Source organism: Stenotrophomonas maltophilia group sp. vghtpe118, from assembly GCF_052605195.1.
This window is the reverse complement of record NZ_CP199672.1, coordinates 3903843-3958489: the sequence shown is the minus strand read 5'-3', so window position 1 is coordinate 3958489 and position 54647 is coordinate 3903843. Positions and strand designations below refer to the sequence as shown.

Genomic DNA, 54647 nt, shown 5'->3' with positions numbered 1-54647 from the left:
CGCTGCTGAAGATCGACCTCGGTGCGCTGCGCCCGGAACTGGCCGGCCAGGTGGCAACGATGCTGTGCCCGATCGAGCCGTACGACGGCTGCATCGGCGAAACCACCGAAGAACACCACAACGATTTCACCGCCACCAACTGGATCGCCTTCGAGCTGACCACCGGCAACCAGATGCGCTTCCTCGGCAACGAGGGCTATTTCATCGGCGACGCAGTACAGGACAAGGACGCGCAGGAACACATTGCGCAGATGCGCGACAGCTACGCCAAGGCCCGCCACTACCACGCCACGCATGGCCGCCTCGCCTGCTACTCGCGCTATGGCAAGGGTGAGGCCAGCGAGCGCGATTATCTGGATACGCTGGGGGGACAGATTTCCTGTGGCAACTGGATTGAAACGGCCGATATTCCGGCCGCCTTCACCCTGGAATTCACCGACGCCGCCAACGACCGGCATGCTCCAGATGATGCCGAACTGGCGATCATCCGCCGCGATGGCCACAAGTTCTTCGCCGTCGCCGAAGTCGCCGGCTACAACTGGTGCGCCACCGGCGCCGACGCGATCGTGATGCTGTATGAGCCGGTGAGCCGCACGGTGCTGTTCTCGTACGACTGGTCGTAAGACCCTGCGGTAGCGCCGGCCGCTGGCCGGCATTTCCTGTGCTGCCGGCCAGCGGCCGGCACTACCCGACCGTCATTTCGCGGCCTTGCGCACGGTCAACGCCGCACTCGCTTCGCCGCCGCCTTCCAGCTGCAGCCGCAGCGGTACCGCCAGCCCCTCCTTCAGCGCCCCCCGGCCCTGCATCAGCATCAGGTGCATGCCACCGGGCTTGAGTTCGGCACGCGCGCCGGCTGCCAGCGGCAGGCGCTCGATCGCGCGCATCCGGCTGACCCCATCGACGATCGTGGTCTCGTGCAGCGACACGTCGCCGAAACTACTGCTGGTCGCACCGGTGATCACCACTGCCCTGCTGCAGCCGTTGTGGATCACGCCATAGCCGGCAGTCATGGGCATCGCCGGATTCGGTGGCAACCGCGCCCAACCCTGCTCCATCGTGACGCAGCGTGATTCCGCAGCCGAAGCCGATGCTGCGGCCGCACACAGCACCCACAGTACGCCAACGAATGGTTTGGTTATCATCGCCCAGGTTCCTTCTTCGCAACGAGACCGCAGCATGACGACGCTCATCGAGGTGATCAACCACGGCCCCATCCGCGAACTGCGCCTGGCGCGGCCGCCGGTCAATGCACTGGACACCGATCTGTGCCGGCAGTTGATCCATGCCATCGAACTGGCCATGGCCGAAGACGCGCACGGCATCGTGCTGTCCGGCAGCGAGCGCATCTTCACCGGTGGAATGGACGTGCCGCACCTGCTCTCGCATGGCGATGACAAGCACAAGCTGCTGGACACCTGGAACGCTTTCTTTGGCGCCGTGCGCACACTGGCCGAGAGCCGCATCCCGGTGGTCGCGGCGATCACCGGCCACGCCCCGGCCGGCGGCTGCGTGCTGGCCCTGTGCTGCGACTACCGGGTAATGGCGCGCAGCGCCGATCCGTCGCGGCCGTATGCCATCGGCCTGAACGAGGTGCAGGTGGGCCTGATCGCGCCGGAGGGCATCCAGCGCCTGCTGCGCCGTGCGGTAGGCGTGCACCGCGCCGGCGTGCTGCTGACCACCGGTTCGCTGGTACCGGCCGAACAGGCGCTGCAGATCGGCCTGGTCGACGAGCTGGCTGAGGGCGACCTGGTGGTGGCCCGCGCCGTGGCCTGGCTGCAGAACCTGCTGAAGCAGCCTCGGCAGCCGATGCTGCTGACCCGCGCCATCGCTCGCGCCGACCTGCACGAAGCGCTGCACCCGGACCTGATCCAGCTCGACCGCTTCGTCGAGGCCTGGTTCGCCCCGGACGCACAGAACGCCCTGCAGGCCCTGGTGGCGCGCCTGGGCAAATAGACGGTAGTGCCGGCCGCTGGCCGGCAACCGCAAGCGCCCCAGGAGGATCATGAGGTTGCCGGCCAGCGGCCGGCACTACCGATGATGGGCTGGCCCGCACCGGTATAATCGGGGCCTCTTCACTGCTGTGGCCGCCCCCTTGAACGACACGCCCGAACCCGTCGTCTCCGAGCTGATCGACCTGCTCACGCTGGAGCGGCTGGAGGACAACCTGTTCCGCGGGCAGAGCCGCGACATCGGCACCAAGTACGTGTTCGGTGGGCAGGTGCTGGGCCAGGCACTGGCTGCGGCGCAGGCCACGGTCGACAATGGCCGTCACGTGCACTCGCTGCACGCCTACTTCCTGCGCGCCGGCAACATCGACCACCCGATCGTCTACGACGTGGACCGCACCCGCGATGGCGGCAGCTTCTCGGTGCGACGGGTCACCGCGATCCAGCACGGCAAGGTGATCTTCTTCTGCGCGGCCTCGTTCCAGCAGGCCGAGACCGGCGCCGAGCACCAGCACAAGATGCCCGAGGTGCCGCAGCCGGAAGACATCGAACCGAATCGCCCGCTGCCGGCCGAGGTGCTGGAGCGACTGCCGATCAAGGTGCAGCGCTGGCTGTCGCGTGGCGGCCCGTTCGAGTTCCGCCACGTCTACCCGCGCGACGAACTGAACCCGCCCAAGCGCCCGCCCTACCACCAGGTGTGGCTGCGCCTGAGCGAGCCGGTCGGCGATGCACCGGAGCTGCACCAGGCGCTGCTGGCCTATGCCTCCGACTTCCACCTGCTGGGCACGGCAACCTTCCCGCACGGCATCAGCTACTACCACCCGCACGTGCAGATGGCCTCGCTCGACCACGCAATCTGGTTCCACCGCCCGTTCCGCGCCGACGACTGGCTGCTGTATTCGCTGGACAGCCCCAGCGCGCAGGATTCGCGCGGCCTGGCCCGCGGCCAGTTCTTCACCCGCAACGGCGTGCTGGTGGCCAGCACCGCGCAGGAAGGCCTGATCCGCGTCGTTCCCGACCAGGCCGCGGCCGCTGCCGTGCCGGCCAAGGAGTAAACCCATGCGCCAGATCTTCAGCAGCCAGCGCGTGGAAACCGTCGAAGGAGTGGCCGAGCTCCTGCGCGGGCATGGCATCGAGGTCAAGGTGACCAACGGGCGCTCCTACAAGACCCGCCGCCGCGGCCAGTTCAGCTATACCGACCTGGGCAACGCCAGTGCCTATCCGGCGGTGTGGATCGTGCGCGCCGACGATCAGCCGCGCGCGCGCGAAATCCTGCGCGAGGCGCGCCTGCTCGATACCACCCGCCGCGACCACCCCACGGCCGAGTTCGCCTTCCGCGACGCGCCTGGAACGGGCAGCGGCGGCCGCAGCTGGGCCTGGCGCATCCGCATCGCCCTGCTGGTGGTGATTGCTGGCGTGGCGTTGGTCATCGGCCTGCGCCATCGTGGTGCCCCGGCACCTGCCCCGCAGGCCCAGCCGCAGCAGGCGCAACCGGCCCCGCAGGCCGCCCCGGAAGAGGACGAAGTCCGGGTCCGCATCCAGCCCTCGAAGTGATTCGCGGGTGAAAAAGGGGACGGAGGGGATTAAGTCGTTTGTGGCACAAACGACTTAATCCCCTCCGTCCCCTTTTTGTCATGAGGATGCCGGCCAGCGGCCGGCACTACCGCACAGAATGCTGGTCACACTTCGCGCGCGGCTCCGTCATGGGACACAATCCCCGCAGGAGAGCCGCCGCCATGACGACGTTCGCCGCATCGATCGACCAGACCCTGGAACGCGAACTGCCCGCCGCCGCCAGCGGTTGCCAGCACGCCTACGGGCGCATCGTGCTGGCCTGCCAGAACACGGTCACCGCCATCGCGCTGGCCATCACCCGCGACCGCCAGGCCAGCGAGGACATCGCCCAGGAGGCCTTTGTGAAGGGCTGGCAGCAGCTGCACCAGCTACGCAGCGCGACCAGCTTCCTGCCTTGGCTGCGGCAGATCACCCGCAACCTGGCCCGCGACTGGCTGCGCGCCCAGCGTGGCCGTCCACTGACCGGCGAGGCGGCCGAGGTGGCGATGGGGATGGCCGCAGATCCGTCCCCGGGCGCAGCCGATCGCCTGCAGCGGGTGGAGGAAGAAATCGCCGCCGAGGACATCATCTCCACCCTGCCCGCCGACAGCCGCGAAGTCCTGTTGCTGTACTACCGCGAAGGCCAGCGCTCGCAGCAGGTGGCCGACCTGCTCGGGCTCAGCGACGCGGCGGTGCGCAAGCGCCTGTCGCGCGCCCGCGCGCTGGTGCGCGACGGCCTGCTGCAGCGCTTCGGTGAATTCGCCCGCAGCAGCGCACCGAGCGCCGCCTTCGCCACCGCCGTGGTGTCAATGATGCTGGTGGCCGCGCCCGGCACCGCCAGCGCCGCGATCGTGCTCGGCACCGGCGTCGGCATCGGCGGCAGCAAGCTCGGCCTGGGCGGCGCCAGCGTAGCCGGTGGTACCGCAATGGGCACCCTGACCGCCACGCTCGGCCAACTGCATGTGCTGCCAGTGGCAAGCTGGGGGGCGATCCTCGCCGGTGTCGCCGGCGGCGCGATCGGCAGCTACCTCGGTGCACGCTTCCTGATGTCCTATACCGAGACCGAACGCGAACGCGCGCAGGTTCGGCACTTTGTCCGCCTCAACACCGGTACAGGCCTGGTCTGGTGCCTGGCGATGCTGCTGGCGGCACTGTTGCAGGCTCCGATCTGGAGCCAGATGCTGCTGCTGGCATTGGGCCTGGGTGTGGTCAACTACCAGTGCCTGGTGCCGCTGCAACGGGTGATGGCGCCGATGATCGCGCGCGATTCGGCGCGGCGTGGGCGCCGCGGAACCAACTGGAAATTCGAATCCATGTACGGTCGCACCGGCATCATCGGGGCGAACCTGCTGGTGATCGCCCTGGTGGTGTATGTGCTGATGCGCAACGGCCACCTGTAACCGACAACGCCGGCACTGCGCCGGCGTTGTCTCCGATCACCGCATTGACACTCAGCGCTGCGGCTTCGGTGCGCCGCCATCGCGTGGACCGCCCTGGCGCGGGCCGCCGTGCATCGGGCCCTTGGCTGCGTCGAACTCGGCCTTGCTCAGCTGGCCGTCCTTGTTGGTGTCGGCGGCAGCGAACCAGGCATCACGATGCTGCTTCATGCGCAGCTCGCGGTCGGCCTTGTCCAGGTAACCGTCCTTGTTGAGGTCGAGCCGGTCGAAGCGCGCAGCCAGACGCGGATCGGCCTTGGCCTCGTCGCGGCTGATGCGGCCGTCCTTGTTGACGTCCAGCCTGGCCCAGCGCTCACCGCCGTGGCCACGGCGGCCATGCTGCCAGCGCGGCAGCTCATCGCGCGAGAGCTTGCCGTCCTTGTTCTTGTCCAGCTCGTCGAACTTCGCGGCCAGGCGCGGATTGGCAGCCGCCTCGCTGCGGTCGATCACGCCGTCGCCATTGGTGTCCAGCTTGGCCGGGCGCTGCGCGGGCATGGCCGGGGTGTCGGCGGCCAGCGCGATTCCGGAAGCGGAGGTGCCCAGCAGCAGGGCCAGCAGCAGGGGGGTACGGATCATGAGGTCACTCCTGGGGATGGGAACAGCGTCGGGGTGATCACTTCACCCTCGGGGGACAACAACGCCCGGGCGCGACGTCGGTTGACGCCACTGCCGATTCCATTCATCCGCCGGACAGTCGCCGCCTCTGCGACAGGCTGGGGCTATGCTGTGCCCATGGCGATACATGGCGACAGAGACGACGAACTGCGGCTTTTCCAGACCGGCGAGCACCCCTGCGGGTACTGGTCCGACCGGGTGGCGCGCGACCTGGTGCTGGACCCGCACGATCGCCGGCTGGGTGGCCTGTACCCGCTGGCACTGAGCTGGGGCTTCCGCCGCAGCGGCGACCTGGTCTACCGGCCGCACTGCGCGCACTGCCAGGCCTGCGTGGCGGTCCGGATCCCGGTGGCACGCTTCGCCCCGGACCGCAGCCAGCGCCGCTGTGCCGCCCGCAATGACGACCTGGAGGTGCGGATCACTGCCGCCACCGCCCGCGACGACCTGTTCGCGCTGTATCACCGCTACCTCACCCACCGCCACGCCAATGGCGGCATGGACGACCACGGCCCGCACGAGTTCGAGCAGTTCCTGATCGGCAGCTGGTCGCACACCCGCTTCATGGAGATGCGCCTGCCCGGCCACGACGGCCAGCCCAGCCAGCTGCTGGGGGTGGCGGTGACCGACGTCACCGAGCATGGCCTGTCGGCGGTCTATACGTTCTTCGACCCGGAACACGCCGCGCGCGGGCTGGGTACCTTCGCAATCCTCCAACAGATCGAGTGGGCGCGCCGCGAGGGGCTGCCGCACGTGTACCTGGGCTACTGGATCCGCGGGCACCAGAAGATGGACTACAAGCGCCGCTTCCATCCCCTTGAGGCCTACGACGGCCGCCGCTGGCACGATTTCGACAACGAACTGGACGGGCGCTGACAAACCGCTGACACCGGGCCGGGTGCAGAATAGGGGGATGAACGCCAAACCCCTGATCCTCGCCCTGGCCCTGCTCTGCGGCGCCACCGCCCCCGCCTTTGCCACGTCCCCCGCGATGACTGAGAAGCCGTCCACTGCGCTGCGCCTGGCCACCTACAACACGTCGCTGTACTCCGATGATGCCGGTGGCCTGATCAAGGAACTGGAGGGCGACAGCGAGCACGCACGCAAGATCGCCGCCGTGCTGCAGCAGGTGCGCCCGGACCTGGTGCTGCTGAACGAATTCGATTTCGACGATGCCCATCGCGCCGCCGATCTGTTCCAGAAGCGCTACCTGGAAGTCGCCCAGCCCGGCGGCGGCAAGCCGCTGCACTTTGCCTACCGCTACCTGGCGCCGGTCAACACCGGTGTGCCCAGCGGCCTGGACCTGGACAACAACGGCGTGGTCGGCGGCGAAGGCCGCGGCCGTGGCAATGACGCGTGGGGCTACGGCCTGCACCCGGGCCAGTACGGCATGCTGGTGCTGTCGCGCTACCCGATCGATGAAACCAAGGTGCGCAGCTTCCAGCTGCTGAAGTGGAGTGCGATGCCCGGTGCCATCCGCCCGGTCGATCCGCGTACCGGCCAGAGCTTCTACAACGACCACGTGTGGTCGCAGCTGCGCCTGTCCTCGAAGTCGCATTGGGACGTACCGGTGAAAACCCCGGGCGGCGTGGTCCACGCGCTGGTCTCGCATCCGACGCCGCCGGTGTTCGACGGCCCGGAAAAGCGCAACGCGGCACGTAACCACGACGAACTGCGCCTGTGGCAGGAATACCTGTCCAAGGGTGAGAAGCCCTGGCTGTGCGACGACAAGGGCCAGTGTGGCGGCCTGGCGCAGGACGCGCGCTTCGTGATCCTCGGCGATCTGAACAACGACCCGGTCGATGGCGATGGCCGCCACGAGGCGATCGTCGAGCTGATCGAGAACGCGCGCGTGCTGCGCTACCCCACCCCGCGCAGCGTCGGCGGTGAGCAGACCAGCCTGGCCTATGCGGCCAAGGGCATCGAACGCAAGGGCGCACCGTTCCACGCCACCGGCGATTTCGGCCCGAAGTCCGGCACCATGCGCCTGGACTACGTGCTGCCCTCGACCGGCTTCGAATACGTGGGCAGCGGCATCTTCTGGCCGGCCAATGAAAGCCCGGAAGCGAAGATCGCCGACGGCAGCGACCACCATCTGGTGTGGGTGGACGTGAAGCAGTAACCGGAATGGCCGATTGCTGAAGATGTTGTAGAGCCGAGCCCATGCTCGGCTACTGCAACCAACCAAGCTTAGTAGCTCTGCCAGTCAATCTGAGCGTCAGCCCCGAGATACCGGTCCTGCCAAGCCTGCTCCCGGCCCGGGGAATCGATGAACTCATCCTCGGAAAGCTGCTCATATCCGAGCTCGATCTCCATCTTGTTCTCTGGATCCAGATGAAACGTCAAACTCGTCCAGAGTGCATGGTGCCATTGCGCAAAGAGCTGATGCATCTCCAGAAGCGCTGCTTCAGCATCATCTGGAATTTCTAGATAGCCGTATGAGCCTGACGGCTTGCGGTAGAACGCCCAACCCGACCAGACATTCTTGATGATCTCGAAGTTCAGCCAGATCTCGCATTGGTCGGTAGGCACGGCATCAATCAGTGATTGGCCAATTCGGTGATACAAGGCAGGTAGCGCTGATGTAAGCCGCTCGTCCAAGCCTTCTCCTGAGATGTCTTTGGCATTCATCCGTCAGAAGATAAAACACGCAGGATTTTGACGCTCAACCAGATGTCGCTTTCAGCTCGCAATTGCGGCCTAGCGCTCTACGTCTTTGCAGCAAACCCTCTAACGGCAGCACCTGGCACTCAATAGCCCCAGCAGGCCGTCGCGCATGACTGAAGATGTGATCCATTGTCGGGCTGAAAGCGTCACATGGAAAAGCAGCCGAGCGTGGGCTCGGCTCTACAGAAGACTCACACAGTTCATGGCAAGCCGGCGGGTGCGGCCTGGCGCTACCGCACAGAAATCTGTACCGACCAACGGTCGGTACCTACCGGGATGCGGCCGCCGGGCATGGCCCGGCGCTATCGGTTTAGGGGCGCAGTTCGACGCCGATGGCGTCGGCGGCGTCACGCGCGATGGCGCGTGCTTCGTCGATGTTTTCCGCGCGCGCCAGGGTGACACCGACGCGGCGGTGGCCATGCACGCTCGGCTTGCCGAACAGGCGCACGGCGGTATCCGGTACCTGCAGCGCGGCGGCGACGTTGTTGAAGTACGGCACACCCTCGCCGTGTGCCAACAGCGCGCACGACGCCGACGGACCACTCTGGCGGATCACCGGAATCGGCAGGCCAAGGATGGCGCGCGCGTGCAGCGCGAACTCACTCAGCTCCTGCGATACCAGCGTCACCAGGCCGGTGTCGTGCGGGCGCGGCGACACTTCACTGAACCACACCTCATCACCCTTCACGAACAGCTCGACACCGAACAGGCCCCAGCCACCGAGGTCATCGGTGATCGCACGCGAGATCTCTTCGGCACGCGCCAGCGCCGCGCTCGACATCGGCTGCGGCTGCCAGCTTTCGCGGTAGTCGCCGTCCTTCTGCAGATGGCCGATCGGCGCGCAGAACGAGGTGCCACCGGCATGGCGCACGGTCAGCAGGGTGATCTCGTAATCGAAGTCGATGAAACCCTCGACGATGCAGCGGCCGGCACCGGCACGGCCACCGGTCTGTGCGTACTCCCAGGCCGGAGCGATGTCCGCTTCGCTGCGCAGGGTGCTCTGGCCCTTGCCCGAGGACGACATGACCGGCTTGACCACGCACGGCAGGCCGATGGCGGCCACGGCAGCGCGGTATTCGGCCTCGGTATCGACGAAGCGGTAGGGCGAGGTCGGCAGGCCCAGGGTTTCGGCGGCGAGGCGACGGATGCCTTCGCGATCCATGGTCAGGCGTGCGGCGCGCGCAGTCGGGATCACCCGCAGGCCCTGCTCCTGCTCCAGCTGGACCAGGGTCTCGGTATGGATGGCCTCGATCTCCGGCACCACCAGATGTGGCTGCTCCTGGGCGATCAGGGCGCGCAGCGCCATCGCATCGAGCATGTCGATCACGTGCGAGCGGTGGGCGACCTGCATGGCCGGGGCATCGGCGTAGCGGTCAGCGGCGATCACTTCCACGCCCAGCCGCTGCAGCTCGATGGCCACCTCCTTGCCGAGTTCGCCCGAGCCCAGCAGCAGCACGCGGGTAGCGGAGGGGGACAACGGAGTTCCAAGCTTGGCCATGGCGGTTCCAGCAGCGACGTGAAGGCGGGTGGGCATTCTAGCTGGCCGCGCACCCTGACCATGGCATCCGACGAACGGTAGTCGACAAGTGATATCAATTTGATATCTTCAATTCGAACCCTCAAGGACGTACCGCCATGAAAGAGAAGTCGCTTGCCTCCCTCAACGGCCTGGGCACCCTGGCCGGATCCCTGCTGGTTGCGCTGGCGGGTACCGCACTGTTCGTACTCGGGGCGACGACCAGGACCGGTTCCGGCTCACCGAACCTGCTGCTGATGCTGGCCGGCATGCTGGTGATCTTCGCTGCGGTCTTCATCCTGGCCGGCCTGTACACCATCCAGCCCAACCAGGCGGCGGTGCTGAGCCTGTTCGGCAAGTACGTCGGCACCGTCAAGGACAACGGCCTGCGCTGGAACAACCCCTTCTATGCCAAGCGCCGGGTCAGCCAGCGCGTGCGCAACTTCGAGAGCGGCAAGCTGAAGGTCAACGAGCTGGACGGCAGCCCGATCGAGATCGCCGCGGTCATCGTCTGGCAGGTGGTCGATGCCTCCGAGGCCGTCTACAACGTGGACGACTACGAAAGCTTCGTGCACATCCAGTCCGAATCGGCGTTGCGCGCGATGGCCACCAGCTATCCCTACGACCAGCACGAGGAGGGACAGCTGGCGCTGCGCAGCCATGCCAGCGAGATCTCCCAGCACCTGAAGAACGAGCTGGCCGAACGCCTGGCCGACGCTGGCGTGCAGGTGATCGACGCACGCATCAGCCACCTCGCCTACGCCGCCGAAATCGCCCAGGCGATGCTGCAGCGGCAGCAGGCCAACGCAGTGATCGCTGCACGCACGCGCATCGTGGCCGGTGCGGTCGGCATGGTTGAAATGGCCCTGGCCGAACTGCAGAAGAACGGCGTGGTGCAGCTGGATGAGGAACGCAAGGCGCACATGGTCAGCAACCTGCTGACCGTGCTGTGCTCGGACCGCGGCACCCAGCCGATCGTCAACGCCGGTTCGCTGTACTGAACCACCCTCGCAACGGGGCGCCCCACCGCCCCGCCAGGAGCTTGCATGAGTGAGAAGAAAGCCTACCCGCTGCGCATCAATGCCGACGTCCTGGCCGCCGCGCAACGCTGGGCTGACGACGAGCTGCGCAGCCTCAACGCGCAGATCGAGTATGTGCTGCGCGACGCCCTGCGCAAGGCAGGCCGCCTGCCGAAACCCACGCCATCTTCAGAGGACAAGGAATGAGCAAGCGCTGGAGCTACCAGACGATCGAGGTCAAGACGTCCATGATGGGCCTGCTCAAGGCCGAGGACATCCAGAGCGAACTGAGCCGCCAAGGCCAACTGGGCTGGGAGCTGGTCAACATCATCATCCCCGCACCGATGCGCCCGGCGATGCTGGTGTTCAAGAAGGAGGCCTGAGCCATGGGCGCCAGCGATCCGAAACAGTACGAGGTGGCCGAGAGCTCGCCGTTGCGCGTGCTGTGGATCGTGCTGCCCCTGCTCGCCGCCTTCGTGGCCTGCTTGTATGCGCAGCTGTACAAGGCGCCGGCCAGTGCCCCCTGGATCGAAGTAACGCTGTCGCCGCCCTGGTTCCGGATGGGCGGCAGTGCCGCCTGGAGTCTGCTGGTGATCGCGGTACTCGGCATCGGGTTGGGCGCAGCATTCTTCCGTCGCCGGGTGGAACTGGCCGACAACGTGCTGGATGTGCGCTCGACGATGTACCGCCGCCGCGTTCCGGTGGCGCAGCTGCGGCTGGACCAGGCCGAGGTGGTCGACCTGCAGCGTGACCCCCGCTATGGCATCCGCTTCAAGACCAACGGCTACGCAATGCCGGGCTTCTATTCCGGCCACTTTCGCCTGCAGGGCGGCGCCAAGGGCTTCGCGCTGGTCACCAACCGCGCGCGCGTGCTCGCCCTGCCGGTCCGCGATGGCAGCACCCTGCTGCTCAGTCTCGATCGGCCACAGGCGCTGCTGGAAGCACTGCGCAAGGTGGCCGTGCCGGGCCCGCGGCAGTAAGCTGCGGCGATGCAACGACGCCTGCCCCTGCTGATCAATACCGAAGCCATCGAACTGTGGCCCGCAGACCTGCTGCGTGCGCGCAGCAATCTCGACGCGCGCCTGCTGTCACGAGCGAACTGGGTGCTGCGGCGCAAATGCGATGGCCGTTACCTGGCGGCGGTGGTGGAACACGGCGTGCACGCCATGGTGCCGCGCCTGGCGCGCGAGCCCGGGGCCGAGGAAGCACTGGCCTTGCTGGATGCAGCCGCGGCCCGGCCATTCGGTGCAAATCTGGAAGCGCAGTGGCTGCCCCTCGCCGGCCTGCAGCAGCGCCTGCAGCAGCTCGGCCTGGATGCCCAGCGCTATGCCGACGACAGCGGCCTGCCGCTGGAACCCGAACCGTGCCTGCTGCACTTCGCTGGGCGCGACCGCTTCGCCCGCCCGCTGTGGCTGCGCCGCGGCGCTGCACAGGGCTGGCGGCGGATGCGCCTGCATGCAGCGCGCGATGGCATCGCACTGGATGCAATCTCCGGCTTCCGCAGCCATGCCTACCAGCTGGGCATCTTCGAACGGAAACGAGCGCGCGGGCTGAGCGTGACGGAGATCCTGAAGGTGAATGCCGCGCCGGGGTTCAGTGAACACCATAGCGGCCATGCGCTGGACATCGGCACGCCGGGCGACGCCCCGGCCGAGGAATCGTTCGACGCTACCGATGCGTTCGCCTGGCTACAGGTGCATGCCGGCGCGCATGGCTTCCAGCTGAGCTACCCGCGCGACAACCCGCACGGCATCGTCTACGAACCCTGGCACTGGTGCTGGAGACCGGCCAACGGCTGAGCCCCTCGTGGCGACCGCAAGGCGAAATTCATGGAGCTGTCCGGGCGGATTCCGCGCGCGCCCACCACGAGATGGAACAAGAAGGCAAAGACAGAAGCCGGTCGCTTCGCTCGAAGCCTCTACAACGGATCAGCGCGCGGCTGTTGGGTCCGCCTTCAAGCGAGCCGAGCACCGCAGGTCCGGCGAGGGCGAAGAGGTGCGTGCGATTCTGTAGAGCCGAGCCACGCTCGGCTGCTCTCCGCACCGCCCCTCGACGGGCCGAGGAGCGCAGGGGACCGGTGCGCAGCACCGGCTCGCGGCCGGCGGCGCGTTTCTTTTGGTTACTTTTCTTTTCGCGCGAAAAGAAAAGTAACGCCCATGAACCATCACGATCGCATCGGCATGGATCGGAGCGACAGCCCTGCGAACGTCACCGCCTCAACGCATTGATCGCCAGCAACACCCATCCGGCCATCATGCTGGTGCCACCGATCGGCGCCATCCGCGTCGGCCACTGCCACAACGTCCCACCCATCAGGCTGCCGGAAAACAGCAGGACACCCAGCAGCAGCACGTACAGCGCCAGGTGTGCGATCGCGCCCTGCGCGCGCGGCCCAAGCGCCACCAGCACCGCGCCATGCGCGAACGCATACAGCGCCGCCATGTTCAGATGCTGCTGCGCCAACGGGTCGGCCACGCCATGCGATGCATAGGCAGACAGGCCGATCGAGGCGGCAGCCAACAGCGCCCCCAGGCAGGCCAGCAGGGAAGGCTTACGTGCGCGACGTTCCAGATTGAACATGAGGGCTCCTTGCGCAGCGCCCCTTGACGGGCGCCGGATGAAAAAAAACGCGCCGCAATGAGCGGCGCGTTTTCGTGTCCAACACTACATGGGTCAGCCGGGGATTACTTGACGGCCCAGTAGATGTCGTAGGTACCTTCCGGGGTGAACGACTTGTCGATGCCGTCCTTCCAGGTTTCGTACGGACGGTCGATGACTTCGTTGCCCGAGGTCACGGCCCAGGCACGCAGGCCGTTGCGCGCCACGTCCAGACCCGCCATGTGGCCGGTGTAGGCCGCATGCGCCGAACGGTGCGGAGCAACGTGCACGTACTTGACCGGAGCGCCGCCGTCGATCTTGACGGTCAGCTCGTCGGCAGCAGCACCTTCAGCACCCTTCTTCTTCACCGGCTGGGCAATGTCGAAAGCGTACTTCTCCTGGCCGAAGTCGGTGGTGATGATGCGGAACGGACCGGCAGCTTCAAGGCCATTGGCCTCCATCACGCGCTTGATCCACTCCTGGTTGTCCTTGATGGACTTGGTGATGGTGTCCTGACCGCGGTCCACGTTGCCGGCGTTGACCACCAGCAGGTTCTCGGCCGGCACTTCAACGATGGCCAGGTCGGTCAGCGGGGCTTCCGGCGTGCGGTAGTCCACGTTCGGCACGGTTGCGAGCATGTTGGCCATGCGCGACAGACCCATCTTGATGTCATCACCGATCTGGCGGCTGACATACAGGCCGGCGTAACGGCCGAACAGGTCGAAGCCGTACTTCACCGAGTAGTCCTGGGTGATCTTGACGTTGCGACCGCCCTTGCCGGTCGGCTCCAGGTTGAAGGTGGTGACCTTGTCGTGACCCTTGGTGGCGTCCTCGATGGCGATCACAACACGCTTGTTCTCTTCGGCTTCGGTGATCTTCCAGGAACCGGTACCCAGGTCCTTGGAGGTGAAGTCGAGGGTGGCACCGACACCCGAGGCCGGGCCGGACAGCTTCAGGTCAACGGCGGGATCGCGCAGTACCAGCGGGTTCCAGTCCTTGAAGCGGCGCAGGCTGCTGACCGTGTCGTACACGATCGTCATCTTGCGGTTGGTCTCGATGCTTTCGGTGATGTGACGCTCGCCCGGCAGACATACGCCAATGATGACGAACAGGCCAGCCACGATCCCCAAGGCGATCAGGAACTCGATAATACGGGTCATTCAGAGAGTCTCCGGGGCCGATCCCACGGCCGGGTTGATTGAAGCGAAGCGCCAATCCTAGCAGGCTTCGCGGGCATTGTTTATCGGGATTGGCGCACCGGTTTCCCTGCCGGCTGCGTATTTGTATGGACAAAGGATTCGAAGGGTAACGCATACCGCTACCCGGCAAGTAGGGGGCAACCCTGGCGGAAACCCGCGACCACGACCCAAGTCTTTGTACTTGAAAGATTTTTTCTCAGACCAGCTGGAGTTCGAACGCCTTCAATACGGCACGCGTACGGTCGCGCACACCCAGCTTGGAAAGGATGTTGGACACGTGGTTCTTGATGGTGCCCTCGGCGACGCCCAGCGAATTGGCGATCTCCTTGTTGGAGAAGCCACTGGCCATCAGCCGCAGGATCTCGGTCTCGCGGTCGGTCAGCGGGTCCGGGCGGTCCAGGCTGACGAATTCATTGCGCATGTGCTCCAGGCCGGACAGCAGGCGCTGGGTTACCGCCGGCTGCACCAGCGATCCCCCGTCGGCCACGGTGCGGATGGCACCGACCAGCTGTGCCAGGGTGACGTCCTTGAGCAGGTAGCCCTTGGCACCGGCCTTGAGCCCGGCCAGCACCAGCTGGTCGTCGTCGAAGGTGGTGAGGATGATGGTCGGCGGCAGCTGTTCCTGCCGCGACAGCACCTGCAGGGCCTCCAGCCCCGACATCACCGGCATGCGCATGTCCATCAGCACCACGTCGGGGCGTACCTGGGGGATCAGCTCGACCGCCTGCCGGCCGTCGCCGGCCTCGGCCACCACCTCGATGCCGTCGTCGAGCGCCAGCAGGGAGCGGATTCCCTGCCGCACCAGGGTTTGGTCGTCGACCAGGCAGACGCGAATCATCAACGCACTCCTTCAGGAACCTTGGTAAGGGCCGCCACCAGCACCGTTGCCGGCACCGTCGCCCGCAGCCGGAAACCCTCACCGGGGCGGGTTTCGATCTGCAGCTGGCCACCACATTGTTGCAGGCGCTCGCGCATGCCGCGCAAGCCATTGCCCACATTGACCATATCCGCGCCGACGCCGTCGTCGCGGGCCTCGACCACCACCCGATCGGGGGCTTCACGGTACACCTTGATCCACAGGTGGCGGGCGCTGGCATGGCGCACCGCGTTGGTGATGATCTCCTGGGTGCAGCGCAGCAGTACGTGGGCCCGCTGCGGGTCCTCCACGTTCAGCGGATCCTCGATCTCCAGCTGGATGTCCAGCGAGGGCACGTTCTCGGTCAGCGGGCGCAGCGCGGCGGCCAGATCAATCGCGCCGGTCTCGCGCAGCTGGCTCACCACCTCGCGCACATTGCCCAGCAGCAGCTTGGCCAGCGCGTGCGAGCGCTTCACGTGGTCGAGGGCCTGGCCCTCGGCCAGGTGCCCGGCGACCTCCAGGTTCAGGGTCAGCGCGGTCAGCTGGTGGCCCAGCAGGTCATGCAGTTCGCGCGAAATGCGGGTGCGCTCGTTGACCCGCGCGCTCTCGGCCAGCAGGGCGCGGGTGGCGCGCAGTTCCGAATTGAGCCGGCGCTGCTCGTCGCGGGCCTCGGTCTGCTGCCGCGCGACCAGGCTGGTCACGAAGATGAACATGGAGAAGCCGCCATACAGCAGCGACTGCATCACCGCTTCGAACAGCGGGAAGCGCAGCAGCAGGTAATAGACCGGAGCCACGGCCAGCTGGCTGACCAGCAGCCACAGCACGCCCAGCCGTACCGACAGCATCCACGGAATGACCCCGGCGGCCACCATCATCAGGATGCTGCCCAGGCCCGACCCGCTGAGGAAGCTGACCCCCAGCGCCGAGACCGTCAGCAACAGCAGCAGGCCGCGGTCCAGCCAGCTGGTGTGGCTGTCGCTGCGCAGGATGCGGGTCAGCCAGTAGTAGGCCGTGCCGAAGGACAGGTAGGCGACGAACAGCAGGATCGCCCAGCCGCCCATGTCAGCGCGGCTGTGCAGGTTCTCGAACTGCGAGTACGCCAGCGGCAGGCCGACCATGACCCAGGTGAACAGGCCGGCCAGGCGGAGGACGCGGGTATGGCTGAGGACTCCCAACATGCCAGCACTCTACGGGCCCGGCCTGCATCGCGCACTCCCACGGAAGTCATGCCCCTGCGGTCGCCTGTTCATGCCGCAGCCCACCCCGGGCATGCAATAATCGTGCGCAGGGTCCCTTGATGGACCAACCGCGTTACCCCACGGAGTCACAATGTCGATTGTCATCCGCGACGTGCGCGAGCACGAGCTCGATTCCGTCCTGGCTTTGAACAACAATGCTGGCCTGGCCATCCTTCCCCTGGATGCGGCCCGCCTGCGCCTGTTCTATGAAACCGCTGAGTACTTCCGCGTCGCCGAGCGCGACGGCAACCTGGCCGGCTTCCTGATCGGCTTTGGCAGCGACAGCCAGCACGACAGCAGCAATTTCGCCTGGTTCAAGCAGCAGCTGGACGCCCCGTTCTTCTATATCGACCGCATCGTGGTCGCCAGCCGCCGTCGTGGCGGCGGCGTCGGCCGTGCGTTCTATGCCGACGCGCAGAGCTTCGCCGAGCTGCGCTACCCGCAGATGACCTGCGAAGTCTTCCTCGACCATGGCGCCGATGCCGCCCTGCTCTTCCACGGCAGCTTCGGCTTCCGCGAGCTGGGCCAGAACACGATGCCGCAGGTCGATGTGCGCGCCAGCATGCTGGCCAAGGAACTGTGCAGCTACCCCTGGGTCAAGGAGACCTACGGCGGCAAGCTGCCGGATGTGGCATGGACACGCGCACGGCAGCTGCCGGCGCAGGCACAGCGGCCGACGGGGACCTGAGCGTGGCGGTGAATTTCGATTACGAACAGGCCGGTGAACTGAAGATCGGCCAGGTGGGCATCGCCAACCTGCGCATCCGTACCCTTGATGTCGAACGCCTCGTGCAGGAAATGCGCGAGCGCGTGACCCGCGCCCCGAAGCTGTTCGGCCGCGCCGCGGTGATCCTCGACTTCGGCGGCCTGAGCCAGGTGCCGGATGTGGCCACCGCGCAGGCGCTGGTCGACGGCCTGCGCAGCGCCGGCGTGCTGCCGGTGGCGCTGGCCTATGGCACCAGCGCGATCGACCTGCTCTCGCAGCAGCTCGGCCTGCCGCTGCTGGCCAAGTTCCGCGCGCAGTACGAGCGTGCCGAGGCCGAACCGGCCCCGCCGCCGCCTGCACCGGAGCCGCGCCGCGCAGCCCGTGCCGAACCGAAGCCGGCCCCGGCAACGCCGGTGGCCAAGGTGGCCGACGCGGCTGCACCGAAGCCGGGCCGCATGCAGCTGGGCAACGTGCGTTCGGGCCAGCAGCTGTACGCGGAAAACTGCGACCTGACCGTGATGGCCACCGTCGGCGCCGGCGCCGAGGTCATCGCCGATGGCAGCATCCACATCTACGGCACCCTGCGCGGCCGCGCGCTGGCAGGAGCCCAGGGCAACACCGCGGCACGCATTTTCTGCCGTGATTTCCATGCGGAACTGGTCGCCATTGCCGGCCATTACAAGGTACTGGACGATGTCCCGGACAACCTGCGCGGCAAGGCCGTGCAGGTCTGGCTGGAACAGGACCAGATCAAGATCGCTGCGCTGGACTGACGCAGCCCCCAAACAGAATCATCAGGAGAAGTCCTTTGGCTGAAATCATCGTAGTCACCTCCGGCAAGGGCGGCGTCGGCAAGACCACTTCCAGCGCGAGCCTGGCCTGCGGCCTGGCGCGGCGCGGCAAGAAGGTGGCGGTGATCGACTTCGACGTCGGCCTGCGCAACCTCGACCTGATCATGGGCTGCGAACGCCGCGTGGTGTATGACTTCGTCAACGTCGTGCACGGCGAAGCCACCCTCAAGCAGGCCCTGATCAAGGACAAGCGCTTTGACAACCTGTACGTGCTGGCCGCCTCGCAGACCCGCGACAAGGACGCACTGACCCAGGAAGGCGTGGGCAAGGTCCTGAAGGACCTGGCCGCCGACGGCTTCGAGTACATCATCTGCGACTCCCCGGCCGGCATCGAGAAGGGCGCCTTCCTGGCGATGTATTTCGCCGACCGCGCGGTGGTGGTGGTGAACCCGGAAGTGTCGTCGGTGCGCGACTCCGACCGCATCATCGGCCTGCTCGACTCGAAGACCCACAAGGCCGAGTCCGGCCAGGACGTGCCGGCCTTCCTGCTGCTGACCCGCTACACCCCGGTGCGCGTGGAAAGCGGCGAGATGCTGAGCATCGCCGACGTCGAGGAAGTGCTCGGCCTGAAGGCGATCGGCGTGATTCCGGAGTCGGGCGACGTGCTCAACGCCTCCAACAAGGGCGAGCCGGTCATCCTGGATGTCGAATCCGCTGCCGGCCAGGCCTATGAAGACGCCGTCGCGCGCATCCTCGGCGAAGAACGCCCGATGCGCTTCACCAACGTCGAGAAGAAGGGCTTCTTCAGCAAGCTGTTCGGAGGGTAAGCATGGGCCTGTTTGATTTCCTCAAAGCGAAGAAGACCACCGCCGAAACCGCCAAGAACCGCCTGCAGATCATCATCGCGCAGGAACGCAGCCACCGCGGTGGCCCGGACTACCTGCCGCTGCTGCAGCGCGAGCTGCTGGAAGTGATCAAGAAGTACGTGAACATCGACGTCGATGCGGTGAAGGTCGACCTGGTGAAGGATGGCCAGCACGACGTGCTGGACATTTCCGTGGCGCTGCCCGAAGGCCCGGACAAACCCTGATCCCCTGCCCCGCCCGTGCCTGCATGGGCGGGGCTGCCTGACCCGCATGACCGATACGACAACCGCCGTGGACATCACCTGCGTGGGCGACATCGCCTTCGCCGACGCGCAGCGCCTGCTCGCCGCGCATGGCCTTCGGCTGCACCACGTGGCGCCCGGCGAACCGATTCCCGGCAGTTACTGGGGCGAGCCAGAGGCCGGCATCATCGCCAGCAACGTGTACGTGCGCGATGACACGCCCGTGCACTCGATGCTGCATGAGGCCTGCCACCTGATCGTACTGCCACCGGAGCGGCGTGCGCAGGTGCATACCGATGCCACCGACTCGGTGGCCGAGGAAGACGCGACCTGCTACCTGCAGATCGTGCTGGCCGGGCAGCTGCCCGGTGTCGGCAGCCAGCGGCTGATGGCCGACATGGATGCCTGGGGATACACGTATCGGCTGGGATCTACGAAAGCGTGGTTTGAACAGGACGCCGAAGACGCGAAGGCGTGGTTGATCGAACGCGGATTGCCGGTGGCGTAAAGCCGCGGGCGCGGTTGACCACGGGCGCGTGGCGACGCGCCGGACCTTGCGGCGCCCCTCTTTTCACTCGGCGCGGTTTGAACAGGACGCCGAAGACGCGAAGGCGTGGTTGATCGAACGCGGATTGCCGGTAGCGTGATGCATCGGTAGTGCCGGCCGCTGGCCGGCAACCAGGTGATGCTTCACGGGTTCATGAGGTTGCCGGCCAGCGGCCGGCACTACCCCATCAGCCCTGTCCGGCCAGCGTCCGCAAGGTAATGCCGACGATGTAGGCCAGGTACGTGCCGGTGGCATAACCCATCGTTCCCAGCAGCACGCCGACCGGCGCCAGGGCCGGATGGAACGCCGCGGCCACCACCGGCGCCGAGGCTGGGCCACCGATGTTCGACTGCGAACCGATGGCGAAATAGAAGAACGGCACCTTCAGCAGCTTGCCCAGGCACCACAGCAGCACGATGTGCACGCTGATCCAGATGATGCCCAGCAGGAACAGCCACGGGCGATCCAGCAGCGCCAGCAGATCCATCTGCATGCCGATGCAGGCGATCAGGAAGTACAGCAGCAGCGAGCCCAGGCGCGATGCGCCCGCACCTTCCAGGTTGCGCGCGCGGGTGAAACTGAGGCTGAGGCCGAGCGTGGTCGACAGCACCACCACCCACACGAACGGCGCGTCCAGGCTGAACTGCGCAGCCCAGCTGACATTCGCCTTGAACCACGCCGCCAGCGGTGCGCCAATGGCGTGAGCCAGGCCGACACCGCCGAAGGCCACCGCCACGATCAGCATCAGGTCGGTGAGGCTGGGAATGCGCTCGTGTTCGGCCTGGAAGCGCGCGATGCGCTCCTTCAGCTCATCGATGGCCGAGGTATCGGCGCCACTGCGCGCGTCGATCTTCGCCGCGCGCCCGGCCAGGAAGATCAGCGCGGCCATCCATACGTAGCCGACCCCCACGTCGACCACCGCGAACTGTCCGAAGGTGGTCGCATTGACGTCGAACACTTCACGCATCGCCAGCATGTTGGCGCCGCCACCGATCCAGCTGCCCGCCAGCGCGGCCATGCCGGCCCAGGTGTCGCCGGCCACGGTTTCCGGATGCACGGCACGCATCAGCAGGAACGCCACCACCGCACCGAGCATGATGCTGGCCGAGGCCCCAAGGTACATCAGCACCAGCTTCGGGCCGAGCCGCAGGATGCCCTTGATGTCGACCGCAAGGGTCAGCAGGATCAGCGCCGCCGGCAGCAGGATGTCGCGCGCGATCGGGTTGTAGAGCCGGGTGTTCTGCCCGTCGATCAGGCCCACAGTGTTGTAGATGCCGGGAATCAGGTAACACAGCAGCAGTGCCGGCACGAAGGTGTAGACGCGCTTCCACAGGCCCTGCTCCCGCGAGGCGGTCCAGAACACGGCGCCAAGGGTGGCGGCGATCAAACCGAAGACGACGATGTCGTTCTGGATCAGGGCAGTCGAAGGCATGCAGGCGCTCTGGTAGAGCCGGCCGCTGGCCGGCTGCTGTTGGCGGCAGATCAGGAAGGCGTGCCGACCAACGGTCGGCACCCACCGGTAACGCAGATGGTGAAACAAATGCGCCGCCCCTAAGGGCGGCGCTGCAATCATCAATTGCCGATGTGCTGCTTCAGCCAGGCATTGACGGTGTCATGCCACAGGATGCTGTTGTTCGGCTTCAGCACCCAGTGGTTTTCATCCGGGAAGTACAGGAACTTCGATTCGATGCCCTGGCGCTGGGCGGCGGTGAATGCGGCCAGCCCCTGCTCGACCGGAATGCGGAAGTCCTGCTGGCCGTGGATGACCAGGATCGGCTTCTTCCAGTCCGCCACGTGGTTGACCGGGTTGAACTTCTCGTAGTTGGCGGCTTTCTGGTACGGCGTGCCGCCCTGTTCCCACTCGGTGAACCACAGTTCTTCGGTGGCGTAGCCCATCATGCGCTGGTCGAACACGCCGTCGTGGTTGACCAGGCACTTGAACGGGCCGTTCCAGTTGCCGGCGATCCAGTTGACCATGAAGCCGCCGTAGCTGGCGCCCAGCGCGCAGGCCTTGTCACCGTTGAGGAAGGCGTACTTCTTCAGCGCCGCATCCCAGCCCTTCTGCAGGTCTTCCAGCGGGCGGTCGCCCCAGTGCTGGCTGATCGCATCGGTGAATGCCTGGCCATAGCCGGTGGAGCCGTGGAAGTCGATCATCACCACCGCGTAGCCCTGGCCCGCGTAGGTCTGCGGGTTCCAGCGGTAGCTCCAGCCATTGCCGAAGCTGCCCTGCGGGCCGCCGTGGATCAGGAACGCCACCGGGTAGGACTTGCCTTCCTGGTAGTTGTGCGGCTTGACCACGTAGCCGTGCACGGTGTCGTTGTTCCAGCCCTTGAACTCGAACTGCTCGTAGTCGCCGAAGGACACGTCCTTCAGCACCTCGCCTGCGGCCGGGGTCAGCGCGCGCAGTTCGCCGATGGCTTCGCCCGTGGCCGGCAGCAGGCCGACCAGCACCTGGTCGTTGCTCTTCAGGCTGTTGCGGGTGATCGCCACGCTGTTGCCGGCCACGTCGACCGCGGTCACGCTGCCGTCGCCGATCAGCTTGGTGGCCTTGCCGCTGGCCACGTCGATCTGGAACAGCGGGTGTTCGCCGAGATCATCGGCAGTGGTGTAGATGCTGGCGCCGTCGGCGGACAGGGTGATGCCACCGGCCGAACGATCCCACTGCGGGGCAATCTCGCGGGTCTTGCCGCTGGCAACGTCCATCGCCATCAGGCCGAAGCGGTCGGCCTCGAAGCCCGGGCGCTTCATCGCGCGGTAGAACAGCGTCTTGCCGTCGGCACTGAACACCGGGCCGGCATCCCAGGCCGGGTTGGAGGCCGTCAGGTTGACCGGCGCCTGCTTGCCGGCGGCGTCGAAGCGGTACAGGTCGAAGTTGGTCGACCACGGCTCCTGCTTGCCGGCCACGCGGATGCTGGCCACCACGCTGGCGCCGTCCGGCGACCAAACGAAGTCGTCATTGCCGCCGAACGGCTTGGACGGCGCATCACCATCGATGGTCGCGCTCAGCGCCGAAGCGCCCTTGACCACACCGGCCTTGGCTGCCGGCAGCGGAGCGACGAACAGGGTGTTGCGGCGACCGTCGTTCCAGGTGTCCCAATGGCGCACGAACAGCGAATCCCACACCTGGCCGCTGGCCTTGGCGTCCTTCTTTTCCTTCAGCTTCTTCTCGGTGCAGGCCAGGTCCGAGGCGCACGCCTGGAACACGCCGGCGCTGAACAACACGCGGTCGTCCTGCGGCGACACACGGTAGCTGTCCACGTCGACGGGGAAGTCGGTCAGCTGGCGCGGGGTGCCGCCGCTGATCGGCTGCGCGTACAGCTGCTGGCTGCCGTTCCTGGCACTGAGGAAATACACGGTCTGGCCATCGGCCGACAGCGAAGCGGAATTGACGTTCCAGCCGGCCGGGGTGATCTGCTTCGGCGGCGCTGCGTCGCGGGTGCGCAGGTTGCGCGCGAACAGCGCCGTCGAGGCCTTCAGGTTGGCGTCCACGCTGCGCTTGGCGAACACCACGGTGCCGCCGTCAGCGGTCAGTACCGGCGCGGAGACGCGGTCCATGGCCACCATGTCGCGGACTTCCAGGCCGCGGGCAGCGGCGACGCTGGGCAGGGCGGCCAGCAGGCTCAGTGGCAGCAGGGCATGACGCAGTTTCATCGGGGTCTCCGCAGGACGGCAAAAAACCGATGGTAGGCCCCCATGGCCGGGGCTGCCAAGGCCATCGGTCATGGCTGCAGGCGGGCAATCGCCAGAAACAGCAAACCCCGCCGAAGCGGGGTTTTGCGGTAGTGCCGGCCGCTGGCCGGCAACACCAAGGCCCTTGGAGGTTCCGTGGTTGCCGGCCAGCGGCCGGCACTACCCGTTGAACCCAGGGTCAGAGCCCGCCCCTTACGCCTTGGCGTACTTGCCGGTGCGGTAGATCAGCCAGCCGACCAGGAACAGCACGGCCAGGCCGATCCATTGTGCGCCCGGCAGGTGGAACGGCACCGCCAGCACGTCGGCACGGCTGCTGATCACGATCGGAATCGCGATGGCGATGCCCATCAGTGCCTCACCGGTGATCAGGCCGGCGGCAAACAGCACGCCCGGCTTGTGCACGCGGTCGCGGCCTTCTTCGTCATCGGCGCGCACCTTGTGGAAGCGCTCGACCAGATGGGCGATCAGGCCGCCGAGGAAGATCGGCACCATCAGTTCCAGCGGCAGGTAGATGCCGATGGCGGCGGCCAGCACCGGCACGCGGAAGCGCGCGTTGCGTGACTTCAGCCAGCTGTCGAAAGCGATGATGGCAGCACCGACCACAGCACCGATGCCGATGAAGGTCCACGGCAGTTCACCACCGAACAGGCCCTTGGCCACCGAGGCCATCAGGTTGGCCTGCGGCGCAGCCAGCGCGTTCGGGTGCAGCTCGGACTTCACGCCGATGCCGTAGGCAGTGGCCAGCAGGTTCAGTACCGGGGCCATGATCAGCGCGCACGAGAACGCACCGATGCCCAGCATCAGCTGCTGCTTCCACGGGGTGGCACCGACGATGTAACCGGCCTTGAGGTCCTGCAGGTTGTCACCACCGACCGCAGCGGCGCAGCACACCACCGCACCGATCATGATCGCAGCCACCGCACCCAGCGGTGCACCGCCGGCACCGACCGGCTTGAGGCCGTCAGCGCCCAGCAGCACGACCAGCACGGCCGAGGCGAACAGGATGGTCGAGATGGTGATGCCCGAGACCGGGTTGTTGGACGAACCGATCAGGCCGGCCAGGTAGGCCGAGACCGAAACAAACAGGAAGCCGGCGACGATCATGATGAGGGTCATCGGGATCGACACGTGCCACTGGCCGACGATGGCCTGATACAGGGCCAGCAGCGGCAGCACGAACGCCACCAGGGCGACCAGCATCCACTTCATCGGCAGGTCGCGCTCAGTGTGCGCCAGCACCGGGCCGCCACTCTTGCGGGCCGCGGCGAAGCCGCTCTTGACGCCGTTGAGCAGCGACTTGCGCAGCGAGATCAGGGTCCAGATGCCACCGATCAGCATCGCACCAACGCCCAGGTAGCGCATCTTCGCGCCCCAGATGGCGAACGCGGCCTCGGTGGAGGAAGCCGCGGCAACCGACGCGGCCAATGCCGGATCGGTGTTCATGAAGAACGCCTGGTAGATCGGAATGGCGATGTGCCAGGTCAGGATCGAGCCGGACACCACCACGATGCCGACGTTGAGGCCGACGATGTAGCCCACGCCCAGCAGCGCAGGCGACAGGTTGGTGCCGATGAAGGCGGTGACCTTGGAGCTGCCGACATAGGCCGAGGTGGCCCAGGCGTCCGGGATCAGGCGCATGCCGCTTTCCGCGGCCAGCTTGACGAAGGCGCCGATCACCGCCGACAGGCCCAGGATCTTCAGGCCCGGACCCGGGTTCTCACCGGCCTTGAGCACTTCCGCCGCCGCCTTGCCTTCCGGGAACGGCAGCGGGTCTTCAACGATCATCGAACGGCGCAGCGGCACCGAGAACAGCACGCCCAGCAGGCCGCCCAGGCCGGCGATGCCCAGCACCCACCAGTACTTGAAGTCCGGCCAGTAGCCCATGATCACCAGCGCCGGGATGGTGAAGATCACACCGGCGGCGATCGATGAACCGGCCGAGGCACCGGTCTGCACGATGTTGTTTTCAAGGATGGAGCCACCGCCCAGCAGGCGCAGCACGCCCATGGAAATCACCGCGGCGGGAATGGCGGTGGCGATGGTCAGGCCTGCGAACAGGCCGAGGTAGGCGTTGGCGGCCGACAGCACCACCGCCAGCACGATGGCCAGGGCCACTGCGCGGAAGGTGAGCTGCTTGGGCGCAGCGTCGTGGTTCATGGAAGCCCCTGCTGGCAAAAAATCCCTGTCACGCTAGCGTTCAGGGCAGATCAAGTCCAGCGTGCCAAAGGATGGGGGCGTGCGCTGCAGCGCAACGGGCCAACACGTGGCCCGGCAATCGACCGACCCGGCAAAGTCCGGATGGGCGCGCCGCAAATGATATGTTATATCTTAATGCTACCTTGTTCTTACTGCATCGCATGCCCCCTTCCCCCTCCCCTCGCCTGGCCTCCATTGACCAGCTGCGCGGCACCGTGATGCTGCTGATGCTGCTGGACCACGTGCGCGAGACCTTCTTCCTGCAGCACCAGGTGAGCGACCCGATGGATGCAGCGACAGTCTCTCCTGCGCTGTTCGCCTGCCGCCTGCTGGCCCACCTGTGCGCACCCGTGTTCGTCCTCTTGACCGGCCTGTCGGCCTGGCTGTACGGCCAGCGCCAGGCGGATCCGCGCCGGGCCACGGCCGCGTTCCTGCTCAAGCGCGGCCTGTTCCTGGTGGTGCTGGAACTGACCCTGGTGAACTTCGCCTGGACCTTCCAGCTGCCGCCGGACACGCTGTACCTGCAGGTGATCTGGGCCATCGGGCTGAGCATGATCGCGCTGGCCGGCCTGCTGTGGCTGCCACGCCAGGCGCTGCTGATGCTGGCAATCGCGGTGGTGGCCGCGCACAACCTGTTCGACGGCATGCGGGTGCAAGGCGATGGCCTGCTGGCGGTGCTGTGGAAAGTGCTGCATCAGCGCGGCTGGATCGAGGCTGGCGCGCTGCGCCTGCGTACCTCCTATCCGGTGCTGCCGTGGATCGGGGTGATCGCACTGGGTTATCTGATGGGGCCCTGGTTCGCCCGCGAGCGCGCGCCGGAGCAGCGCCAGCGCTGGCTGCTGTGGACAGGCTTCGGCGCGCTGGCCCTGTTCGCATTGCTGCGGTTCGCCAACCAGTATGGGGATGCTCCCTGGTCGTACCAGACCACTACGCTGCGCACGTGGTTGAGCATCTTCAATGTCACCAAATACCCGCCGTCCTTGCAGTTCCTGCTGCTGACCCTGGGGGTGGGAATGTTGCTGCTGCGGCTGTACGAATGGCCGCCGCTGGCGCGGGCACTGCAGCCGCTGGCCGATATCGGCGCTGCGCCGATGTTCTTCTACCTGCTACACCTGTATGTGCTGAAGGGACTGTACCTGGGCGCGCTGGCAATCTGGGGCCCGACACACGGTGACCTGTACGCGCTGGATTCGGTCGCCGGCCTGCTGCTGGTGGCCTGTGTGCTGGCGGTGGTGCTGTACCCACCGACGCAGGCCTTCGCGCGGTTCAAGGCGCGAAGGCGCGATCTGCCGTGGTTGCGATACCTGTGATCGCCCAGGCCAGTCCGCCAATCCATGGCGTGGATCTACTGAAAGCGGATCAGGCCACAGGCCTATAATTCCGCGATGAATTCCACCGCTATCGCTTCCGACGATTTCCTGGGCCATCCCAAGGGCGTCTACGTCTGCTTCTTCACTGAAATGTGGGAGCGCTTCTCCTTCTACGGCATGAAGGCGCTGCTGCTGCTGTACCTGACCAAGTACCACCTGTTCGGCGACAGGGCCGGCCTGGACCTGCTCGGTGCCTATGGCGGCCTGGTGTACTGCATCCCGGTGTTCGGTGGCATGCTGGCCGACCGCTGGCTGGGCATGCGCCGGGCAGTGCTGTTCGGCGGCATCCTGCTGGTGCTCGGCCACCTCGGCATGGCCTTCGAGGGCCACGCCGCGTACCGGGTGAACGGCGAAGTGGTGCGCGACACCTCCGCACTGGCGGTGACCTACCTGTCCCTGGCGCTGATCATCATGGGCGTCGGCTTCCTCAAGCCGAACATCTCCACCATCGTCGGCAAGCTGTACGCCAAGGACGACCCCCGTCGCGACTCGGGCTTCTCGCTGTTCTACGCCGGCATCAACCTCGGCGCGCTGTTCTCTTCGCTGGTGTGTGGCTTCCTCGGTGAGGCCTATGGCTGGAAGTATGGTTTCGGTGCTGCCGGCATCGGCATGCTGGCCGGCCTGGCGATGTTCCTGTGGGGCCAGAAGTACCTGCAGGGCCATGCCGAACCGCCGCAACCGGCCGCGCTGAAGCAGAAGGTGCTGGGACTGCCGCGCGAATGGCTCATCTATCTGTGCGCGGTGCTGGGTGTGCTGCCGGTGGCGTGGCTGATGTGGGCTGCCGGCAACGGCGCGTTCGCGCTGGGCGGTGAAATCAGCCTGGCGCTGATGCTGATGCTGGTGGTGCTGGGCGGCGTGCTGGTCTGGTTCGCCTGGTTCACCGGCAGCAAGTGCACGCCGGTGCAGCGCCAGCAGATGATCGCGCTGATGGTTCTGATCTTCCTGGCGCTGGTGTTCTTCACCATGTACGAGCAGTCCTACGGCTCGTGGGTGACCTTCACCGACCGCCTGTTGACCAAGGACATCGTGCCCTCGCTGGTGATCACCGGCGGCACGCCGCTGCCGTGGTCGATCCTCTCGCTGCTGCTGGCACCGCTGGGCTTCGTGATCAGCGCGCGGCTGTCCGAGCGCCGCCCGGGCTCGTCTGCACCGCGCACGTTCTTCGCCGCCATCGTCGTGCTGATGCTGGTGCTGCTGGTGCGCGACTGCCTGGTGATCCCGCAGACCGCCGGCTCGCTCACCTATCTCGGCGGCCTGTTCCTGGTGCTGCTGGCGCCCGTCTTCGCCGCGATGTGGACGTGGATGGACCGCCGCGGCTGGGAGCCGGGCAAGCCGGTGAAGTCGGCCTGGGGCCTGGTGATCGGCGCACTGTCGTTCGTGCCGCTGGCACTGGCGGCGCAGCAGGTGGGCGCCACGGGCGAGATGGCCAGCGTGTGGTGGCTGGTGCTGGCCTACTTCCTGCTCGCCAGCGGCGAGATGTGCCTGTCGCCGGTCGGCCTGTCGGCAGTGACCCAGCTGGCCGTGCCGCGGGTGATGAGCCTGATGATGGGCACCTGGTTCCTGGCCACCGCATTCTCGGAGACGCTGGCCGCGCTGTTCGGCAAGCTGGCCGCGATCGAGGTGCCGGAAGGCGAATCGCTGGACATGGTGGCCGCAGCCGGCGCCTACGCGCACCTGTTCTGGCTGCTGATGTGGATCGGCCTGGGTTGCGCACTGGCGGCCTTCATCGCCGCACCGCTGCTGAAGAAGATGATGCACGGGGTGAAGTAAACCCCGCGCTTGCGGAAAACCAGGGCGGCGGAACGTTCATCCGCCGCCCTGTCAGCTCAGGGCGCCTTGTCCTTGCCGGTCGCAGGCGCGGCCGTCGCGGTCTTGCCACCCAGGCTGCGCGCCAGGAAGGCCAGCAACTTGTCGTAGTACTCGCTGCGATGGGCCTCGGTGTAGAAGCCGTGGCCTTCGGTCTTGTAGTACAGGCTTTCCACCGGCGTGCCGGCGCGCTTGAGCGCCGCTTCCATGCGTTCGGTGTGCTGGATCGGCGCGCGCTTGTCCTCGCCACCGGCGGCCAGGAACACCGGCACCTTGATCCGTTCGGCCAGGTTCACCGGCGACACCGCACCCAGCTTGGCCGGATCCCCCAGCCATTCGCGCAGATAGGTCACGCCTGAACCCCGGTCCTGGATGTCGCCGCGGGTGTACATCATCGGCAGGTCGTAAACCCCGACATAGCCCGCCGCGCACTGATACAACCCGGGTTCGCGGGCGGCACCCATCATCGCCGAGTAGGCCCCGTAGCTGGCGCCGTAGATACAGATGCGACGGCCGTCGGCGATGCCTTCGCTGATTGCCCAGCGGGTGGCATCAGTGACATCGTCCTGCATTGCCGCGCCCCACTGCTGCGCACCGGCCTGGGTGTGGGCCCGGCCGTAGTTGCCCGAACCACGGAAGTTGACCTGCAGCACGGCATAACCGGCCGCGGCCAGCATCTGCGTTTCGCGGTCGTACTGGCCGGAATCGAAGATGTCGAACGGGCCGCCATGCGGCATCACCACCATCGGCAGGTTGCGCCCGTCGCTGCCGGCCGGCAGGGTCAGGAAGCCATGCAGCGGCAGGCCATCGCGGGCCTTCAGTGCAATCGGCTTCACGCTGGCACTACGGTCAACGTCGATCCAGTCGCTGCGGCTGATCAGGTGATCAGCCTTGCGCGCCACCGTGTCGTACACGTAGAAATCGCCCGGGTTCGAGCCCGACCAGGTTTCCACCAGCACGACACGGCCATCGCGGGTGCTGGAGGTGATGTAGACGGGCCCTCCGAAGGCGGCTTCCAGGCTGCGGTACAGGCGCGCCTCCGGCGACTTCTCGTCGAAGAACCGGGTACGCGGCGTATCGCCCAGATACAGCGCGCCCACCGGCACGTGGGTGCCGGGCCGATGGATGATGCGATACGGATTGACCACCTCGTCGCGCAGCAGCGTGGCACGCTCGCCGGTCTGCGGGTTCCAGCTGACGATCGCATCCGGGCCCTGGGCCTGCTCGACGTTGAGGTAGGCCAGGCTGTCATCGGCCGAGAAGCCGAGGGCGGTTTCGATGCGCTTGCTGACCGCCTCGTCGTTGATCAGCTTCCAGGTGTCGCCGCTGCGTTCGCGGAAATACAGCTTGTTGATGTTGTCGCTGCCCGAGCCGTGCACGAAGCGGACCTCGCCGGCGCCATCGGTGGTGAATTCGCCGCGCCGTACCGGCGAAGATGCCACCCGCGCACGGCGGCCGGTGGTCACATCCATGCGATCGACGCGGGTGAACGGGTCCTCGGCCAGCGGCCATACGGTCACCAGCACGTTGCGCTCGTCGCCCGGCAGGTCGTCGGCCAGGAAGGCGGCCACTGCTTCGACTTTCTTCGGCTGGATGCGGGTCCCCGGGCCCTTGCTTTCGACGCGATAGCCGACCAGCAGCTCGCCACGGTTGCCGTTGGCGTCGACGGCATAGAGTTCGCCGGTGGGATTGGGTTGGTCGAGCGAGCCCCACTTCTGGGCCAGGCCGATCAACAGGCGTTCGTTGCTGACCCAGTCGAATTCCTGCGCGTGGTTGCGGCTGGGTGGCCAGAAACTGCCGACCAGCTGCTTGTCCTTCAACCGCAGGATCGCGATCGCGGTGCTGTCTTCCCTCGGCACCGTTGCCGCTACGTACTCGCCCCCCGGCGAAATCTTGATGTCGGTGAAGGTCTCCCGGCGCAGGTACTGCGTCAGGTCCACCGCCCCCACGCTGCCTGCGGCAACGCCCCCGATGACGGCCAGTGCGGCCGCCAGAATCGTCTTGTGCATCCTTCCCCTGCTCCTGTGGACACCTTGTCCTGGTGGCCGATTCTAGGCAGGGCCATGCCTTTCCCGCCAGAGCCGGAAAAGACGACGGCACCGTTGCCGGTGCCGTCGTTGCCACTACCTTGGAGAGAGAGTCAGGACGTGGGTTCGGGGGGCGTGCGCCGGGTCAGTGGACCCCGCGCACCGCCAACATGAGGGCCAGGATGCTGAGGATCACGGCGATGGTGCCGTCGAGCACGCGCCAGGTGCTGGGCTTGGTGAACAGCGGCGCCAGCAGGCGTGCGCCGAGGCCCTGCGCGGTCAGCCACAGGCAGCTGGCGGTGACCACGCCGGCGGCGAAGGCCATGCGGGCGTTACCGAAGTTCTCGGCGATCGAGCCGATCACCATCATGTCCAGCCAGAAGTGCGGATTGATCAGCGAGAAGCCGACCGCGGCCATCAGCACCGCGCGGCGGCTGCCGTCGTCGCTGTCAGCCTCGCCCATGCCACCGCCCCCCGCGATTGCACGGCGTGCCGACTTCATCGCATACCAGGCCAGGAAGGCGACGCCGGTCCACAGCACGGCGCTGGTCAGCCACGGCAGCGCCGAGGTGAGCGTGCGCAGGCCGGCCACGCTGGCGAAGATGAAGATGGCATCGATGGCCGCGCAGGTGGCGACCACCGGCACGATGTGCTTGCGCAGGATGCCCTGGCGCAGAATGAAGGCGCTCTGGGCGCCGACCACGGCGAACAGGCCGATGCCGGTGGCTGCACCAGAGAACCAGGCACCGAGGCCGGTGCTGGCGGAGATGACCGAGAACATGGGATTCACTGCCTTGTATTGCTTGGGGGGACGGTGCCTCGCGAAGGCGGACAGCACCGGAACGGGCGCTATTGTCGCGCCGCAACATGAAAAAGACGAGCTAAACTTCCTAAATCAACATTAGCGGAGCTTAATTCGATGCGTATCGATCATGCCCAGCTGCGCGCCCTGGCCGCGGTGATCCGCGAAGGCAGCTTCGACCGCGCCGCGCAGTCGCTGAATGTCACGCCCTCGGCCATCTCGCAGCGGGTCAAGGCACTGGAGGACCGGATCGGCCGCCTGCTGGTCAAGCGCGGCACGCCGGCCACCGCCACCGCCGAGGGGCAGCTGCTGGTGCAGCTGGCCGAGCAGACCGCCCTGCTCGAACACGATGCGCTGCACCGGATGGGCCTGGCCGATGAGGATCTGCCCCAGGCCAGCATCCCGGTGGCGGTGAACCACGACAGCCTGGAAACCTGGTTTCCGCAGGCGGCCCACCAGTTCGCGCAGAGCACCGGCACCACCTTGGACCTGCGTGTGGAAGACCAGGACCACACGGTGGAGCTGCTGCGCCAGGGCACGGTGCTGGGCGCGGTGACCACCCTGGACGAGCCGGTGCAGGGCTGCCAGATCCATGCGCTGGGCAGCATCCGCTATGCAGCGACCTGCACCCCCGAATTCCGCGAACGCCACTTCGCCAAGGGCGTGACCGCGCAGGCGCTGGCGCAGGCCCCGGTGCTGGTGTTCAACCGCAAGGACGAAATGCAGTCGCGCTTCGCCCGGCGCATGGCCGGCGACGACCTGCCCAGCACCGCACCGACCTGGTGGATTCCCTCCACCCGGGCCTTCGTGCAGGCCAACCTCGGCGGACTGGGCTGGACCATGAACCCGCTGCCGCTGGTCAAGCGCCACCTGGACGCAGGCCGCCTGGTCTACGTGCGCCAGCGCGCGTGGGAAGACGTGCCGCTGTACTGGCAACACTGGAAAGGCGACGTGCAGACCATGGCTCTTCTGACCCGCGCGGTGCTGGATGCGTCCTCGGCGCTGATCCGGCGCAAGCGCTGAGCTGCACAGCGACAAGGGCGTGGAGGGATCAAGTCGCTTCCGCCGTGCAGGCCGTATGGCCTGATACGACTTGATCCCCGGCGTCCCCTTTTTCGGCGCGTGACCGGGGTCCGTTCCGGGGCGCCCGGTTGTGCCAGCATCGCAGCACCCGACACGGAGCGCCGCGATGCAGACCGATCCGCTGTTCCTGCACATCCGGGTGGTGATGGGCATCATCCTCGGCCTGTCGATTACCACCGTGCTCAAGGGCCTGGCGCAGATCATCGAGCATCCGCAGCGCCGCGGCTGCTCGGCCCTGCACCTGGGCTGGGTGGCGTGGACGCTGATATCGCTGGTGACCTTCTGGTGGTGGGAGTTCCGCCTCATCGAGGTGCACCGCTGGACGTTTGAAACCTACCTGTTCGTGATCGTGTACTGCGCGACCTGGTTCCTGCTGTGCGCGCTGCTGTTTCCCGACGACCTGCGCGAATACGGCAGCTACGGGAACTATCTCATGCAGCGCCGGCGCTGGATCTTCAGCGTGATTGCTGCACTGACCCTGCTCGACCTGGTCGATACCGCCATCAAGGGCAGCAGCCGCTGGAAGCTGCTGGGAGCCGCGTACCCGTTGCATGCCGTGTTGATGCTGGCGGTGGCGGTGCTCGGCTGGCGACTGCGCAGCCAACGCACACAGCTGCGCCTGGTGCTGGCAACGCTGGCGTACCAGATCGGCTATTTCGCCGTGGAATACTTCACCGTCGGCAGTGACTGACCCGGCTGCCTGCACTCCCGGGAAACGCCTTCGACGCCCCGCGGCCGGGCGGCATCGGCATCCGCAGGGACGGCCGCGTCGCCGGGCATGGCTTGGCGCTATGGTAGAGGACCGCCGACCGGATGCTGCGTTGCATCAAAAACGGACCGGATCCGGTTAGAATCGCACCTGGATGCGGCAAGGCGTTGTTTCTTCACGCCCTTTCCCTGCCCCACGCGCATCCTGACCCCTTCCCCTCCGCCAACGATCCCGCCCCCATGAAGAAATTTGGCAAGGCTCTTCTCGCCCTGCTCGTGCTGCTGTTGCTGGCCGCCGCGCTGTTCCTGTACTGGCCGCTGACCCAGCGCTCGGTGCCCGCCGCCAGCAACGACAAGCCCGTCGATGTGGTGCTGGTCGGCGCCGGCATCATGAGCATTACCCTGGCCACCTACCTGCAGGAACTGCAGCCGGACTGGAACATCCAGGTCTACGAACGCCTCGACGGCGTCGCCGGTGAAAGCTCCGACGGCTGGAACAACGCCGGCACCGGCCATTCGGCGTTCGCCGAACTGAACTACACCCCGGAACTGCCCGATGGCAGCATCGAGACCAAGCGCGCGGTCGGCATCGCCGAATCGTTCGAGGTCTCGCGCCAGTTCTGGTCGCACCAGGTGAAGGAAGGCCGGCTGAGCCAGCCCAGCGACTTCATCAACCCGACGCCGCACATGAGCTTCGTCTGGGGCGATGACAACATCGCCTACCTGCACAAGCGCCAGCAGGCGCTGGTGAAGAACCCGCTGTTCTACGGCATGCAGTACTCGGAAGATCCGGCACAGATCAAGCAGTGGGCGCCGCTGCTGATGGAAGGCCGCGACCCGAAGCAGAAGGTGGCCGCGACCTGGATGCCGCTCGGTACCGACGTCAACTTCGGTGTGATCACCCGCCAGCTGACCGCCGGCCTGCAGCGCAGCCCGAACTTCAGCCTGCACCTGAACCATGAAGTGACCGCGCTGCGACAGAACGCCGACAAGAGCTGGAACGTCACGGTGAAGGATCTCAAGGCTGGCACCGAAACCACCACCCACACCCGCTTCGTGTTCATCGGTGCCGGCGGCGCCGCGCTGAAGCTGCTGCAGATGTCCGGCATTCCGGAGTCGAAGGACTATGCCGGCTTCCCGGTCGGTGGCCAGTTCCTCGCCTTCCAGGGCCAGGACGTGACCTCGCGCCATGGCGTGAAAGCCTACGGCATGGCCGAGACCGGTTCGCCGCCGATGTCGGTGCCGCACCTGGATGCGCGCAAGCTGGACGGCAAACCGGTGGTCCTGTTCGGGCCGTTTGCGCTGTACAGCACCAAGTTCCTCAAGCACGGCTCGTGGTGGGACCTGTATTCCTCGGTGACCCACAACAACGTTGGCCCGATGCTGGAAGTGGGCAAGGACAACCTGGACCTGGTGCAGTACCTGATGGGCCAGGCGCGCCTGAACGATGCCGACCGCCAGGCCGAACTGGTCAAGTACTTCCCCAATGCCAAGCCGGGTGACTGGAAGCTGGTCACCGCCGGCCAGCGCGTGCAGATCATCAAGCGCGATCCGCTGAAGGGCCCGGTGCTGCAGTTCGGTACCGAGATCGTGACCGACAAGGACCACACCATCGCCGCACTGCTCGGCGCGTCGCCGGGCGCGTCGACCTCGCCGCCGATCATGCTGGACCTGATGGCCAAGGCCTTCCCGGACCAGATGAAGGCCGGTTGGGAAACCCGCCTGCGCGAGATCGTGCCGTCGTATGGGCGCAAGCTCAACGACAGCCCGGCGCTGGTGAACGAGATCCGTACGCTGACCAGCCAGACCCTGCACCTGCCGTACCTGGAGGTGCCGGTGGATGCGAACGCGGCGGTGCCGGCTCCGGCCGCTGCGGCTCCGGCTCCGGCGAAGGAAAAGCGCAATGCCAATGAGGAACTGCAGGCGCTGTAAGCCCGCGCGTTCCTTCGATGCAGACGGACGGCCACCTTCGGGTGGCCGTTCTCGTCTGGGCGGGCCACCGCCTGTAGAGCCGAGCCTGCGCTCGGCTGCTCTTCGCGGCTGCCAACAGCCGAGCATGGGCTCGGCTCAACAGGAAGCCTGCTGGATGCCGGAAAGCCTCTACGCAATGACGCGAATTGTAATCTTGTTAAGAATTATTTACATTTGCGTCCTGCGCAGTGATCGCGCCTCTCCAGAAGGACCTGACCGTGCCCGAAGCCGCCGCCCCGGGTGCTGGACGACTGTTGCCGCCCTTCCCCGTTTCCAAGCCTCGAGCCCACCATGCCCCTGCCTGTCCGTAACCGCCTGCCCCGCCGCGCGCTGCTGCCGGCTGCCCTGCTTTCGTCGCTGACCCTGCTGGTCACGCCCGCCGCGTTCGCCGCCACCGATGCCGCCGCCGATGCCAAGACCCTGGACCGGGTCAGCGTCCGGGCCGAGCGGTCCGCTCCGCCGGCCAGTACCACGCGCCTGCCGATCACCCTGCAGGAAACCCCGCAGTCGGCCACCGCGATCAGCCTGCAGCGCCTGCAGGACGAATCACTGTTCAGCATCAACGATGTGATGCGCAACGTGACCGGCGTCAGCGTGTCCTTCTATGACACGCAGCGCCCGCTGTACTACGCGCGTGGCTTCGCCATCACCGACTTCCAGGTCGACGGCATTCCCACCTACAGCGGCTCCACCAACCAGGAATACGACACCGCCTTCTACGACCGCATCGAAGTGATCCGCGGTGCCAACGGCCTGCTCAGCGGCGCCGGCGTGCCGTCGGCCACGGTCAACCTGCTGCGCAAGCGCCCCGGCAAGGAATTCGACGCGTCGTTCGCGGTCAGCGCCGGCAGCTGGGACTACCGCCGCATGGAAGCCGATGTCACCGCGCCGCTGACCGATGACGGCCGTTTCCGCAGCCGCGTGGTCGCCGCCTACACCGATCGTGGCCTGTATTACGACCGTTACGACGAGAACAAGATGGCCGGCATGGCGGTGCTGGAAGGCGATGTCACCGACAGCACCACCCTCACCCTCGGCTACCAGACCCAGGACAACAACCCGACCGGTTCGACCTGGGGCACCGTGCCGTTCTTCGACAGGCAGGGCAATTTCGCCCATCTGCCGCGCTCGACCAACCTGTCGCCGAAGTGGAGCTACTGGAAGCGCGAGAGCAACACCGCCTTCGCCAACCTGGAACAGCGCTTCGGCGACAACTGGCTGCTGAAGATCAACACCGCCTACACCCGCGGCAACGTGCAGAACGTGCGCCTGTACGGCACCGGCAACCCGGACCCGGTGACCGGCTCGGGCATCTTCCTGCGTGCGGCCGCCGGTGATTCGAAAGACACCCGCCGCAATGTCGATGCTTACCTGACCGGCAGCTTCCCGCTGTTCGGCCGCGACCACGACCTCACGGTCGGTGCCCAGTGGTCGGATCTGGAAGGGACCACGAACACCGTGGCGCTGAACTTCCCGAGCGACTGGGCAACGTGTGTCAGCGCCACGGGTGCACGCGAGCGCTGCTACTACATCCCCAACGTCTACAGCTGGAACGGCGATATCTCCGAGGTGACCTACCGCCGCACCGGCGCGCGCCGCGTGGCCAAGACCACGCAGAGTGGCGTCTATCTGGCCACGCGCCTGCACCTGGCCGATCCGCTGTCGCTGATCGCCGGTGCACGCCTGAGCCGGTGGGAAACCCTCACCCGCTCCTACAACGCCGCCGGCGCCTATACCGGCACCAGCGGTGCGTACAAGGTGAGCGATGAAGTCACTCCGTACGTGGGCCTGGTCTACGAGATCACCCCGAACGTGTCGGCCTATGCCAGCTACACCGAGATCTTCAATCCGCAGAACTACAAGGACCGCAACGAGAACCTGCTGGCACCGGTGCAGGGCTCGAACCTGGAAGCGGGCCTCAAGACGCAGTGGTTCGATGGCCGCCTGACCGCAAATGCCGCTGTGTTCGAGGCCAAGCAGGACAACTACGCGGTGCGTGACATGGGCGTGCCGGAGGGTTCGCTCAGCGACGGCAGCTCGGCCTACATCGGCGTCAACGGTACCAAGGCGCGTGGCTGGGAGATGGATATCAACGGCGAAATCCTGCCGGGCTGGACGGTCAATGCCGGCTACACCCACGTCAAGGTCACCCGCGCCGCCACCGACCTGCTGTACGCCAACCCGCCCAAGGACCTGCTGCAGCTCAACACGCAACTGCAGCTGCGCGGTGCGCTGGAACGCCTGAGCATCGGCGGTGGCCTGCAGTGGCAGAGCAAGGTGCAGGGCTACAACATCGCCTACCCGCTGGGCGGCACGGTGACCGTGAACCAGCCGGCGTACATGCTGGTGCAATTCAATGCCAACTACCGCATCAGCGACAGCTGGACTGCAACGCTGAGCGTGCGCAACGCGCTGGACAAGACTTACTGGGCCAACCTGGACTACAACAACTACGGCGAGCCGCGCTTCGTATCGGCCAGCCTGCGCTGGAAGTTCTGAGCCACCTGCGAACCGGTGGGTGCCGACCGTTGGTCGGCACACCCCACACCCCACACCCTGAATGGGCCCGCCTCCGCGCGGGCCCTTCTTTTTGCTGCACTGCAGGTTGTACCCACTTCGTAATTATGCCGTAATTATCTCAACACCCGTCGGAAGCCGGTCAATGAACCCGAGCTGGGATACGTTGGAACGCAGTCGCCAGGCCCGCCTGGAACGTGCCGCGCCGTGGGCCCGGGGACGCGAGGTCGCCAGCAGCGACGTCGGCGAGTTGCTGCACGCAGTGCTGGAGCCAGGCGACAAGGTCTGCCTGGAGGGCAACAACCAGAAGCAGGCCGATTTCCTCGCCCAGGCGCTGGCCGACCTCGACCCCGCCCGCGTGCATGACCTGCACATGGTGCAGTCGGTCCTCTCACTGCCCTCGCACCTGGACGTATTCGAGCGTGGCATCGCCTCGAAACTGGATTTCTCGTTCTCCGGCCCGCAATCGGTGCGACTGGCCAACCTGGTGGCCGAAGGGCGCATCCAGATCGGTGCCATCCACACCTACCTGGAACTGTTCGGCCGCTACTTCATCGACCTTACGCCGCGCGTAGCGCTGGTCGCCGCGCAGGCCGCCGACCGCCACGGCAACCTCTATACCGGGCCGAATACGGAAGACACTCCGGTGATCGTCGAAGCCACCGCCTTCGGTGGCGGCATCGTCATCGCCCAGGTCAACGAGATCGTTGACAGCCTCCCCCGCGTCGATGTTCCTGCGGACTGGGTCAACTTCGTGGTGCAGGCGCCGAAGCCGAACCATATCGAGCCGCTGTTCACCCGCGACCCTGCGCAGATCTCCGAAATCCAGGTACTGATGGCAATGATGGCCATCAAGGGCATCTACGCCGAGTACGGCGTGAATCGTTTGAATCACGGCATCGGCTTCGATACGGCCGCCATCGAACTGCTGCTCCCCACCTACGCCGAATCGCTCGGTCTGAAGGGAAAGATCTGCCAGCACTGGGCGTTGAACCCACACCCGGCACTGATTCCGGCGATCGAATCGGGCTTCGTCAGATCGGTGCATTCGTTCGGTTCGGAACTGGGCATGGAGAAATACATTGCCGCGCGGGGCGATGTGTTTTTCACCGGCGCCGACGGCTCGATGCGTTCCAACCGCGCGTTCTCGCAGACCGCAGGCCTGTATGCCTGCGACATGTTCATCGGTTCCACCCTGCAGATCGACCTGCAGGGCAACAGTTCCACTGCCACCCGCGACCGCATCGCCGGCTTCGGCGGCGCACCGAACATGGGCTCGGACGCGCGCGGCCGCCGCCATGCCAGCGAGGCCTGGATCAAGGCCGGCCAGCAGGCCGCACGCCCGGGCGAGATGCCACGCGGGCGCAAACTGGTGGTGCAGATGGTGGAAACCTTCCGCGAGCACATGGCCCCGGCATTCGTTGACCGCCTCGACGCCTGGGAACTGGCCGAACGCGCGAACATGCCGCTGCCGCCGGTGATGATCTACGGCGACGACGTCAGCCATGTGCTGACCGAGGAAGGCATCGCCAACCTGCTGCTGTGCCGCACCCCCGAGGAGCGCGAACAGGCGATCCGTGGCGTGGCCGGCTATACCGCCGTGGGCATCGGGCGCGACCGCGCGATGGTGGAGAACCTGCGCGACCGCGGCGTGATCCGCCGTCCCGGTGACCTCGGCATCTCCGTGCGCGATGCCAGCCGTGACCTGCTGGCGGCGCGTTCGGTGAAGGACCTGGTGCGCTGGTCCGGCGGTCTGTACGACCCGCCCAAGCGCTTCCGCAACTGGTAAGGGGCTGAGCATGGAAACCCTCGACTATCGATTCGAAGGCCGCACCGACGTGCCCTTCGCGCGCGATGCGGTGCTGGTGGGCGTGCTGGCGTCGGGCAACCTGGAAATCCTGCTGGAACCGGCGGCGCAGCAGGGCGCGATGACGGTGCGCGTCATCACCGCCGCGCAGGGCTTCGGCAGCATCTGGCAGGCGGTGATCAACGACTTCGCACAACGTCATCCGCTGCGCGATGTGCGCGTCTCGATCAACGACGCCGGTGCAACCCCGGCCGTGGTCAGCCTGCGCCTGGACCAGGCCGTGGAAACCCTGCTGGCCGGAGGCGCGCCATGAACCACGTACAGCGCCACAGCTATTACGAAGCCGATGCGCGCGAGCGCATCGCCGGGCTGGTCGACGCCGGCTCGTTCCACGAGTTCCTCGGCCCGGCGCGACGGATGATGAGTCCGCACCTGGCCCAGCTCGACCAGCCGGCCGCGTTCGACGATGGCATCGTCGTCGGCGAGGCCAGGCTGCAGGGCAAACACGTGCTGCTGGCCGCACAACAGGGTGAATTCATGGGCGGCGGCGTGGGCGAAGTGCATGGCGCCAAGCTGACCGGGCTGCTGCGCCGTGCAGCGCACACCCGCCCTGACGGCGTGCTGCTGCTGCTCGATACCGGCGGCGTGCGGCTGCACGAAGCCAATGCGGGCCTGATTGCGATCTCCGAGATCATGCGCGCCACCCTGGACGCGCGTGCAGCGGGCGTGCCGGTGATCGCGCTGATCGGCAGCGGCAACGGCGCCTTCGGTGGCATGGGCATCGTTGCCCGCTGCTGCACCACGGTCATCATGTCCGAGGAAGGCCGGATGTCGCTGTCCGGACCGGAGGTGATCGAAACCGTTCGCGGCGTGGAAGAGTTCGACTCACGCGATCGCGCGCTGGTCTGGCGTGTGACCGGTGGCAAGCACCGGTACCTGATCGACCAGGCGCAGGTGCTGGTGCCCGATGCCCTTGAAGCATTCGCGCTGGCCGCGCGCGACGCGCTGCACCCCGATGCGGGCGGCACTGACCCGGATGCTGCACTGGCCGCATTGCAGGAACGCCATGCGGCCTTGAAGGCGCGCGTGCGGGCCTGGGGCGATTGCCGCGATGGCCTGGAGATCTGGGCGCGGCTGGGCATTGCCCACCCCGAACGCCTGCCACTGCTCGACACCGATGAATTCCTCACCGCCACCGGCGACCGGAGCCTGCCATGAGCATGCCGTTGCAGACACTGCTCGATGCCCTGTTTCCGCATGGGCATGCCATTGCGGTGAGCGATTCGGTGCTGACCGGCAGCGCCACCACCGACAACGGCGATGTGACTGTGATCGGCACCGCCAACAAGCTCGAGGTGGGCGTGGACCACGCACTGGCACTGGCCGAGACGGTGCTGGCCAGCACCGCCGCGCATCCGCAGCAACCGATCGTGATGCTGGTCGACACCGCCGGCCAGCGCCTGGCACGCCGCGACGAACTGCTCGGCATCAACGGCTGTTTCGCGCACCTGGCGCAGACGCTGGATCTCGCGCGTCGACGTGGCGCCCGACTGGTCACGCTGGTCTACGGTGAATCCGTCAGTGGCGGCTTCCTCTCGTTCGGGCTGATGGCCGACCACATCCATGCCCTGCCGGATGCGCAGGTGCGGGTGATGGACCTGCGCGCGATGGCCCGGGTGACCAAGCAGCCGCTGGATAAACTGCAGGCGCTGAGCCAGACCTCACCGGTGTTCGCACCGGGCGTGGAGAACTACGTGGCGATGGGTGCGGTGGAATCGTTGTGGGAGGGCAATCTTGCCCAGCACCTTCTGCAGGCCCTGCGCACGCCCGCCCATGGCGACCGCCGCGCAGTGCGCGGAGCCGAACGTGGCGGGCGCATGCTTGCCGCACGCGTGGCTGAAGCCGTGAGCCAGGGCGATGCCTGAGCGGCTGCCCCGACATACGCTGGTCTGGCTGTCAGCGCACGCCGGCTGGCAGGCGGACATCGCCGCGCATGAGTCGCGCTTGGCCGACTGGTTTGCACAGGGCCGGCCGGCCATCGTCGCGCGGCGTGCCGCCGACGATGCCGATCCACGCCTGCGTCTCGGCGTGCCGCTGCCGCCCGCCGAGGGCAAACTGCGCCTGGGCCTGCGCGTGCCAGCACACGATGTGCTGCGCACCACACCGCCGCCGGCACTCCAGGCGGTGCTGAAAGGCGACGTTCCGCAGGACTGGCGGCGGCCCCTTGAAGTGCTGCAGAACATCGCTGAGGCGCGCGTATTCGGTGCCTTCGCGTGGCAGCACCTTACTGGCCTGCGCTATGTGCACGCGCGCTCGGACGTCGATCTGCTGTGGCCGATCGACACCACCGCGCAGGCCGATGCCCTGGCTGCACGGCTACAGGCATGGGAAGCCGAACACGACCGGCGGGTCGATGGCGAGCTGTGCCTGGGCGGCGACGCCGCCGTGAACTGGCGGGAGTACGCCGGACGCAGCCGCGAGGTACTGGTCAAGCGCCTCGATGGTGCCGCACTGGAACTACGCGATGCGATGTTCGCCTCCGCCGGGGTGAGCGCATGACCGCCGTCGTGCAATCGGCAGTCAGGCCGGCAGCTGCCGTGGACAGCGCGCGCCTGGGGCGCCTCGCCGTCGCCAGCCTGCATGCGGAGCTGGCGCTGGCGCCCAAGCCCGGACTGGTCACGCCATTCGACAGCGGCAGCCATCACGACATGGACGCCGGCACATTCCTGCGCAGCCTGTTCGCGCTGCGCCACTATTTCACCGCCGTGGCCTGCCTCGGTGCAGCCGGGGCGGACTTCGACGCCTTGCGCCGATGTGGCATCGCAGCCGAAATCGCGATGCTGCGCGCAACCGCCGGCGTCAATACCCATCGTGGCGCGGTCTTCAGTCTCGGCCTGCTGGTGGCGGCCGCCGCGGCCTGTCGCTCCCGCCTGGGCCATGCCGCCACGGGTGAGCAGGTCTGCCAGGAAGTGCGCCGCTGGTCTGCCGAGCTCGCCGACGCACCTCTGGATGCGAACAGCCCTGGCCAGCGCGCGCGCGCACGGCACGGCGTGCAGGGTGTGCGCGAACAAGCGGCCGCCGGCTATCCGCTGCTGCGCGGCGTGGCATTGCCTACCATGCGTCACGCGCTGGCCAGCGGCCTGCCACGCGAGGCCGCGATGTGCCAGACCCTGATGCAGCTGATCGCGTGCGTGGATGACCTCAACCTGCTGCACCGTGGCGGCACCGACGGCCTGCGCTGGGCCCAGCGGCAGGCCCGCACCTTCCTGGACGCGGGCGGCACCTTCGCGCCGGACTGGCGGACACATCTGCGTCGCATCGGTGATGGCTTCGTCGCGCGCCGGCTGAGCCCAGGCGGCAGCGCAGACCTGTTGGCCTGCAGCGGGTTCCTGCTGCTGCAGGAGCGCGCATGAGCCTGGCCCTGCTCTGCCCCGGCCAAGGCGCGCAGCACGCAGCGATGTTCGACCGCGTGCGCGATCTTCCGGCCGCGCGCCACACCCTTGATCGGGCCAGCACGGTGCTCGGCCGCGATGTGTTTTCCGCCGCGGTGGCCGACGACCGTTTCGACAATGCGCAGGCGCAACCGCTGCTGTGCGCGGCCACTCTGGCTCAGTGGCAGGGGTTGCGCGACAACGTGCCAACGCCGACGCTGGCCGCCGGCTACAGCATCGGCGAGTTGGCTGCGCATGCCATCGCCGGCAGCTTCGATGCGGCCACCTGCCTTGCCCTGGCGGCGCAGCGCGCGCAGTTGATGGACGGCGCCAGCCCCGCCGATGCAGGCCTGCAGGCGGTACTTGGCCTGGAGCGCCATGTACTGCAGCCACTGTGCGATCTGCACGGTGCGTACGTGGCCATCGCCAATGGGCAGGACCATTTCATCGTGGGCGGCACGCACGCCGCATTGCAGCGGCTGGCCGGTGCCGCACGGGCGCAGGGTGCCGGCATCCGTCCGCTGGCGGTGCACGTGCCTGCCCACACGCCGTTGCTGGCGGCGGCGGTCGCACCGTTCGCTGCCGCACTCGATGCCTCGCCGCTGCAAGCCCCACGCCTGCCGCTGCTGGCCGGCATCGATGCGCGGCCTGTGCGTGATCGTGCCACGGTGGTGCACACGCTGTCGGCGCAGCTGGCGCAGAGCATCGAATGGGCGCAGGTGATGCGCCAGGCCTTCGAGCGCGGCGCGCGGGTGTTCCTGCAGCTGGGCCCGGGCAACGCACTGGCGCGCATGGTCGCGCCGTCCTATCCGTGCTGCGAAGTGCGCGCGGTGGAAGAGTTCCAGAGCCTGGAAGGCGCCGCGGCGTGGGTCCGCAGTGCGCTGGAGCGGCTGCAGTAACGGGTTCCAGCAGTACGTATCACGCATCACGCAGTACGTCGCCTTAACCCGGGATGGCGGGTCTCCATCCGCGCTGTACGTGAGCCACGTGTCTGGGAGGGCGCATGAGTCCACAAATCGCAACGATCATCGGCCTGGTGATCATGTTCATCGTCGCCACGGCGATGCCGATCAACATGGGCGCGGTCGCCTTTGCGCTGGCCTTCATCATCGGCGGGCTGTGGGTCGACATGGGCGGCAAGGAGGTTTTGGCCGGCTTTCCCGGCGATCTGTTCCTGACCCTGGTCGGCATCACCTACCTGTTCGCCATCGCGCAGAAGAACGGCACCATCGACCTGCTGGTGCACTGGGCGGTGAAAGTGGTGCGTGGCCATATCGTGGCCATTCCGTGGGTGATGTTCGTGATCACCGCGGTGCTCACCGCGTTCGGTGCGCTGGGCCCGGCGGCGGTCGCGATCATCGGCCCGGTCGCGCTGCGCTTTGCCAAGCAGTACAACATCAACCCGCTGATGATGGGCCTGCTGGTCATCCATGGTGCGCAGGCCGGCGGCTTCTCGCCCATCAGCGTGTACGGCAGCATCACCAACGGCGTGGTGCAGAAGGCTGGGCTGGAAGTGACCGAGATGGCAGTGTTCCTGACCAGCCTGGGCTTCAACTTCATGATGGCGACGATCTGCTTCTTCGCCTTCGGTGGCATCGCCCTGCTGCGTCGCGGCTCGATCACCGCGGCAGGAACGATCGGCAATGCCGAACTGGCGATGGCCGGTGGCCCGCAGGCGTCGTCGCGCCAGTTCGCGATCGAAGGCCATGGCGCGCTGGTCGCAGCAGGCGGCGGCACGCTCAGCAATGATCCGGCGGCACTGGATGCGGTGGGCCTGACCCGCGAACGGTTGTTCACCCTGATCGGCCTGCTCGGCCTGGGCGTGGCCGCGCTGATCTACAACCTCAACGTCGGCCTGGTCTCGATCACCGTCGCGGTGGCGCTGGCGCTGCTGTCGCCACAAAGCCAGAAGGGCGCGGTCGATGGCATCAGCTGGTCCACCGTGCTGCTGATCTGTGGCGTGGTGACCTACATCGGCGTGCTGGAACATGCCGGCGCGGTGGACTTCATCGGCAATGGCGTGTCCGACATCGGCATTCCGCTGCTCGGCGCGCTGCTGGTCTGCTACGTCGGCGGCATCGTCTCCGCATTCGCCTCGTCGGCCGCAGTGCTGGGCGCCACGATTCCGCTGGCGGTGCCGTTCCTGATGCAGGGTCACCTCAGCGCCGCCGGCGTGATCTGCGCGCTGGCGGTGTCGTCCACCATCGTCGATGTCAGCCCGTTCTCCACCAATGGCGCACTGGTGGTGGCCTCGGCAGCCAAGGAGGAACGCGAGACCCTGTTCCGCCGCTTCCTGGTCTACAGCGGACTGGTGGTGGCGCTTGGACCGCTGCTGGCCTGGCTGGTATTCGTGGTGCCGGGCTGGATGTAACTACCCAACGGTAGTGCCGGCCGCTGGCCGGCAATCCCATGAAGCCATCCAGCGATCATGGGTTGCCGGCCAGCGGCCGGCACTACCTGGCGGTACACTTCCTCCATGGCCATTGCCCCTGCCCCGCGGTCACCGAAGAAGCGCGCACCTCTGTATGAAGAGGTGGCCGACCACGTGCGCGAGCGCATCTACGACTATCGGCTGCCGCCGGGCGAGTGGATCGACGAGCCCGCGCTGTGCGAAGAACTGGGCATCAGCCGCACGCCGCTGCGCGAGGCGTTGAAGCTGCTGGCCGCCGAAGGCCTGGTACAGATCGACGCAGGTCGTGGCAGCCGGGTCACCCGGTTGACGCTGGAAGACCTCAACCAGCTGTTCCCGGTAATGGCCATGCTGGAAGGCCGTTGCGCGCATGAGGCGGTGCAGCACATCGACGATGCCGGTGTGCAACAACTGGAGGCCCTGCATGCGGCGATGGAAGCGGCGGCGGCCGAGGGCAACATTGCCGAGTACTATCGCAACAACTACCTGATCCACGAAACCGTGCAGCATTACGCGGGCAATCCGTGGCTGATCCGCATCACCCACGACCTGCACCGCATCCTGAAGATGCATCGCGGCCGCCAGCTGCTGACCCCGGGCCGCACGGCGCAGTCGCTGGCCGAACACCGCGAGTTGATGGAGTGCTTCCGCCGCCGCGATGCGCAGGCTGCCGAACGCACCATGGAGCGCCATCTGCTCAGCCAGGGCCAGGCATTGGCCGCCTATGTGGCAGCGGGCGGGCTGTTGAACGTGCCAGCGCCCTTGCCGACCAAAGGCGGCGGTTGAGCGGATGAGGTTGCCGGCCAGCGGCCGGCACTACCCAGCCGAGGTCACGCCCTGGTAGTGCCGGCCGCTGGCCGGCATCCTGGAACATCTCGTCAATCGCCACCACCGCAGCTGCCGCCGTCACCGCTGCCACCGTCGCTGGCGCAGTCGGAGCTGCTGTGGCTGTGATGGCTGTAGCTGTCGCCGGATTGGCCGCCCGGATGATCGTAGCCACCGCCGAAACTGTTGTCGCCCCGGATCCCGGAGCCATCGGCCGTAGCCACCGCCATGCACAGGATGGCGCCGACCAGCGGCAGCAGCCAGACCATCAGCAGCTGCACCGTCCGGCCACCCGCCGACAGCCCATCACGCCTGACGATCAGCACGGTAGCCACCACGTTCAAGCCCAGCACCAGCAGGACCAGCAGAAGGGCAACGATCAGCATTCGGCGACACCATGCCTGGACTGGGGGCATTATGGCCTGCCACCCCGGCAATGGCCCTGCCTGTCATGAAGATGGGACAATGTGGGGGCGTGCCGGCCTGCCCCTGGCCGCCGGCGCCCCTCGCACCACACGGAAGAAGAAGAACAACAACATGCTGAAAGTCATTTTCGATACCGACCCGGGCGTCGACGACGCCTTGGCCCTGCTGTACCTGCACAAGCACGCCCAGATCGACCTGATCGGCGTCACTACCACCTTCGGCAATGCCTCGGTGGAGTCGACCACGCACAACGCGCTGTACCTGAAGCAGGCCTGGGGCTTCGCCGCCCCGGTCGCGCGCGGTGCCGATGGCCCGCTGCAGCCGGAAGCCACCCCGGAAGCCTGGCCGGTGCACATCCACGGCCACAACGGCCTGGGCAACCACCCGGTGCCGGCCAGCCTGGACGTGACCGCCGATGCCCGCCCGGCCCATCAGCTGATCATCGATCTGGTCCGCGCCCATCCGGGCGAAGTGACCCTGGTCGCGGTCGGCCGCATGACCAACCTGGCCCTGGCCCTGCAGCAGGCCCCGGACATCGCCGGCCTGGTACGCGGCGTGGTGATCATGGGCGGCGCCTTCCACGTCAACGGCAACATCACCCCGGCCGCCGAGGCCAACATCTGGGGCGATGCCGAAGCGGCCGACGTGGTGTTCACCGCCAGCTGGCCGGTCACCGCGATCGGCCTGGACGTGACCACCCGCGTGGAAATGGACCGTGACGGCCTGGATAAGCTGGCCGCCATCGGCGGTGCCGACGCCGAGCTGGTCCGTGCGCTGTCGCAGGATTACGTCGACTTCTACCTGCAGGCCGGCCACAAGGGCATGGTCGTGCACGACTGCTGCGCATGCATCGCGCTGACCCGCCCGGAACTGTTCCAGTTCGAGCGCGCCAGCGTGCGTGTGGCCACCGACGGCGTTGCCCGCGGCATGACCATTCCCAAGCCGGAAGGCCTGGCATTCGGCCCCAGCGTGTGGGACGGCCACGTGGTGCAGTCGATCGCCATCGGTGTGGATGCGGCCGCGGTACTGGCCGACATCGAGCAGACCCTGAAGGTCTGACCGGCTAGCGTCTGGCCCTGCCCGGGACCGTCTCGGGCAGGGTCCACAGCACCGGCAGCACCAGCACCGCCACCAGCGCGATCATCGCGCCCGGCGCCGCCGCCCAGCCGCTGCGCTCCACCCACCATTGCGCCAGCCATGGCGTTGCCCCGCCGAAGAAGGCAGTGGCCATTGTTACTCCCAGTGCCAGGCCGCTGACCCGGCCTTCGCCTGGGAACTGCTCAGCCGTGGCCGGGGCCGCCACCGCGCTTACACCGCCGGCCACGCAGGCCAGCAGCACCGCCGCCAGCACGATGCCCAGCGCCGTCGCCTGTGCCATCCACGCAAACAGGGACAGCGGCAGCAGCGCTGCCAGCACGGTCAGGCCCAACAACACCGGACGTCGTCCGACCCGGTCCGACAATGCGCCACACAGGGGCGTGATCGCGATCACTGCCACCGCCGCGATCGTCGACAGCCACAGTGCGTCACCCTCATCGTGGCCCTGCGCGTGCAGGAATGCAGGCACATAGGTGATGCCCACGTAGTAAGTGATCGATCCCAGCGCCGAAATCGCGAACGTGCGCGCCACCGCCAACGGATGATGCTGCAGCACATGCCGCAGTGGTGTGGCGGGAATGCTGCCTTCGCGGCGCTGGCGCTCGAACTCCGGCGACTCGTGCATGCCCGAACGCGCAATCAGGATCACCAGCGCAAGCGCAGCGCCGACGAGGAACGGAATCCGCCAGCCCCAGCTGTCCAGCTGCGGTGTGGGCAGCAGCGCGACGGTAAGTGCAGAGATCGCCACCGCCAGCAGGGCGCCCACTTCGCTGGCGGCCGAGGCCAATGACGTAACCAGGCCGCGTCGGCGCGCCGGTGCGCTTTCCAGCAGGTACGCCACCACGCCGGTATATTCGCCGCCCACCGAGAACGCCATCACGCAGCGCAGCACCAGCAGCAGCACGCCGGCCGTGGCGCCTGCGGTGGCCGCGGTCGGCAGCAGCGCAGTGGCCAGCATTGCCGCTGCCATCAACGCCATCGACGCGAGCAACATCCAGCGTCGGCCGAGCCGGTCACCCAGGTGACCAAAGCACAGCGCGCCCAGCGGACGCATCAGGTAGGACACCGCGAATCCGGCCAAGGTGACCAGCAACGCCTGCTCGCCACCGCCGAAGAACACCCGCGACAGCACCGTGGCGAAGTACAGGTACAGGGTAAAGTCGTACCACTCCACCACCGTGGACAGGCCGGCCACCCACATCGAGCGCTGCCGCGCCGCGGTCATTGCGTATTCGCCTTCAACAGCCTCTATCCCGGTTGGGCAGGTTCCGCGCAGCGTGGCATGGACCGGGTGAAATGCCGGTCATCGGCTGTCGGCTGCGTGCATGCACTGGGTTTCATGACCGCTGAAGCGCTCACCGCCAAGGCCGAAGCAGAAGCATCCTTGCTGGAACACAAGGCCGGGCAACTCAGCCCGGCAGCTGCAGCTCCGCCCGCAGCCCGCCACCCTCGCGGTTGTGCAAGCGCAGCGAGCCGCCCAGCGACTGCGCCAGCTGCACCGCGATGGCCAGGCCCAGGCCGGTCCCGCCGGTATCGCGGTTGCGCGAGCTTTCCAGCCGGTGGAACGGCGCCAGCACTGCCTGCAGCTGGCCCTCGGGAATACCGGGGCCACGGTCGGAAATGCTGATCCACACCCTTCCGGCCTCATCGCGACCCGCCTCGATCTCGGCGGCGCCGGCGTAGCGCAATGCGTTGTCGACCAGATTGCCGACCACCCGGCGCAGCGGCTGCGGCCAGGTCTGTACGACCAGCCCAGCGGGCGCACCGCCAGTGACCGGCTTGCCCATGTCCTCGTAGTCGCCGACCACACTGGCGAGGAACGCGCCCAGGTCCATCGACACCGGCGCGCCAGCGGCGACGTGGCTGCTGCGCGCATAGGCGACGCCCTCGCGCACCAGTTGCCCAAGGTGATCGAGATCATTCAGCAGGCGCTGCTGGGTAGCGTCTTCCGGCAAGGTCTCCACCCGAAGCTTCATGCGCGTGATGGGGGTCTGCAGGTCATGCGAGATCGCGGCCAGGATCTGCAGGCGTTCACTGACATGGCCACGAATGCGTGCCTGCAGTGCATTGAGTGCGGCCGCCGCGCCGCTTACTTCCGCAGGACCATCTTCAGGCAGTGCAGGCCCGTCCTTGCCCGGCTGCAGATGCTCCACCGCATGCGACAGCTGCTGCAGCGGGCGCAGGGCCAGGCGCACGGCCAGCCACGCGCACACCAGCAGCAGCGCCAGCTGCACCAGCAGCACGGCGGGCAGCCAACGTGCCAGCGGCAGGCCCGACGGGGTGACTTCAATGGTCAAGGGTGTGCCGTCGTGCAGGCGCAGTTCCACCTCAAACCGCTCCGGCAGGCGAGCCACCTGGCGCGCCTGCAACCGATAGCGGTGCCGCAGGCTGTCGTCGATGATCGCCGTGACCTGGCGCGCACGATCGGTCTGCAGCCCCGGCCCGGGCGCGGCTGGACGCAACAGGTAGCGGTAAGTGCGTCGTTCCAACCGTGGTACCCAGGCATCGCGCTGGTCTGCGGGCAGGTGCTCCAGCAGTGCGACACTCACCGCCACATCCTCGTCGAGGTTGCGCAGCATCATGCTGCGGGTGGACTGGTAGCGTTCGAAAAAGAGCAAGCCGAAGGACAGCGCGTGGGCCAGGGTGAGTCCGCCCAGCAGGACCAGCAGCAGCCGCGCCGACAGCGTGCGCGGCCAGCGTGGATGGCGTGCGCCGGTGCTCATTCGTCCGGCCCCAGCAACTGCACCGGCACGCTGAACACATAGCCTTCGCTGCGCACGGTCTTGATGTAAGTCGGCTCGCGCGCGTCGTCACCCAGTCGCTGGCGCACGCGGCTGACCAGCAGGTCAATCGAGCGATCGAACAGTTCGGCATCGCGGCCCTGGGTGAGGCTGAGCAGCTGGTCGCGGCTGAGCACCCGATTGGCGTGATCGAGGAACACGCGCAACAGGCGGAACTCGGCGCCGCTGAGCGGATACGCGGTCCCCTGTGCGTCCAGCAAGTGGCGCGCGGTGGTATCCAGGCGCCACTCGCCGAAGGCGAGCTGGCGGCCGGCTTCGCTCACCTGCAGGTTCGGCGGCAGCATCTGCGTGCGACGGATCACCGCATTGATGCGTGCCAGTAGCTCGCGCGAAGAAAAGGGCTTGGTCACGTAGTCGTCAGCGCCCATTTCCAGGCCGATGATGCGATCGGTTTCGTCATCGCGGGCGGTCAGCAGCACGACCGGCACCGCACGATGCTTGCCGGCGCGCAGGTTGCGGCACAGGCTCAGGCCGTCCTCGCCTGGCATCATCACGTCCAGCACCACCAGATCCACCGCATGGGTATCCATCAGCGCGCGCATGGCCCGGCCACCGTCGACCTGGCTGACACGCAAACCGTTGCGCAGCAGGTAGTCGGCCAGCATCTGGCGGATCTCGCTGTCATCGTCGACGACCAGGATGTGCGGTACATGGTTCATTGCGTTCTCGATGAAGACGGAGGTCAGGGCCGCGCTGCGCGGCCATGGTAGCGCGGCTCAAGGGCTGGCCAGCAGGCGCTGGATCTCGCTTTCGGTACGTGCGTAGTCGCCCTCGCCGTAATGGCGGTAGACCACCCGCCCCTGCCGGTCGAGCAGGTACAGTGCGGGCCAGAAGCGGTTGCCCCAGGCGTTCCAGATCCGGTACTGGTTGTCCTGCACCACCGGCCAGGTGATGTCCAACCGTGCGATGGCCCTGCGCACGTTGCCGGGCAGCCCTTCATGGGCGAACTCCGGCGTATGCACGCCGATCACCTTCAGGCCCTGCGACGCGTACCTGGCATTCCACTGGTGGACATACGGCGCCACGTTGAGGCAGTTGCTGCAGGTATAGGTCCAGAACTCGACCAGCACCACCTGCCCCCGCAACTGCTTCAGTGTGAGCGGTGGGCTGTTGTGCCAGGGCCCGCCACCGTCGAACCCGGCAGCGGGAAGGGCCTGTGCCGGCTGCGCATCGGCCTCCGGGTTGGGCCAGGCCAGCAACAACGCTGCTCCGCCGAGCAGGCCCAGCAGCAACGGCAGTGCGTACCCTCGCAGTGCGGTCATCGTTCAGCCCCCCTGCTCGGCCAACGGCAGTTCAGCGGGCTTCACCCCTGCCGCCTCCAGGATGCTGTCGGCTACCTGCGCCGGATGCGAAAGCAGCGACACATGGCTGCTCCCGATCGATTGCAGCTGTGCACCGATGCGACGTGCGGTCGCGGCCTGCAGCTGTGGCGACAGCATGCGGTCATCACGGCTGAGCACGTACCAGCTCGGCTTGCTGCGCCAGGCCGCCATGTTCACCACCTCGCCCAGCGCGCTGGCCTTCAACGGGACCTGCGTGCTGTACAGCAGTGCTGCCGACTTTTTCATTACGTCCGGCGCGAAGTCCTGGGCGATGGCATCGGCCGGCAACGTCAGGTAGCCATCCCTCTCCTGCAGCCGGGCCAGGCCCGGCCCGACCGGGAAGCCTTCGCCCTGTTGCGCCGAAGACTGCCCTGCATCCGGTGCGAAGGCCGCCACGTACACCAGCGCCTGCACCTTCGGGTCATTGCCCGCTTCGGTGATGACCGTGCCACCCCAGCTGTGGCCGACCAGCACCACCTTGCCGGGCGCGGCGGCAATCGCGCGGCGGGTGGCGGCCACATCGTCGGCCAACGACGTGAGCGGGTTCTGCACCGCCACCGCCGGCAGCTTCCAGTCGTGCAGCGTGGTGATGACCTTGCTCCAGCTGGAGCCGTCGGCGAAGGCACCGTGCACCAGGATGACGGTGGGCGGTGCAGCGGTATCGGCCTGGGTGGCGAAGGCCGGGGCGGCAGCTCCGGCCAGGGCGAGAGCGGCGGCAAGCGAGGAGATACGGATCACGGGTGACACTCCGGTGTTGGGAGTGGTCATTTCCGCCTGCCGGTGTATCGGCGCTGTTTCTTCGCGGCGCGGAGTTGTAACGGACTGTAGGGCGCAGGCGGGTTTCTACAGTGGGATACATTCTGGCGCCGGCCTGGCCGGGCGCTACTGGGTGGATACCGTTCCACGCACGCGTGCGCGCAACGCATCGATGTGCATCCACGCATCGTCTTTGTATCCGACTGTACGAAACCCCGGCTGCGGCCACAGTCGCTGACAAAACCCCGGGCAACGGCACACGTTGCCGATACCTGCGCCGCCTGGAATGGCCTCCATCGACCACTGGCCCGCAGGAAACCACCATGATCAGCACCGCCTCTTCCGTGTATACCCCCCGCCTGGACGCCGTCGGCCGCTGGCTCTCGCCATTGGCGCTTCGCACGCTGCTGGCCTGGGAGTTCTTTGAGTCCGGCCGCGAGAAGCTGGGCGGCCAGAACTGGTTCGCCGAGCTGGAAGGTCGCTTCCCGTTCCCGTTCTCCACCCTGCCCGCATCGTTGAACTGGCAGCTGGCCACCTGGCTGGAACTGGTGGGTGCGGTGATGCTGCTGCTCGGCCTGGCCACGCGCTCGGTGGCCTACGTCTTCTGGGTGTTGACGGTGGTCGCCATCGCCGCCGTGCACTGGCCCGACCAGTGGAGCGGCCTGGGTGAACTCTGGCAGGGCTATGCGATCACCGACCAGGGCTACGGCAACTTCAAGCTGCCGCTGCTGTTCCTGGCCATGCTGCTGCCATTGATCCTCAACGGCGGTGGCGCGCTCAGCGTGGACCGGCTGCTGGTCGGCCCACAGCATGCCCCCGTCGGCGATGACGGCCTGGGCTGGGGCGTCAGCCTGATCGCCCTGTTGCTGCCGGTTGCCGCGCTGTTGCCCGGCATCGGCTTCGGCGGCGCCCTGCTTGGTGGCGTGCTGCTGCTGGGCTACGCGCTGCGCCGTCGTCGCACCGCCTGACCTGCTTCGCCCCTTCCCGCGCTTCCTCCTTTCGTTTCCGTCGCCTTCAGGCGACGTCCATCCCGCACGCCTGGCGTGCCATCCCCAAGGAGTCACTACCATGTCCGTCTCGACCAAGAACACCCCCTCCTCCCGCCTGCCGCGCATTGGTGCCATCGGCATCGCCCTGGCCGGTGGCCTGCTGCTGGCCGGCCAGGCCGCAGCGATCCAACCGCTGGCGATCAGCGCCGTCGCCATGAGCGCCGCCGCCGAAGGCAAGTGCGGCGAAGGCAAGTGCGGGGCCAACAAGGCCACCACCGGCAAGCCCGCCGGCAAGGCCAAGGTGGCCGAAGGCCAGTGTGGCGAAGGCAAGTGCGGCGATGCCTCGTTTGCCCGCACCGACCGTGACCACGACGGCAAGGTCTCGCGTGCCGAGTTCAACGCGGTGGCCGCCAAGCGTGCCGCCGAGTTCGACCGCATCGACACCGACCACGACGGTTACATCAGCGAACAGGAAGCGCACGACTACCTGCGCAGCGTCTACACCGCCAACGGCAAGCCGATGCCGAAGGGCCTGTTCTCCCGCGTTGCCGATTGATCGACGTCCAACCGGCGCTGCCTTCAAGGCGGCGCCCTCTCTCTGGAGCATCCGCCATGTCCCTGCCCTTCAATGCCGCCGGCCTTGGCCTGCGCCGTGGCCTGATCGACGAACTGCTGGCAATGCCGGCCAGTGCCATCGACTTCCTCGAAGTCTCCCCTGACAACTGGATCGGCGTCGGCGGTGCACACGGCGCCGCGCTGCGCCAGCTCAGCGAGCGCCATCCCCTGACCTGCCACGGCCTGTCGCTGTCGCTGGGAGGT

Annotated in this window: 55 protein-coding genes (2 of these 55 cut by a window edge); 36 read left to right on the top strand and 19 right to left on the bottom strand. The window is 67.0% G+C overall.

Annotated features, from left to right (window positions below; translation table 11 throughout):
• Positions 1-623, top strand: the 3' portion of a protein-coding gene (locus tag ACUDTM_RS18150) for an enolase (RefSeq protein ID WP_334271949.1). Its footprint begins 103 nt before the window's first position; 623 of the gene's 726 nt are visible here — the last part of the coding sequence; the start codon falls outside the window, past its left edge; its stop codon occupies positions 621-623.
• A gap of 72 nt (positions 624-695) precedes the next feature.
• Here ACUDTM_RS18150 and ACUDTM_RS18145 read toward each other — a convergent pair whose 3' ends face one another.
• The gene (locus ACUDTM_RS18145) at positions 696-1142 is read right to left on the bottom strand and encodes a copper chaperone PCu(A)C (RefSeq protein ID WP_072166920.1); all 447 of its coding nucleotides are present in this window, start codon (positions 1140-1142) and stop codon (positions 696-698) included.
• A 34-nt stretch (positions 1143-1176) separates the two neighbouring features.
• On the opposite strand from ACUDTM_RS18145, the gene ACUDTM_RS18140 reads away from it, so the two are divergent.
• The 4 genes from ACUDTM_RS18140 to ACUDTM_RS18125 all read left to right on the top strand — a co-directional run bounded on the left by ACUDTM_RS18140 (position 1177) and on the right by ACUDTM_RS18125 (position 4900).
• Complete coding sequence (locus ACUDTM_RS18140) at positions 1177-1953, top strand: enoyl-CoA hydratase/isomerase family protein (protein WP_072166921.1); 777 nt, start codon at positions 1177-1179, stop codon at positions 1951-1953.
• Between the two features lie 127 nt (positions 1954-2080).
• Positions 2081-3001 carry an acyl-CoA thioesterase II gene (gene tesB, locus ACUDTM_RS18135; RefSeq protein ID WP_005408551.1) on the top strand — a complete coding sequence of 307 codons (921 nt, stop codon included), beginning with the start codon at positions 2081-2083 and terminating at the stop codon, positions 2999-3001.
• Between the two features lie 4 nt (positions 3002-3005).
• Positions 3006-3500, top strand: coding sequence for a pathogenicity-like protein (locus tag ACUDTM_RS18130; RefSeq protein WP_088496141.1), 495 nt, complete (start codon positions 3006-3008; stop codon positions 3498-3500).
• A gap of 182 nt (positions 3501-3682) precedes the next feature.
• The gene (locus ACUDTM_RS18125; protein ID WP_088496142.1) at positions 3683-4900 is read left to right on the top strand and encodes an RNA polymerase sigma factor; all 1218 of its coding nucleotides are present in this window, start codon (positions 3683-3685) and stop codon (positions 4898-4900) included.
• A gap of 51 nt (positions 4901-4951) precedes the next feature.
• On the opposite strand, the gene ACUDTM_RS18120 is transcribed toward ACUDTM_RS18125, so the two are convergent.
• A complete protein-coding gene (locus ACUDTM_RS18120) occupies positions 4952-5512 on the bottom strand; it encodes an EF-hand domain-containing protein (RefSeq protein WP_061480377.1) in 561 nt (186 codons plus the stop codon).
• A 156-nt stretch (positions 5513-5668) separates the two neighbouring features.
• Between ACUDTM_RS18120 and ACUDTM_RS18115 the strand changes: the two genes are divergently transcribed.
• Together ACUDTM_RS18115 and ACUDTM_RS18110 are read left to right on the top strand one after the other, a co-directional pair.
• Positions 5669-6424 carry an arginyltransferase gene (locus ACUDTM_RS18115; RefSeq protein ID WP_188241181.1) on the top strand — a complete coding sequence of 252 codons (756 nt, stop codon included), beginning with the start codon at positions 5669-5671 and terminating at the stop codon, positions 6422-6424.
• A gap of 37 nt (positions 6425-6461) precedes the next feature.
• A complete protein-coding gene (locus tag ACUDTM_RS18110) occupies positions 6462-7670 on the top strand; it encodes an endonuclease/exonuclease/phosphatase family protein (RefSeq protein ID WP_353080156.1) in 1209 nt (402 codons plus the stop codon).
• A gap of 68 nt (positions 7671-7738) precedes the next feature.
• Here ACUDTM_RS18110 and ACUDTM_RS18105 read toward each other — a convergent pair whose 3' ends face one another.
• Both ACUDTM_RS18105 and purT read right to left on the bottom strand, forming a co-directional pair.
• A complete protein-coding gene (locus ACUDTM_RS18105) occupies positions 7739-8149 on the bottom strand; it encodes an immunity protein YezG family protein (protein ID WP_172412095.1) in 411 nt (136 codons plus the stop codon).
• Positions 8150-8525: 376 nt separating this feature from the next.
• A complete protein-coding gene (gene purT / locus ACUDTM_RS18100) occupies positions 8526-9713 on the bottom strand; it encodes a formate-dependent phosphoribosylglycinamide formyltransferase (protein WP_088496145.1) in 1188 nt (395 codons plus the stop codon).
• Between the two features lie 137 nt (positions 9714-9850).
• Here purT and ACUDTM_RS18095 point away from each other — a divergent pair, with 137 nt between their 5' ends.
• From ACUDTM_RS18095 to ACUDTM_RS18075, 5 genes are read left to right on the top strand one after another with little or no spacing between them, the layout of a single operon-like run.
• Complete coding sequence (locus tag ACUDTM_RS18095) at positions 9851-10732, top strand: SPFH domain-containing protein (RefSeq protein ID WP_061480381.1); 882 nt, start codon at positions 9851-9853, stop codon at positions 10730-10732.
• Between the two features lie 45 nt (positions 10733-10777).
• Positions 10778-10957, top strand: a complete 180-nt coding sequence (locus ACUDTM_RS18090; protein WP_005415691.1) for a hypothetical protein — start codon at positions 10778-10780, stop codon at positions 10955-10957.
• Positions 10954-11133, top strand: coding sequence for a DUF4177 domain-containing protein (locus ACUDTM_RS18085; RefSeq protein ID WP_005415690.1), 180 nt, complete (start codon positions 10954-10956; stop codon positions 11131-11133). The genes ACUDTM_RS18090 and ACUDTM_RS18085 overlap by 4 nt, the downstream gene beginning before the upstream one ends.
• 3 nt (positions 11134-11136) lie before the next feature.
• Entirely contained in the window at positions 11137-11730 is a 594-nt protein-coding gene (locus ACUDTM_RS18080; protein WP_072166927.1) for a PH domain-containing protein, read from the top strand.
• A gap of 9 nt (positions 11731-11739) precedes the next feature.
• Positions 11740-12549 (top strand): M15 family metallopeptidase, encoded by an 810-nt coding sequence (locus tag ACUDTM_RS18075; RefSeq protein WP_072166928.1) that lies wholly within the window; start codon positions 11740-11742, stop codon positions 12547-12549.
• A gap of 409 nt (positions 12550-12958) precedes the next feature.
• Here ACUDTM_RS18075 and ACUDTM_RS18070 read toward each other — a convergent pair whose 3' ends face one another.
• The 4 genes from ACUDTM_RS18070 to ACUDTM_RS18055 all read right to left on the bottom strand — a co-directional run bounded on the left by ACUDTM_RS18070 (position 12959) and on the right by ACUDTM_RS18055 (position 16581).
• Positions 12959-13330 (bottom strand): DUF423 domain-containing protein, encoded by a 372-nt coding sequence (locus ACUDTM_RS18070; protein ID WP_151355187.1) that lies wholly within the window; start codon positions 13328-13330, stop codon positions 12959-12961.
• A gap of 104 nt (positions 13331-13434) precedes the next feature.
• A complete protein-coding gene (locus tag ACUDTM_RS18065; RefSeq protein WP_005415686.1) occupies positions 13435-14508 on the bottom strand; it encodes an SRPBCC family protein in 1074 nt (357 codons plus the stop codon).
• A gap of 235 nt (positions 14509-14743) precedes the next feature.
• Complete coding sequence (locus ACUDTM_RS18060; RefSeq protein WP_006424175.1) at positions 14744-15385, bottom strand: response regulator; 642 nt, start codon at positions 15383-15385, stop codon at positions 14744-14746.
• Positions 15385-16581, bottom strand: a complete 1197-nt coding sequence (locus ACUDTM_RS18055; protein ID WP_072166929.1) for a sensor histidine kinase — start codon at positions 16579-16581, stop codon at positions 15385-15387. The genes ACUDTM_RS18060 and ACUDTM_RS18055 overlap by 1 nt, the downstream gene beginning before the upstream one ends.
• Positions 16582-16732: 151 nt before the next feature.
• Between ACUDTM_RS18055 and ACUDTM_RS18050 the strand changes: the two genes are divergently transcribed.
• Genes ACUDTM_RS18050 through ACUDTM_RS18030 form a run of 5 tightly spaced genes read left to right on the top strand, consistent with a single transcriptional unit; the run spans position 16733 to position 19754 of the window.
• A complete protein-coding gene (locus ACUDTM_RS18050) occupies positions 16733-17329 on the top strand; it encodes a GNAT family N-acetyltransferase (RefSeq protein ID WP_019659316.1) in 597 nt (198 codons plus the stop codon).
• Complete coding sequence (gene minC, locus ACUDTM_RS18045) at positions 17275-18120, top strand: septum site-determining protein MinC (protein WP_049413254.1); 846 nt, start codon at positions 17275-17277, stop codon at positions 18118-18120. The genes ACUDTM_RS18050 and minC overlap by 55 nt, the downstream gene beginning before the upstream one ends.
• 35 nt (positions 18121-18155) lie before the next feature.
• Positions 18156-18965, top strand: a complete 810-nt coding sequence (gene minD, locus ACUDTM_RS18040; RefSeq protein ID WP_072166930.1) for a septum site-determining protein MinD — start codon at positions 18156-18158, stop codon at positions 18963-18965.
• A 2-nt stretch (positions 18966-18967) separates the two neighbouring features.
• Positions 18968-19228, top strand: coding sequence for a cell division topological specificity factor MinE (gene minE / locus ACUDTM_RS18035; RefSeq protein ID WP_005408532.1), 261 nt, complete (start codon positions 18968-18970; stop codon positions 19226-19228).
• A 46-nt stretch (positions 19229-19274) separates the two neighbouring features.
• Positions 19275-19754, top strand: coding sequence for a hypothetical protein (locus ACUDTM_RS18030; protein ID WP_072166931.1), 480 nt, complete (start codon positions 19275-19277; stop codon positions 19752-19754).
• Between the two features lie 226 nt (positions 19755-19980).
• Here ACUDTM_RS18030 and ACUDTM_RS18025 read toward each other — a convergent pair whose 3' ends face one another.
• The 3 genes from ACUDTM_RS18025 to ACUDTM_RS18015 form a co-directional block, all read right to left on the bottom strand.
• Complete coding sequence (locus ACUDTM_RS18025) at positions 19981-21225, bottom strand: DUF819 family protein (protein ID WP_088496843.1); 1245 nt, start codon at positions 21223-21225, stop codon at positions 19981-19983.
• Between the two features lie 140 nt (positions 21226-21365).
• The gene (locus ACUDTM_RS18020) at positions 21366-23444 is read right to left on the bottom strand and encodes a prolyl oligopeptidase family serine peptidase (protein WP_445391438.1); all 2079 of its coding nucleotides are present in this window, start codon (positions 23442-23444) and stop codon (positions 21366-21368) included.
• Positions 23445-23675: 231 nt separating this feature from the next.
• The gene (locus ACUDTM_RS18015; protein WP_072168689.1) at positions 23676-25640 is read right to left on the bottom strand and encodes an OPT family oligopeptide transporter; all 1965 of its coding nucleotides are present in this window, start codon (positions 25638-25640) and stop codon (positions 23676-23678) included.
• A gap of 200 nt (positions 25641-25840) precedes the next feature.
• Between ACUDTM_RS18015 and ACUDTM_RS18010 the strand changes: the two genes are divergently transcribed.
• Positions 25841-26989 (top strand): DUF1624 domain-containing protein, encoded by a 1149-nt coding sequence (locus tag ACUDTM_RS18010; protein ID WP_445391437.1) that lies wholly within the window; start codon positions 25841-25843, stop codon positions 26987-26989.
• Positions 26990-27064: 75 nt separating this feature from the next.
• On the top strand, positions 27065-28819 hold the full coding sequence (locus tag ACUDTM_RS18005) for a peptide MFS transporter (RefSeq protein WP_445391436.1): 1755 nt from the start codon (positions 27065-27067) through the stop codon (positions 28817-28819).
• A gap of 56 nt (positions 28820-28875) precedes the next feature.
• Here the strand turns inward: ACUDTM_RS18005 and ACUDTM_RS18000 are convergent, their stop codons facing one another.
• Entirely contained in the window at positions 28876-30864 is a 1989-nt protein-coding gene (locus ACUDTM_RS18000; RefSeq protein WP_088496413.1) for an alpha/beta hydrolase family protein, read from the bottom strand.
• Positions 30865-31027: 163 nt separating this feature from the next.
• A complete protein-coding gene (locus ACUDTM_RS17995; RefSeq protein WP_072168685.1) occupies positions 31028-31663 on the bottom strand; it encodes a LysE/ArgO family amino acid transporter in 636 nt (211 codons plus the stop codon).
• Between the two features lie 138 nt (positions 31664-31801).
• On the opposite strand from ACUDTM_RS17995, the gene ACUDTM_RS17990 reads away from it, so the two are divergent.
• From ACUDTM_RS17990 to ACUDTM_RS17930, 13 genes are all read left to right on the top strand, one after another.
• Positions 31802-32707 (top strand): LysR family transcriptional regulator ArgP, encoded by a 906-nt coding sequence (locus ACUDTM_RS17990; protein WP_072168684.1) that lies wholly within the window; start codon positions 31802-31804, stop codon positions 32705-32707.
• A 166-nt stretch (positions 32708-32873) separates the two neighbouring features.
• On the top strand, positions 32874-33458 hold the full coding sequence (locus ACUDTM_RS17985; RefSeq protein WP_072168683.1) for a hypothetical protein: 585 nt from the start codon (positions 32874-32876) through the stop codon (positions 33456-33458).
• Between the two features lie 257 nt (positions 33459-33715).
• Complete coding sequence (gene mqo / locus ACUDTM_RS17980) at positions 33716-35407, top strand: malate dehydrogenase (quinone) (RefSeq protein WP_072168682.1); 1692 nt, start codon at positions 33716-33718, stop codon at positions 35405-35407.
• A 330-nt stretch (positions 35408-35737) separates the two neighbouring features.
• Complete coding sequence (locus tag ACUDTM_RS17975) at positions 35738-37945, top strand: TonB-dependent siderophore receptor (RefSeq protein ID WP_445391435.1); 2208 nt, start codon at positions 35738-35740, stop codon at positions 37943-37945.
• A gap of 163 nt (positions 37946-38108) precedes the next feature.
• Positions 38109-39752: a malonate decarboxylase subunit alpha gene (mdcA, locus tag ACUDTM_RS17970; RefSeq protein WP_065185999.1), complete on the top strand. Its 1644-nt coding sequence runs from the start codon at positions 38109-38111 to the stop codon at positions 39750-39752.
• A 10-nt stretch (positions 39753-39762) separates the two neighbouring features.
• Positions 39763-40083: a malonate decarboxylase acyl carrier protein gene (gene mdcC / locus ACUDTM_RS17965; RefSeq protein WP_065178127.1), complete on the top strand. Its 321-nt coding sequence runs from the start codon at positions 39763-39765 to the stop codon at positions 40081-40083.
• Positions 40080-40988 carry a biotin-independent malonate decarboxylase subunit beta gene (locus tag ACUDTM_RS17960; protein ID WP_088496417.1) on the top strand — a complete coding sequence of 303 codons (909 nt, stop codon included), beginning with the start codon at positions 40080-40082 and terminating at the stop codon, positions 40986-40988. The genes mdcC and ACUDTM_RS17960 overlap by 4 nt, the downstream gene beginning before the upstream one ends.
• Before the next feature lie 2 nt (positions 40989-40990).
• On the top strand, positions 40991-41695 hold the full coding sequence (mdcE, locus tag ACUDTM_RS17955; RefSeq protein ID WP_065178163.1) for a biotin-independent malonate decarboxylase subunit gamma: 705 nt from the start codon (positions 40991-40993) through the stop codon (positions 41693-41695).
• Positions 41688-42329 carry a malonate decarboxylase holo-[acyl-carrier-protein] synthase gene (gene mdcG, locus ACUDTM_RS17950; protein WP_188241186.1) on the top strand — a complete coding sequence of 214 codons (642 nt, stop codon included), beginning with the start codon at positions 41688-41690 and terminating at the stop codon, positions 42327-42329. The genes mdcE and mdcG overlap by 8 nt, the downstream gene beginning before the upstream one ends.
• Entirely contained in the window at positions 42326-43183 is an 858-nt protein-coding gene (gene mdcB, locus ACUDTM_RS17945) for a triphosphoribosyl-dephospho-CoA synthase MdcB (RefSeq protein WP_227836623.1), read from the top strand. Before mdcG ends, mdcB begins: the two co-directional genes overlap by 4 nt.
• Positions 43180-44100, top strand: a complete 921-nt coding sequence (mdcH, locus tag ACUDTM_RS17940; RefSeq protein WP_088496419.1) for a malonate decarboxylase subunit epsilon — start codon at positions 43180-43182, stop codon at positions 44098-44100. The genes mdcB and mdcH overlap by 4 nt, the downstream gene beginning before the upstream one ends.
• A 104-nt stretch (positions 44101-44204) precedes the next feature.
• Positions 44205-45572 carry an SLC13 family permease gene (locus ACUDTM_RS17935; protein WP_069139059.1) on the top strand — a complete coding sequence of 456 codons (1368 nt, stop codon included), beginning with the start codon at positions 44205-44207 and terminating at the stop codon, positions 45570-45572.
• A 105-nt stretch (positions 45573-45677) separates the two neighbouring features.
• Entirely contained in the window at positions 45678-46397 is a 720-nt protein-coding gene (locus ACUDTM_RS17930; RefSeq protein WP_353080151.1) for a GntR family transcriptional regulator, read from the top strand.
• A 92-nt stretch (positions 46398-46489) separates the two neighbouring features.
• Here ACUDTM_RS17930 and ACUDTM_RS17925 read toward each other — a convergent pair whose 3' ends face one another.
• Complete coding sequence (locus ACUDTM_RS17925) at positions 46490-46822, bottom strand: hypothetical protein (RefSeq protein WP_439426675.1); 333 nt, start codon at positions 46820-46822, stop codon at positions 46490-46492.
• 151 nt (positions 46823-46973) lie between these two features.
• Between ACUDTM_RS17925 and ACUDTM_RS17920 the strand changes: the two genes are divergently transcribed.
• Entirely contained in the window at positions 46974-47921 is a 948-nt protein-coding gene (locus ACUDTM_RS17920; RefSeq protein ID WP_134968082.1) for a nucleoside hydrolase, read from the top strand.
• A gap of 4 nt (positions 47922-47925) precedes the next feature.
• Here ACUDTM_RS17920 and ACUDTM_RS17915 read toward each other — a convergent pair whose 3' ends face one another.
• The 5 genes from ACUDTM_RS17915 to ACUDTM_RS17895 form a co-directional block, all read right to left on the bottom strand.
• Positions 47926-49185 (bottom strand): MFS transporter, encoded by a 1260-nt coding sequence (locus ACUDTM_RS17915; RefSeq protein ID WP_439426674.1) that lies wholly within the window; start codon positions 49183-49185, stop codon positions 47926-47928.
• Positions 49186-49369: 184 nt separating this feature from the next.
• Positions 49370-50683 (bottom strand): sensor histidine kinase, encoded by a 1314-nt coding sequence (locus ACUDTM_RS17910; RefSeq protein WP_188241189.1) that lies wholly within the window; start codon positions 50681-50683, stop codon positions 49370-49372.
• Positions 50680-51420, bottom strand: a complete 741-nt coding sequence (locus ACUDTM_RS17905) for a response regulator (protein WP_072168670.1) — start codon at positions 51418-51420, stop codon at positions 50680-50682. Before ACUDTM_RS17905 ends, ACUDTM_RS17910 begins: the two co-directional genes overlap by 4 nt.
• A gap of 57 nt (positions 51421-51477) precedes the next feature.
• Entirely contained in the window at positions 51478-52023 is a 546-nt protein-coding gene (locus ACUDTM_RS17900; protein ID WP_072168669.1) for a redoxin family protein, read from the bottom strand.
• A 3-nt stretch (positions 52024-52026) separates the two neighbouring features.
• Positions 52027-52821, bottom strand: coding sequence for an alpha/beta fold hydrolase (locus tag ACUDTM_RS17895; RefSeq protein ID WP_072168668.1), 795 nt, complete (start codon positions 52819-52821; stop codon positions 52027-52029).
• Between the two features lie 341 nt (positions 52822-53162).
• On the opposite strand from ACUDTM_RS17895, the gene ACUDTM_RS17890 reads away from it, so the two are divergent.
• From ACUDTM_RS17890 to ACUDTM_RS17880, 3 genes are all read left to right on the top strand, one after another.
• Positions 53163-53807 carry an HvfX family Cu-binding RiPP maturation protein gene (locus tag ACUDTM_RS17890; protein ID WP_072168667.1) on the top strand — a complete coding sequence of 215 codons (645 nt, stop codon included), beginning with the start codon at positions 53163-53165 and terminating at the stop codon, positions 53805-53807.
• Positions 53808-53907: 100 nt separating this feature from the next.
• Positions 53908-54384 carry an HvfA family oxazolone/thioamide-modified RiPP metallophore gene (locus tag ACUDTM_RS17885; protein ID WP_069139051.1) on the top strand — a complete coding sequence of 159 codons (477 nt, stop codon included), beginning with the start codon at positions 53908-53910 and terminating at the stop codon, positions 54382-54384.
• 56 nt (positions 54385-54440) lie between these two features.
• On the top strand, positions 54441-54647 hold the 5' portion of the coding sequence (locus tag ACUDTM_RS17880) for an HvfB family MNIO-type RiPP peptide maturase (protein WP_088496743.1). 633 nt of this gene lie beyond the right edge of the window; the window shows 207 of its 840 coding nt (coding positions 1-207); its start codon is at positions 54441-54443; the stop codon falls past the right edge of the window.

What these genes read in the sequence shown, in the direction of transcription:
- ACUDTM_RS18145 (WP_072166920.1), bottom strand. Translation starts at nt 1,142, where the DNA reads ATGATAACCAAACCATTCGTTGGCGTACTGTGGGTGCTGTGTGCGGCC.
- ACUDTM_RS18140 (WP_072166921.1), top strand. Translation starts at nt 1,177, where the DNA reads ATGACGACGCTCATCGAGGTGATCAACCACGGCCCCATCCGCGAACTG.
- ACUDTM_RS18130 (WP_088496141.1), top strand. Translation starts at nt 3,006, where the DNA reads ATGCGCCAGATCTTCAGCAGCCAGCGCGTGGAAACCGTCGAAGGAGTG.
- ACUDTM_RS18125 (WP_088496142.1), top strand. Translation starts at nt 3,683, where the DNA reads ATGACGACGTTCGCCGCATCGATCGACCAGACCCTGGAACGCGAACTG.
- ACUDTM_RS18120 (WP_061480377.1), bottom strand. Translation starts at nt 5,512, where the DNA reads ATGATCCGTACCCCCCTGCTGCTGGCCCTGCTGCTGGGCACCTCCGCT.
- ACUDTM_RS18115 (WP_188241181.1), top strand. Translation starts at nt 5,669, where the DNA reads ATGGCGATACATGGCGACAGAGACGACGAACTGCGGCTTTTCCAGACC.
- ACUDTM_RS18110 (WP_353080156.1), top strand. Translation starts at nt 6,462, where the DNA reads ATGAACGCCAAACCCCTGATCCTCGCCCTGGCCCTGCTCTGCGGCGCC.
- purT (WP_088496145.1), bottom strand. Translation starts at nt 9,713, where the DNA reads ATGGCCAAGCTTGGAACTCCGTTGTCCCCCTCCGCTACCCGCGTGCTG.
- ACUDTM_RS18095 (WP_061480381.1), top strand. Translation starts at nt 9,851, where the DNA reads ATGAAAGAGAAGTCGCTTGCCTCCCTCAACGGCCTGGGCACCCTGGCC.
- ACUDTM_RS18090 (WP_005415691.1), top strand. Translation starts at nt 10,778, where the DNA reads ATGAGTGAGAAGAAAGCCTACCCGCTGCGCATCAATGCCGACGTCCTG.
- ACUDTM_RS18085 (WP_005415690.1), top strand. Translation starts at nt 10,954, where the DNA reads ATGAGCAAGCGCTGGAGCTACCAGACGATCGAGGTCAAGACGTCCATG.
- ACUDTM_RS18080 (WP_072166927.1), top strand. Translation starts at nt 11,137, where the DNA reads ATGGGCGCCAGCGATCCGAAACAGTACGAGGTGGCCGAGAGCTCGCCG.
- ACUDTM_RS18075 (WP_072166928.1), top strand. Translation starts at nt 11,740, where the DNA reads ATGCAACGACGCCTGCCCCTGCTGATCAATACCGAAGCCATCGAACTG.
- ACUDTM_RS18070 (WP_151355187.1), bottom strand. Translation starts at nt 13,330, where the DNA reads ATGTTCAATCTGGAACGTCGCGCACGTAAGCCTTCCCTGCTGGCCTGC.
- ACUDTM_RS18065 (WP_005415686.1), bottom strand. Translation starts at nt 14,508, where the DNA reads ATGACCCGTATTATCGAGTTCCTGATCGCCTTGGGGATCGTGGCTGGC.
- ACUDTM_RS18060 (WP_006424175.1), bottom strand. Translation starts at nt 15,385, where the DNA reads ATGATTCGCGTCTGCCTGGTCGACGACCAAACCCTGGTGCGGCAGGGA.
- ACUDTM_RS18055 (WP_072166929.1), bottom strand. Translation starts at nt 16,581, where the DNA reads ATGTTGGGAGTCCTCAGCCATACCCGCGTCCTCCGCCTGGCCGGCCTG.
- ACUDTM_RS18050 (WP_019659316.1), top strand. Translation starts at nt 16,733, where the DNA reads ATGTCGATTGTCATCCGCGACGTGCGCGAGCACGAGCTCGATTCCGTC.
- minC (WP_049413254.1), top strand. Translation starts at nt 17,275, where the DNA reads ATGGACACGCGCACGGCAGCTGCCGGCGCAGGCACAGCGGCCGACGGG.
- minE (WP_005408532.1), top strand. Translation starts at nt 18,968, where the DNA reads ATGGGCCTGTTTGATTTCCTCAAAGCGAAGAAGACCACCGCCGAAACC.
- ACUDTM_RS18030 (WP_072166931.1), top strand. Translation starts at nt 19,275, where the DNA reads ATGACCGATACGACAACCGCCGTGGACATCACCTGCGTGGGCGACATC.
- ACUDTM_RS18025 (WP_088496843.1), bottom strand. Translation starts at nt 21,225, where the DNA reads ATGCCTTCGACTGCCCTGATCCAGAACGACATCGTCGTCTTCGGTTTG.
- ACUDTM_RS18020 (WP_445391438.1), bottom strand. Translation starts at nt 23,444, where the DNA reads ATGAAACTGCGTCATGCCCTGCTGCCACTGAGCCTGCTGGCCGCCCTG.
- ACUDTM_RS18015 (WP_072168689.1), bottom strand. Translation starts at nt 25,640, where the DNA reads ATGAACCACGACGCTGCGCCCAAGCAGCTCACCTTCCGCGCAGTGGCC.
- ACUDTM_RS18010 (WP_445391437.1), top strand. Translation starts at nt 25,841, where the DNA reads ATGCCCCCTTCCCCCTCCCCTCGCCTGGCCTCCATTGACCAGCTGCGC.
- ACUDTM_RS18005 (WP_445391436.1), top strand. Translation starts at nt 27,065, where the DNA reads ATGAATTCCACCGCTATCGCTTCCGACGATTTCCTGGGCCATCCCAAG.
- ACUDTM_RS18000 (WP_088496413.1), bottom strand. Translation starts at nt 30,864, where the DNA reads ATGCACAAGACGATTCTGGCGGCCGCACTGGCCGTCATCGGGGGCGTT.
- ACUDTM_RS17995 (WP_072168685.1), bottom strand. Translation starts at nt 31,663, where the DNA reads ATGTTCTCGGTCATCTCCGCCAGCACCGGCCTCGGTGCCTGGTTCTCT.
- ACUDTM_RS17990 (WP_072168684.1), top strand. Translation starts at nt 31,802, where the DNA reads ATGCGTATCGATCATGCCCAGCTGCGCGCCCTGGCCGCGGTGATCCGC.
- ACUDTM_RS17985 (WP_072168683.1), top strand. Translation starts at nt 32,874, where the DNA reads ATGCAGACCGATCCGCTGTTCCTGCACATCCGGGTGGTGATGGGCATC.
- mqo (WP_072168682.1), top strand. Translation starts at nt 33,716, where the DNA reads ATGAAGAAATTTGGCAAGGCTCTTCTCGCCCTGCTCGTGCTGCTGTTG.
- ACUDTM_RS17975 (WP_445391435.1), top strand. Translation starts at nt 35,738, where the DNA reads ATGCCCCTGCCTGTCCGTAACCGCCTGCCCCGCCGCGCGCTGCTGCCG.
- mdcA (WP_065185999.1), top strand. Translation starts at nt 38,109, where the DNA reads ATGAACCCGAGCTGGGATACGTTGGAACGCAGTCGCCAGGCCCGCCTG.
- mdcC (WP_065178127.1), top strand. Translation starts at nt 39,763, where the DNA reads ATGGAAACCCTCGACTATCGATTCGAAGGCCGCACCGACGTGCCCTTC.
- ACUDTM_RS17960 (WP_088496417.1), top strand. Translation starts at nt 40,080, where the DNA reads ATGAACCACGTACAGCGCCACAGCTATTACGAAGCCGATGCGCGCGAG.
- mdcE (WP_065178163.1), top strand. Translation starts at nt 40,991, where the DNA reads ATGCCGTTGCAGACACTGCTCGATGCCCTGTTTCCGCATGGGCATGCC.
- mdcG (WP_188241186.1), top strand. Translation starts at nt 41,688, where the DNA reads ATGCCTGAGCGGCTGCCCCGACATACGCTGGTCTGGCTGTCAGCGCAC.
- mdcB (WP_227836623.1), top strand. Translation starts at nt 42,326, where the DNA reads ATGACCGCCGTCGTGCAATCGGCAGTCAGGCCGGCAGCTGCCGTGGAC.
- mdcH (WP_088496419.1), top strand. Translation starts at nt 43,180, where the DNA reads ATGAGCCTGGCCCTGCTCTGCCCCGGCCAAGGCGCGCAGCACGCAGCG.
- ACUDTM_RS17935 (WP_069139059.1), top strand. Translation starts at nt 44,205, where the DNA reads ATGAGTCCACAAATCGCAACGATCATCGGCCTGGTGATCATGTTCATC.
- ACUDTM_RS17930 (WP_353080151.1), top strand. Translation starts at nt 45,678, where the DNA reads ATGGCCATTGCCCCTGCCCCGCGGTCACCGAAGAAGCGCGCACCTCTG.
- ACUDTM_RS17925 (WP_439426675.1), bottom strand. Translation starts at nt 46,822, where the DNA reads ATGCTGATCGTTGCCCTTCTGCTGGTCCTGCTGGTGCTGGGCTTGAAC.
- ACUDTM_RS17920 (WP_134968082.1), top strand. Translation starts at nt 46,974, where the DNA reads ATGCTGAAAGTCATTTTCGATACCGACCCGGGCGTCGACGACGCCTTG.
- ACUDTM_RS17915 (WP_439426674.1), bottom strand. Translation starts at nt 49,185, where the DNA reads ATGACCGCGGCGCGGCAGCGCTCGATGTGGGTGGCCGGCCTGTCCACG.
- ACUDTM_RS17910 (WP_188241189.1), bottom strand. Translation starts at nt 50,683, where the DNA reads ATGAGCACCGGCGCACGCCATCCACGCTGGCCGCGCACGCTGTCGGCG.
- ACUDTM_RS17905 (WP_072168670.1), bottom strand. Translation starts at nt 51,420, where the DNA reads ATGAACCATGTACCGCACATCCTGGTCGTCGACGATGACAGCGAGATC.
- ACUDTM_RS17900 (WP_072168669.1), bottom strand. Translation starts at nt 52,023, where the DNA reads ATGACCGCACTGCGAGGGTACGCACTGCCGTTGCTGCTGGGCCTGCTC.
- ACUDTM_RS17890 (WP_072168667.1), top strand. Translation starts at nt 53,163, where the DNA reads ATGATCAGCACCGCCTCTTCCGTGTATACCCCCCGCCTGGACGCCGTC.
- ACUDTM_RS17885 (WP_069139051.1), top strand. Translation starts at nt 53,908, where the DNA reads ATGTCCGTCTCGACCAAGAACACCCCCTCCTCCCGCCTGCCGCGCATT.